Genomic DNA, 55,934 nt, shown 5'->3' with positions numbered 1-55,934 from the left:
ACCAATCGTTCAGGGCGTGTTCACGGCTCATGCAGCCTCCTCTTGTTGCGCTTCGACATGCCGACGCGTGGCCTCGCACCACCGCGACAGCGCAGACCGCTGTGCCACTGTCAAACCAGCGCTGGCAAGCGTCGTCACCTGCGTGCGGCCGTCCCCCAGTGGACTCAACAAGAGCATGACGGATACGGCACCGAAGTGAAGCACAGCACCGGCATCCGCCATCTGCCCCTCGTACGGAACCTGCGCCGCACCGCACTGCACCTGATCCGCCGACGCCGCCACGATGAAAACACGCAACGGCTCCAACCCACCGGGCAGGTCCGGCGCCTGGGCCTCACCGTCGGTACGGACCCAGATCACACCGTCCTGTTCGACGACGGAAAAACGATTTGTTCGAATCGTAGCCGGTGGATCCAGATCGGGGTGCGCCGGGATATAGGTACAGGTCCCTGCCCCATTGTAATGCCAACCGTGATAGAGGCAGGCCAATGTGTTGCCCCGCACAAACCCGTGGCTGAGCGCCATGCCGCGATGCGGGCAGCGGTTGTCCCAGGCGGAAATCTCGCCATTGGTCGCGCGCCAGACCACCAGATCCTGCCCGCCCACCGTGGCGCGCATCACTCGTTTGGCCGACAGATCACGGGATAATCCTACGGGCAGTGTTGACATCGATAGCAGCCTGTTCAGTCGGTTTCTTCACGCAGATGCTGACGGTTTTCCGGCGGCAGGAAAGCACAAAGCACAGAATTCCATCATCACGCGAGAACTCTGGCACATTTTTTGCCCGCCGCCTAATAAATAGGCAAGTCACGGAGGACAGGTCAGAGTTTATGAAATCCATTGGGCAGAGAGTCCAACGCCCGCGCATGGCGGTCGATTCTCTCGACCCAGACATCCATGGGGCCAAGGCTACAGGCCATTTCCATTGCATCCACAAGGGGTTCGGGGCCGCTCACCACGATCGTCATCGCCTCGGATCCATCCGGTTTGACCCAGCCATTCAGGTCCAGCACTCTGGCGCGGTGACAGACCCAGTCTGCAAACCCGCTGGACCCAAGCTGGCCCGTCAGCCGGAATTCCGTGGCCGTCACGAGGCCCCGCCTGACTTCCAGAACGCCTTGTGCTGCGCTGCAATCCGCTCTTCCAACGCCTCAAACGGGCCACGCACCTGCACCTCACGACGCCCCGAGGCAAAGATGACGCGACATTCCAGATCCTGTGTCTGATTTTCAGGATCATCCCCCGTCAATTCACCCAAACGGTGTTCCGTCATACCAAAGACGACAGCCCCGATATCGGCCCAATAGATGGTGCCCGAACACATCGAACAGGGCTCTACCGAAGTATAGAGCGTCGCCGCCAGCAACGTCGCAGCATCAAACTGACGCGCGGCCTCGCGGGCCAGATTGGCCTCCGCATGGCCCGGACCGCGATCGACCGAATAGCTGTTCTTGCCCTCCAGCAGCACCTCCTCGGTCTCGGACACCAGCACCGCGCCGAACGGGTGATTGCCCTCCCGCACGGCCTCATCGGCCAAATCGATGGACCGTTGCAGATGTTTCAAATCCATATCGCGCTGCATCTCGGGCTCACTCCAATTGAGATCCTTTCGTCGGCACAGTAGACCCCGCGCCCCGAAATGCCAGCAAAAGCCGGTATCGCAAAGCCGGCCGCATGACCGCAAACCTTGGCCACAGATCATCGCAGAGTGTGCGAACGCCTCATGCGCAAAAACGCGGCCCCTATCCCCTCGCTTGCCAAGCCGCTGAATTCGGGTAAAGCGGGCGCAGCACGAAAAGGCCGCCTCTCGCATGTTCCAGGTTCTCACGCATAATATTCTGCCGGTCTTTTCCATGCTGGCCCTCGGATACCTGCTGGGCCTCAGAAGCACCGTTTCGCGCGATGAAGCCGCCTCGATCAACCGGATTTCCTTGCTGGTGCTGCAACCGGCGTTGATCTTTCCGCTGATCTACGGGCTGGATTTCACTGACTTCCAGTTCGACGCCCTTGCGCTTTATGCAGCTTGTCAGGCGGTCCTGTTCTGCGTCACCTTCGGGATCGCCCGCGTTCTGCTGCGGCGCGACACATTGGAAAGCTGGCTGCTGGCGATGGCGACGATCTTCGTCAACACGCTCATGTATATCTGGCCGATTTCCTATCTGATCTACGGAGAGGCCGCCGCCGTTCCAATCACCAGCATCGTGGCCTGGGACACCGCGTTTTCCTTTGCCTTCTTCATCGTGACCACCGATCTGATTGCGAACAAACAGGCCTCCGCTGCGCAATCCCTGCGGCGGTTGGCCATGAACCCGATCCTGATCGCTATCGCGCTGGGGGCGGTCAGCAACATGCTGAATGTGCGCATGCCCATTGGCGTCATGAACGCGCTTGATTTCGCAGGTGGTGCCGCCGCACCCATGACGCTCTTTGCGCTTGGGGTGATCCTGTCCGGCCAGTCCCTGAAACTCTCGCCGACAATCGTCACGGTGTCGTGCCTGAAACTGCTGCTCTTTCCCGCGATGGTCTGGGGCGCGCTCCACATCGGGGACCGCCCCGAAAACTGGAACACCCTGTTTTTGCTTGGCGCCGCGGGCCCGTCCGGGGCGATGGCCTTTGCCCTCGCCGTCCTGCACGGCGTGCGCACCGATCAGATCGCGCCCGTGATTATCTGGACCTCGGCCTTGTCGCTCTTGTCGCTGGCCTGGCTGGCCTGACGCCGCCCCCCGCACGTGCACCGACCCGCGCCTGTCTTGCCGATTGCAGCCGCAAGCTGTCGTCAACGGTGGTGCCTTGGGTAAAAACATGACCGGCCTGCATCGCGCTTCACTGCGTTTTCCCGACATCGGAGCGAGGATGCACGTGACAGATAAGCTGCGGGGCTGGCGCCGGGCACGTCGCTCTGCCAAAGTTTGACCATGACACAAACATTCACGCTCGCCTCATCCGATCTGACAGTCACGATCTCACCCTTGGGTGCGCGGCTCGAAACCCTGCGGTTTCAGGGTGGGCCAAGCCTGCTCTTGCATAGCGACGACCCGGCCTGGCGCAACAGCTATGCCGGAACCATCGTCGGCCCGGTCGCCAACCGCGTAAAGGGCGGACAGGTCAGGATCGACGGCAAAACCTACCAGATGCCGTGCAATGAAAACGGCGTCACCGCGTTGCACAGCGGCCCTGACGGTCTGGACAGACAGACCTGGCAGGTTATCACCCATGACAGCGCCGCGCTGCACCTGCGCTGCACATTGACCGACGGCGCGGGCGGCTTGCCCGGCAACCGTGTGTTCGACGCGACCTACCGCGTTGACGGGCCATGCCTCAGCCTCGACATACGGGCCACGACCGATGCCGCCACGCCCATATCCCTCGCGCATCACCCCTACTGGCGGCTTGGCGACGCGTCCGATCATCGCCTCTGCGTCGCGGCAGAGACTTATCTGCCCGTGGATGCACGGAATGTGCCGACCGGGCACATCCTGCCCGTCGCCGGAACCGTCTTTGACCATCGCCACCCGCGCCCCCTCGATCCGCAGACCGATCACAATTTCTGCATCGCCACGGCACGGCGCAGCGCACCTGTCAGGGTTGCCACCTTACACGGCTCGAATGGTCTGACGCTGCGGATCGACAGCACCGAACCGGGCTTGCAGGTCTATGCCGGAGGTTTGATGCCCGACATGCCGGACGCGGGAATCAAACCCGGTGCAGGTATCGCGCTGGAACCGCAGGGGTGGCCCGATTCACCCAACCAACCCGGCTTTCCTTCAATCATCGCGTGTCCTGACACTGCATATTGGCAGAAAACCTCTTACCGAATAGCCATCGCCACATAATTGCCACAGTTCAGCCGCATCTGCGTCGTTTTCTTGTGTTGACGTTTCAGTGCTTCCGAGCAATTTGGCATTGCTCGTTAAAATGCGAGTTAAAAGGTAATCAGATGTCAGTTCATGTAAAACCTACCCCACAGACCCCTGTTCCAGGTCCAAAGCCCCAACCCAAGCCAAAGCCGGTCTTTACCGACTACGCAAGCATCTGAGGTCCGCACCCGCTGCGACGTGACAGCGGCGCGAACACGGATTAGGCTCACCTCATGGGCACCCCAGTTTCCTCGATCCGCAACCTCGGCCCCGCCATGGATGCCGCCTGCGCAAAGGCAGGTATTCCCGACGCGGAAACCCTGCGCGATCTCGGACCTGACGAAACCTATCGTCGCCTGCTGCAATCGGGCACCCAGCCCCATTTCATCGGCTATTATGTGCTGGTCATGGGCCTTCAGGGCCGTCCCTGGAACGACTGCAAGGGTGACGAGAAAAAGGCTCTGCGGGATCGCTTTTACGCGCTCAAGGTCGACGCTTTCGACAGTGGCCTGTCCGAGTTCGAACGGATGCTCGATCAAATCGGTGTGCGCGAAAAACCGACGGGCCACGGCCCTTGACCGCAAGGCGAAGGCAGCGTGCGCAGGACACACGCCCTGTTCATCTTTGCCGCCTATCCCTGTCGAACATCCCAGATATAGAGGCAGTGGCGTCCCACACCCACAAGGCCGGTGCACATGGGGTGCACAACAGGTGCACGCGGGGCACCGCCAAGGCGCCACCAATAAAGTAATTTAATATCAATACGTTACGCTTCATTTCGGATGTAAGAAATACCAAAGAAGCAAGCCACCCGCGCCCGTTGCATTTACACCCCGTTCACCGGACATGAAAAAACCGGCGTCCCCCTAGGGCACGCCGGTCCAATCCTGTCAAAACCCGTGCGGCTTAGCCGACCAGTTCAAGACCCGAGAAGAAATACGCGATCTCTTCGGCAGCCGTCTCGGGCGCATCCGATCCGTGGACTGAGTTTTCGCCAACAGATTCGGCAAAATCCGCGCGTACGGTGCCAGGTGCCGCATCCGCCGGGTTGGTGGCCCCCATGACTTCACGGTTCTTGGCAATGGCGCCTTCGCCTTCCAGGACCTGAGCGACGATCGGCGCGGAGGCCATGAATTCGCACAGCTCGTCATAGAACGGGCGCTCGGCATGCACCTTGTAGAACACACCGGCTTGTGCCTTCGTCAGGTGGATACGCTTCTGCGCGATGATGCGCAGGCCTGCATCCTCGAACTTGGCATTGATCTTGCCGGTCAGATTGCGGCGGGTCGCGTCGGGTTTGATGATCGAAAAAGTACGCTCGAGAGCCATGGGATCACTCCTGTGAAACGGGCACTCATATTCAGCGCCCTCATGTTGAAATCGCGGCTCCGATATCATGGGCCTTATGGGTTGGAAAGGCGCGATTGACGCCGCCGTGCAACTGCGGCACACCGCGCTCATGTTACGCATTACAGATATCAACTATGCCGTTGAGGGGCGCCCGCTGTTTCGCGAGGCATCCGCGACGATTCCAACGGGTCACAAGGTTGGCCTGATCGGGCGCAATGGTGCCGGGAAGACCACGCTGTTCAAGCTGATCAGAGGTGAATTGGTGCTTGAGGGCGGCGCAATTTCCCTGCCCGCCCGCGCCAAGATTGGCGGCGTTGCCCAGGAAGTACCGGGCAATGAAGTGTCGCTCATCAACACCGTACTGGCCGCCGATACCGAACGCGCCGATCTTCTTGCCGAGGCCGAGACTGCCACCGATCCGGGGCGCATATCCGATATCCAGACGCGACTGACCGATATCGATGCCTGGTCCGCCGAAGCGCGCGCCGCCTCGATCCTCAAAGGTCTCGGGTTCGAACATGCGGAACAACTGATGCCCTGTTCCGCCTTTTCGGGTGGATGGCGGATGCGTGTAGCACTTGCGGCCGTACTCTTTGCCCAACCCGATTACCTGCTGCTGGACGAACCGACCAACTATCTCGATCTGGAAGGGGCGCTGTGGCTTGAGGCCTATCTGGTCAAATATCCCCACACTGTCATGATCATCAGCCACGACCGGGAATTGCTGAACCGGTCCGTCGGGGCGATTCTGCATCTCGAAGACAAACAGCTGACCTATTACACCGGCAATTACGACAGCTTCGCAGCGCAGCGCGCCGCCAAACGCGCCGTTCAGGCCGCCGCCGCCAAGAAACAGGACCTGCGCCGGGCCCATCTGCAAGGCTTTGTTGACCGGTTCAAGGCCAAGGCGTCCAAAGCCAAGCAGGCGCAATCGCGGGTCAAGATGCTGGAGAAGATGGTCACCATTCGCGCGCCCGAAGATGCGGCCCGCACGGTGTTCAAATTCCCCGAACCCGAAGAATTGTCGCCCCCTATCATCGCAACCGAAAGCGTATCGGTTGGCTATGACGGGACCATTGTCCTGGGCCACCTCAACCTGCGCATCGATCAGGATGACCGGATTGCGCTGCTTGGCAAAAACGGTGAGGGCAAATCGACCCTTGCCAAACTCCTGTCGGCGCGTCTCGACCCGATGAGCGGTCACATGGTCAGCTCGAACAAGTTGCGGATCGGCTTTTTCGCACAGCATCAGGTGGATGAACTGCATGTTGACGAAACCCCGTTGCAGCACCTCATGCGCGAACGGGCGCACGAGGGACAAGCCAAGCTGCGCGCCCGATTGGCAAGCTTTGGACTGGGCCCGGATCAGGCCGAAACCGACGTCGGACGCCTGTCGGGGGGGCAGAAAGCACGGCTCTCGCTGCTGCTCGCCACCCTGCCCGCCCCGCATCTGCTGATCCTCGATGAACCGACCAACCACCTCGATATCGAAAGCCGCGAAGCCTTGGTCGAGGCGCTGACCGCCTATTCCGGCGCGGTCATTCTGGTCAGCCACGACATGCATTTGCTGTCGATGGTGGCCGATCGGTTGTGGCTGGTCAAAGACGGTCGCGTCAAACCCTACGAGGACGACCTCCAAGCCTACCGCAAAATGCTGCTCAGCGACAGCAAGCCCGCCAAACCGGCGGTCGAAAAACCCAAACCCAAACGACCCAGCCGCGACGCGATCCTGACGCTACGATCCGAAGTGCGCAAATCCGAAGCCCGCGTGACCAAGCTCAACGAGATGCGCGACAAGCTGGCCAAAAAACTCGCCGACCCCACCCTCTATGAGGACGCCAAGCTTGGCGAAATGGAGGTTTGGCAAAAGAAATATGCCGAAGTCATGGGCGCGCTCGAACGCGCTGAAAGCCTCTGGATGCAAGACCTCGAAAAACTCGAAACCGCCGAAAACGCCTGACCCTTCTCTTGGCCATAAATATCCCGGGGAGCGCGAGGGGCAGCGCCCCTCGTCCATACAAAATGAAACGCGCCGCACGGCGCTCACTCTGAAAACACCGCCTGAAAACGCCATGATCGACACCGCATTCCTGATCACCGCCTTCGTCACCATGTTCGTGGTCATCGACCCCATCGGACTGGCCCCGCTCTTCGTGGCGTTGACCCAGGGCGTGCCGGAAAAGCAACGCCGCCGCATCGCGATGCGGGCCTGTGCCATCGGCATGGCGATCCTGATCATGTTTGCGCTCTTTGGCGAGGCTGTGCTGGGGTTCATCGGCATCTCCATGCCCGCTTTCCGTGTGGCAGGCGGGATCCTGCTCTTCCTGACCGCTCTGGACATGTTGTTCGAGCGGCGCACAAAACGCCGCGAAAACCAGACCGAAGAAGAGGACTTCGACGACCCGTCCGTCTTTCCCATCGCGATTCCGCTCATCGCGGGCCCTGGCGCCATCGCATCCGTCATCCTGCTGACCGGGCAGAAGCCGGGCATCGAGGGGCTCGCGCTCGTGTTGGCCATCACGGCGCTGGTGCTGGGCGTCGTGATGTTGCTGTTTCTCGGCTCGTCCTTGCTGGAGCGTGCCTTGGGCAAAACCGGCATCACGGTGGTTACGCGCCTGCTTGGCATGCTTTTGGCGGCGCTTTCCGTCCAGTTCGTTCTGGACGGGCTGCGCAATTTCCAATTTGTCTCCGGCTGACATTTCGGCAACGCGCGCCTATATCAACATCATGAGTCCAGACAGCATTGCACAATTGATCTATCTCGGCGCCTTCGCCCTCGTGTTGGGCGGTGGCTTTTTGCTGACATCCCGGCTCAAGCTTGGGCAAACCCTGCAAATGGCCGCGATCTGGGGGCTGATCTTCGTGGGCGCGATTGGCGCAGTCGGCCTCTGGGGTGATATCCGCGATGATCTTTACCCCACCCAGACGCGGTTTGAAGACAGCGGACAAATCGTCATTCCGCGCAGCCGTGACGGGCACTATTACATCACGCTGGACCTGAACGGCGCGCCGATTCAATTCGTCGTGGATACCGGCGCCACGGATATGGTGCTCACGCAGACCGATGCCGCCGCCGCCGGGCTTGATCCGGGCGCGCTCAATTATTTCGGCCGCGCCTTCACCGCCAATGGCGAAGTGCGCACAGCGCCCGTGCGCCTTGACAGCGTCGCAATCGGCCCGCACGAAGACCGCGATGTGACAGCCGTGGTCAACGGTGGCCAGATGGAGCAATCTTTGCTCGGTATGGGCTATCTGCAACGCTGGGGCCGGATCGAGATCGAAGGTGGAGAGTTGACGCTGTCGCGCTAGTTTTCGCCACCTGACAGAAGAGACCTAACATGCCTGTGGTGCGCCCCGGGTGCTCGAACAAAAATTCATCTGGCGGCTATGCGGAACTCATTGCTATGGAGAAACCGGGCTGGTCTCCAAGGCGACCAAAGTGCTGCTCGCTGATCGGAGGCGGATTTCACGCGCAGGTGCATACTCGGGACTGTCATACCAAGCCTTGAGCGCCGCCATGTCCGGAAACTCGACGATCACCAGCCGATCAGGAGACCAAGTCCCGCTTGTTTCCAGCACTTCCAATGCTGCGCCTCGGGCAACAAAACGTCCTCCGAATTTTTCCAACGTTGGAACAACCGCGCGCTTATAGTCCTCGAATAATTCGGGTTCGGTGATCGTCTCATTGACGACAAGCAGTGCTGGCATGGCAAAATCCTCCCTAACTCTTTTACAGGGTAGACCGTAGCCGCAACATATTCGAAGGAACAAATCCAAACATTCGCTTCGGGCTCCTCGCCGTCCTCTGACATTTTCACTCAGCAATATTGGACCCGTGTCAGATACCTGCTCTGATCAGCATTCTTATATCAGGTGCGCTACACTAGGTCTCGGCCTTCTTCTCCCACCGCCCGCTTTCCTCGGACCAGTATTGCGCCGAGGCGGACGCGTCTTTCAACGGCTTCCACTGTGCCCGCGCCGTGACCAGTTGCTCCGGGTCCTCGCCATCAAACAGGATACAGACACGGTCCAGCGCCGCCACCTCTTCGGGTGACACCGCCGCACCGTCGACCGACATCACGCAGGTGGCCCCGTTGGACGCCGCGCCGGTGGTCAACAGGATCGGTTGATCGGCGTCATGGGGCCCGCCTGCAAGGCCGTGGGGCAGAAATCCGTCCTTCTCCGCCGTCCACAGCCTTTCATCCAGCCATGCAAGGCGACCCAGATCCGTCCCGCGCACCGCCACACGCCATCCCGCCTGGCGGGCCTTGCCCAGCAGCATGCCCAACGTGTCCTCCATCGGACGGCGCGTGATGTGATAGAAATAGGCGGCCCCCATCGGATCAGTCCTCGAACTTGTCCGCCACCAACCGGTTCAACGCCATGACGCCCCAGCCCGTCGCCCCCTTGGGCGCAAGCGCCGTTTCGCTGGTGACCGAGGCCACACCCGCGATATCAAGGTGGATCCAGGGCGTCTCGGGCTTGACGAACCGTTGCAGGAACTGCGCCGCCGTGACCGACCCCGCCGCACGGCCCCCGATGTTCTTCATGTCCGCGATCCGCGACTTCAACAGGTCATCATAGGCCTGCCCCAGAGGCATGCGCCACGCGCCTTCGCTTTCGGTGCCGGCCGCTTTCAGAAAGGCGTCACACAGATCATCGTTGTTGGAGAAGACGCCCGCGTTCTCGTGGCCCAACCCGATGATGATGGCCCCTGTCAGGGTCGCCAGATCGATCATGCCCGCAGGTTTGAACCGTTCTTGCGCATACCACATCACATCGCACAGGACGAGGCGGCCTTCGGCATCGGTGTTGATCACCTCGACGGTGTCACCCTTCATCGAGGTGATGACGTCGCCGGGACGCGTCGCATTGCCCGACGGCATGTTTTCGACCAGCCCCACGAGGCCCACGACATTGGCCTTGGCCTTGCGCAGCGCCAGCGCGCGCATCGTGCCCGCCACGACGCCGGCCCCGCCCATATCCATGGTCATGTCTTCCATGCCCGCCGCCGGTTTCAGGCTGATCCCGCCGGTGTCGAACACCACGCCCTTGCCCACCAGTGCCAGGGGTGCCGCATCCTTGGCCCCGCCATTCCACTGCATCACGACCACCTTGGACGGGCTGTCGGAGCCTTGCCCCACACAGAGCAGCGTCCGCATCCCCAGTTTGTCCAGCGCCGCCTCGTCCAGCACCTCGACGGTCAGGCCGAGGGCCTGCATGTCTTCGAGGCGTTTGGCAAATTCCGTCGTGGTCAGCACGTTCGCAGGCTCGTTAACCAGATCGCGGGTCATGAACGTACCCTGCGCGATGGCGAACAAAGACGCGCTCGCGTCCTCGGCGTCATCGGGCTTGGAGCACATCACCGTCACTTCGCCCTCCGGCTCGTCTGCGTCGGTCTTGTGATCCGAAAAGGTGTAGTCGCGCATCACGAAGCCAAAGGCCAGTTCGGCAACGCGACGCGCGCCATCCACCGCCAGCAGCATGTCGCCGGTGCCGCGCAGCTTGGCCAGCGCCGCCCCTGCCTTGCGCGCGTCCGCCACCGAGTGATTGCGCGGCAAGCACACGACATCCACCGCAGTCGCGGCCATACCCGCGGGCCAGGCCATCGACATGACATCGCCAGACTTCACTTTCTGGAAGCCGTCGCTGTCCACAAACCGCTGCACCGCGCCCTTGGTCAGGCGATTGACGCGGCGCGCGGAGGCTTCAAGTTTGCCCTCCGGCGTCACGATGACCGCGATCCGGCCCTTCATGGCTGCGAATGCGTCTATGTCTGTTGTAACAAATGAGATCGGGGTGAGTTCGGTCATGGCAGCCTCTGCAAAATTCTGTGATTGCCCTGAGACCTAACCCGACCATCTGCCTCTGACCAGTGGGCACGCCACGTTTAGGAGTTTTACCCAGCGCGACCTTGGGTTAGTTTGCCCCCATCAAAGCCGCGCCCTTGCAACCGATCCAATCACGAGCCGGAGACCGCCTTGTCAAAGTTTGACCGCTATATGCTGTCGCAACTTCTTGTACTGTTTGGATTCTTTGCGCTCGTGCTCGTGATCGTCTTCTGGATCAACAAGGCAGTGCACCTGTTTGACCGGCTCATCGGAGACGGGCAGACAGCACTCGTTTTTCTCGAGTTCACCGCGCTCGGTCTGCCGCGGCTGATTACGGTGGTGCTGCCAATCGCTGCATTTTCAGCCGCGGTCTACGTCACAAACCGGCTGAATGACGAAAGCGAACTGACGGTGATGATGGCCACGGGCAATTCGCCATGGCGGCTAGTGCGGCCCGTGCTCCTCTTCGGACTGATCGCAGGCGCGATGATGTCCGTGCTCAGCAACTTTCTGGTCCCCCTTGCCGCGGCACAGCTCAGCGAGCGGGAAGTCGAGATTTCGCATAACATCACCGCGCGGCTGCTCACCGAAAGTACATTCCTGAGCCCGGCGACCGGCGTCACCTTCTATACCCGCTCCATCGGCACGGACGGCGTGCTGCGCGACGTCTTCCTTGCCGATCGGCGCGACGAGGCCAGACGCTTCATCTACACCGCCGAAGAAGCCTATCTGGTCCGCAACGGCGAAAACACATCGCTCATCATGGTCAACGGGTTGGCGCAGCTTTTGTCGGGGTCGGATCTGCGCCTGTCGACGGCCAGCTTTCGGGACTTTTCCTTTGACATCACCGCGCTCATGAAACCCGATTCCGTCACGGAACCGTCCATCCAATATCTGAGCAGCCCGCACCTGATGCGCAACTGGGCGCGGATCGCGAACGAAAACGGTACCACCACCGGGGCAGTCGCCGAAGAACTGCACAGCCGTATCGCGCGGGCGGTGTTTTGCGTGGTCACCGCCTTGATCGGCTTTGCGACGATACTGGTGGGCGGCCATTCACGGTTCGGGGTCTGGCGCGACATCTTCATTGCCTTCGTGCTGCTTCTTGCGCTGGACGGGATGCGCTCCAGCATCTCCGCCCCGGTGCTTGAGGATGCCAGAGCCTGGCCCATTCTTTATATCCCCTCAATCCTTGGCGGCCTGACGGTCCTCGCACTGTTGTGGACCGCAGCGAATCCAGGTGCGCTGCGCCGACGCTTGCGAGGCGGCGCGGCATGATCCTGCATTTCTATTTTGCACGACGCTTTGTCGCCAGCCTGCTGATCATCAGCGCGGTTCTGATGGCAATGGTCATGCTGGTCGACCTGATCGATCAAACGCGCCAATTTGCCGGTCAGGGCGTCTCTCTCGGGCAGCGTCTGGGACTGACGCTGTTGAATGCACCTACGACGCTGAGCCAGATCCTGCCGCTGATCATGATCCTGGGCACCGTTGCCTTGTTCGTGACCCTCGCGCGGACGTCGGAACTGGTGGTGATGCGTGCGGCCGGTCGGTCGGCGGCACGCGCCGTTCTGGCCCCGGTGACCATCGCCTTGCTGATCGGCGTGTTCGCGATCACGACACTGGGGCCGATCGTGGCCGCGACCTCGAAACGTTATCTGGCCCTGACCGAGCTCTATCGCTCGGATGGTGTGTCGACGCTGTCAGTATCCGAAAACGGGCTGTGGCTGCGGCAAGGCAGTGCGGAGGGACAGACGGTGATCCGTGCCGGGCGTTCCAACACCGACGCCTCGGTGCTCTATGACGTGATGTTCGTGGCCTACGGGCCGAGTGGCGGGCCGGTCAGACGGATCGAGGCCGCAAGCGCCACCTTGCAGAACGGCGAATGGTCGCTGCGCAACGCCAAGGTCTGGCCGCTGGGAACCGACGCCAACCCGGAGGTGAATGCCACAACGCATGATGTCCTCGCCGTGCCGTCCACACTCACGCTCGACCGGATCCGCGAAAGCCTCGGCAGCCCGACGGGAGTGTCGATCTGGGACATGCCCGCCTTCATCCGGCAACTCGAACAGGCGGGGTTTTCGGCCCGCCGCCATCACGTCTGGCTGCAATCCGAACTGGCGCAGCCTGTATTCCTCATGGGTATGGTTCTGGTTGCTGCGGCCTTCACGATGCGGCATATCAGATTTGGAGGGACCGGCACGGCGGTGCTGGCCGCAGTTTTGCTGGGGTTTGGCTTGTATTTCATTCGCAGCTTTGCGCAAATTCTGGGCGAGAACGGGCAGATCCCGGTGATGCTTGCGGCGTGGGCCCCTCCGGTGGCGTCGATCCTTCTGGCCATGGGATTGCTGTTGCAGGCGGAAGATGGCTAGCCGGATCAGGCGATGGGGCGCTGCCTCCCTGTTGGCTCTTCTGTTCAGCGCCACATGGATTTGGGCGCAAGACACAAGCGCGCCCGCCGTTCTGATCGCAGATGAAATCGAAGTCACCAGAGACCGGGTCCTGATCGCGCGCGGCAATGTCGAGGCCTTTCAGGACAATATCCGACTGACAGCGACCGAGGTCAGGTACGATCCCGAGACGAGCCAGTTGTCCATCGTTGGTCCGATCACCATCGAAGACGGCGAAGGCATCGTTGTCCTGGCCGATCAGGCAGAACTTAGCCGCGATCTGCAAGACGGATTGCTGACCGGCGCGCGGCTGGTGCTGGAGGACCAGTTGCAACTGGCATCGGTCCAGATGAACCGGGTCGGAGGACGCTACACGCAGCTTTACAAAACCGTCGTCACGTCCTGCCGCATCTGCGAAGAAGACCCCAATCCGCCCCTGTGGCAGATCCGTGCCAAACGGGTCATTCATGACAGCGAGACGCGACAGCTCTATTTCGACCAAGCGCAATTTCGGGTTCTGGGCGTGCCGATCTTCTATCTGCCAAGCCTGCGCCTGCCCGATCCGACGGTGGAACGCGCCAGCGGATTTCTGATCCCCTCGCTGGAACAGTCGTCCCTTCTGGGGTTCGGGATAAAGGTCCCGTATTTCATTACGCTGGGCGAACAACGCGATCTGACGCTGACCCCCTATATTTCGCCCAAGACCCGCACCCTCGAATTTCGCTACCGGCAGGCTTTTGAACGCGGCGATGTCGAGTTCGTCGGGGCGGTTTCGGACGATGACCTCAAGAGCGGTCCGCGAGGCTACCTGTTTGGCGCTGGTGCTTTTGATCTCAGAAATGACTTTGTTCTCGAATTCGATATCGAGCTGACATCTGACGATTCCTACCTCCTTGATTACGACTATTCCGACAAGGACGTACTCGACAGCGAACTGAGGCTGAGCCGGACCAGACGGGATGAATATTTCGGGCTGAGCTATATCAAGTTCAAATCCTTGCGCGAAGACGACGAAGACGGAAACGAATCTGAACCGACCGATGTCATCGATACGATCTATCAACGCAGATTGTTTCCAAGTGTGATCGGGGGCGAGCTGCGTCTGACGGCCCTGGGCCACACACATTTCCGGGGCTGGGACAATCCTTTTTCCACAAGTGAAAACGGCATGTCGGACGAGTTGGATCTGGTGAGAGTGACCGCGGACGCACAATGGCTGAAGACCTACCAGATGGGCGGCCTGCAAGTGCAAACCACGCTCGGGATGGCAGCAGACACCTTTTACATCGCAGAAGAAGACGAGCCGAATGAAACCACAGGGGGATTGGCGCCCAGGGCCGCCGTCACCCTGCGCTATCCGATGACGCGGACCCAAAACGGCGTTACACAGTTGATTGAACCGCTGGCACAGCTTGGATGGGTCGGCGGGAACAACCTCGATGTGCCCAACGAGGAAAGCACGCGGGTCGAATTCGACGAGGGCGACTTGCTGTCCCTGTCCCGTTTTCCCGCTCCGGACCGTCGCGAACGGGGATGGACGCTGGTTTACGGGGCGAAATGGTCGCGTTATGCCGCAGATGGATGGTCGGGGAACCTGACATTCGGGCAGGTGCTGCGCAGTGAGTCGCAACCGGATTTCACCAAATCCTCGGGGCTGGCCGGCACCAGATCCGATTTGCTTCTGGCCGGGCAATTCGAACTGAACAATGGGATATTCATCGGCGGACGTACAATCATCGACAGTGATTTCGACATCGCCAAAGCCGAACTGCGCGGCTTCTGGAGCAATGATCGCCTTGATCTCGGGGGCAGCTATGTCTGGGTGACCGAAGATCCCGCCGAAAACCTCCCGTCGCCGATCAGCGAGTTTATCCTGGACGGCGCCTACCAACTCGACCGCCACTGGAACGCGAGCTTTGGCTGGCGCTATGACCTCGAAGCGAACCGTGCAGCCAGGGCGGGCGGCGAATTGAGCTATTCCAACGAATGTGTGACCATCGCATTCTCCGTTTTCCGGCGGTTTACATCGTCAACAAGTGTTGAGCCCTCGACCAATCTGGGGTTATCAGTGTCCCTGCAAGGGTTCTCGGCGAACACCGGCGAGCAAACACAAGTGCGATCATGCGGAAAGCAGGCGAAATGAGCGGTAAAACCATTATGAAACTGGTCCAGTCAGTCGCGTTGCTGTGCCTCGCCCTGACCCCCGTCGCAGCGGTGGCGCAAAACCAGTTCAGGCAGATCGCGCTGGTGAATGGCGCCATCATCACCGAATTTGAACTGGAACAACGCGCCCGTTTCCTGACCCTTCTGGGCTCGCCGACGGGCACGCGCGCTGACGTGCTGGACGAGTTGATCAAGGAACGGTTGCGCATTCAGGCGACCACGCAGGCCGGTATCGAATTGTCCGACGAAGCCCTGCAAACGGGACTGACTGAATTCGCGGCCCGCGCGGAGCTTTCGGCCGAAGAATTCGTCGAACGGCTCGAGGCGGATGGTGTCGCGGGAGAGACATTCCGGGACTTTGTTACGACCTCGTTGCTCTGGCGGGACTATGTGCGCGCACGCTTCGGCAGTACGGTTCGGATCGGAAACGAAGATGTGGACCGTGCCGTCCAATCCATCGGCGACAACACCAGCATCGATGTACTCGTTTCCGAGATCATCATCCCCACCCCGCCCGACAGCGAGGGCGAAGTGCTGGCGCTGGCCCAGGAAATCATGTCCGTCCAATCGGAGGCGGAGTTTTCCGAATTTGCCCGCCAGTTCTCTGCCACTGCGTCGCGCGACAATGGGGGTCGTCTGGAGTGGGTGCCGATCACCGATTTGCCGCCCCAACTGCGGCCCATCCTGCTGGCGCTGGCACCCGGTGATGTGACGGCCCCGCTGCCCATCCCCGATGCGATCGCCCTGTTTCAGTTGCGCAGCATCCGCGAACGCGCCGCCCCTGCGGCGCGCTATTCCTCGATCGAATACGCAACCTATTTCATTGCCGGCGGGCGCAGTCCCGAAGCCCTGGCCCGCGCCCGCCAGGTCGAGGCGCAGATTGACCGCTGCGATGACCTCTATGGAATTGCAAAAGGCCAGCCCGAAAGCGTTCTGCAGCGCTACACACTGCCCCCGGCGGAGATCCCGCGCGACATTGCCATCGAGCTTGCCAAGCTTGACCGCAACGAGGTGTCGACCGCCCTGACCAGAGCCAACGGCTCCAATCTGATGTTCTTGATGCTGTGCGGACGCACGCCACTTCTGGCCGATGCGGAGAATGCAGAGATCGACCGCGAAGCCGTCGCCGTTCAACTGCGCAACGCCCGTTTGTCAGCGCTCGCCGATACGGCACTGGAAGAGCTTCAGTCCGACGCCGACATCGTCATTTTCGACTGATGCAAACGCCCGTCGCCATCACCTGTGGCGAACCGGCGGGAATCGGCCCCGAGGTTGCGGCCAAGGCCTGGGCCGCCCTGCGCGACAGCGTGCCGATGGTCTGGATCGGCGATCCGCGCCACCTGCCCACGGGCACACCCTTCGCCGAAGTGGCCAGTGCTCAAGAGGCCTGCACCGTCTGCACCTCCGCCCTGCCCGTCCTCGCCCATCCCTTCGCGCGCCCTGCCACACCGGGTGCCCCGGATCTCACGAACGCGCAGGGCGTGGTTGACGTGATTGCGCGTGGTGTCGACCTCGTGCAATCGGGTGCGGCCTCTGCGCTGTGCACCGCACCGCTCCACAAAAAAGTGCTGAAGGATGGCGCCGCGTTCGCCTATCCCGGCCACACCGAATACCTTGAGGCGCTGACGGGCGCGCCGCGCGCCGTCATGATGCTGGCCTCAGATACTTTGCGGGTTGTGCCGACCACCATCCATATCGCGCTGCAAGACGTCCCACAGGCGCTGACACCGGACTTGCTGCGTGAAACCATCGCCATCACGGCGCAGGGCCTGCGCACCCAGTTCCAGATCGCTGAACCGCGTCTTGTGGTGGCCGGGTTGAACCCGCACGCAGGCGAAGGGGGCGCGATGGGCCTTCAGGAGGTGGACTGGATCGCAGCCGTCGTTGCCGACATGGCCGCAGGGGGTCTGGATGTGACGGGCCCATGGCCAGCCGATACGTTGTTTCATGCGGCGGCCCGGACCCGGTACGACGCCGCCGTGTGCATGTATCACGATCAGGCGCTGATCCCGATCAAGACGCTGGATTTCGACAGGGGCGTGAATGTGACCCTGGGCCTGCCCATTGTCCGAACCTCGCCCGATCATGGCACAGCCTTTGACATTGCAGGCCGTGATATCGCCAACCCGACCAGCATGATCGAAGCCATCAGGCTGGCGGCACGTATGGCAGCGTCGTAACGCCGCCTGCGGGCGCAATTGGAGAACCCCAAGATGGCCACCATCGACAGCCTGCCCCCGCTGCGCGACGTGATTGCAACCCACGACCTCAAGGCCCGCAAATCCCTGGGTCAGAACTTCCTGCTCGACTTGAACCTGACAGCCAAGATCGCGCGCCAGGCCGGAGATCTGACGGATGTGGATGTGCTCGAAATTGGACCCGGACCGGGCGGGCTGACACGCGGATTGCTCTCCGAAGGCGCGCGCAAGGTGCTGGCCATCGAAAAGGATGCCCGCTGCCTGCCCGCGCTGGACGAGATCGCCGCAGCCTATCCGGGGCGTTTGCAAATTATCGAAGGAGACGCGCTCGACATTGATCCGCTCGAACACCTGCGCGCTCCGATCCGTGTGGCGGCAAACCTGCCCTATAACGTGGGCACGGAACTGCTGGTGCGGTGGCTGACGCCGCCGGACTGGCCGCCCTTCTGGCAATCGTTGACGCTGATGTTTCAGCGTGAGGTGGCTGAACGGATCGTGGCGGTGCCGGGGTCCAAAGCCTACGGGCGGCTTGCATTGCTGGCGCAGTGGCGCGCCGATGCCAACATCGTGCTGTCCCTGACGCCCGAAGCCTTCACACCACCGCCGAAAGTATCGAGTGCAGTGGTCCACCTGACGGCCCTGCCCGCACCCCGGTTTGAGGCGGATGCGCTGGTGCTGAACCGCGTGGTCGCCGCCGCATTCAATCAACGGCGCAAAATGCTCCGCTCGGCGCTCAAGGGGTTCGCGCCGGACATCGAAGACCGGTTGCACGCCGCGGGCATCAAGCCCACAGAACGTGCCGAACAGGTGTCTCTGGAAGGGTTTTGTGCATTGGCCCGCGCCGTGGCGGCGGGCTAGCCCACGTTACTCGGCCGCTTCCGGGGCAGAGCCGTTCTTTTCCGGAGGAGCGCCCGCTGGTGCCTCGTCGCTTTTTGGCGCATCCGTTTTGGGTTTGCGCGTGCGGGGGCGCGGTTTTGGCTTGGGTTTGGGCTTGCTTTCGGGTGTTTCGACCAACCCCGTATCGCTTTCGGTGTCGACAACGTCCGGCTGCTCGGCTGTTGAAGGGTCAGATTCGGACTGCGTTTTTTGCTCTTGCTCATCCCGCGTCGCGCGTTCGCGATCCCGCTCGGCCTGGCGCTCACGGTTGATGCGCTCCTGTTCGGCCTGACGTTCGCGGTTCTGGCGGTCCTGCTCTTCGCGGCGGGCATCTATCTCGCGCTGCGCTTCGCTCAACAAACGCAGATAATGTTCGGCGTGTTGCTGGAAGTTCTCCGTCGCAACCCGATCGCCGGACACTTGGGCATCACGCGCCAATTGATTGTACTTGTCGATGATTTGCGCAGGCGTACCGCGCACCTTGCCTTCGGGGCCGGAACTATCGAACACCCGGTTGATGACATTGCCGCCGCTGTTGTTGTTATTGCTGCGGTTACGATTGTTCTTTGACCGGGACCGTGATCTCGAAGATTTCATGAATTCTGTTCAGCTCTCTGGCAGTTTTTTGCTGATCGCCGCGTGGTGCGTTTGATGCACCATCAACACGTCTCGGCGATATATCGGGCGAAGAGGCCATGGAAGGCCCTCAGGCCTCACACATTGCGTCTTTCCTTGAATAAGCATGGGTTTGCTCTCAGAACAAGTGCAAAGTCGGAATTTTTGGATTTTTTGAACACGCTACGCTGGATTTCGCGCAACAATGACACGATCCCGCCGGTCGAGGTCCTGTAATACGGTGACGCTGCTCCACCCTTCGCGCGTGAATATCTCGTGGACGTCAGCGCCCTGATCGCGGCCAATCTCGCAGATCACACGACCGTTCGAGGTCAGATAACTGCCAGCCTGCGCCGCAATGATCCGGTAGCACGACAACCCGTCCCCTTCATCCGTCAGCGCCATGCGCGGTTCGTGTTCGCGCACCTCAGGGGCGACTTCGTCCATCTCAAAAGCCGCAAGATAAGGTGGATTGGACACGATCAGATCAAACCGCCCGTCCACGTCGTCGAACCAGTCGGTGTTCAGAATCCTCGCGCGATCCCCGACATGGTGCAGCACGGCGTTGGCACTGGCCTGCAGACAGGCATCTTCGCTCAAATCGGTACCTATGCCCGTCGTCTCTGGCCGTTCCGCCAGCAACGTCACAAGGATACAGCCGGACCCGGTGCCCAAATCCAGCACGTGTCTGAAATCCTCCGCCAATGCTGCCTCAATGAGGGTTTCGGTTTCCGGCCTTGGATCAAGGACTTCCGAGCTGACCTTGAAGCTACGGCCATAGAATTCCCGCTCTCCGACCAGATGACTGACAGGCACGCGGACGGCCCGCAGCGCGATCAGATGCTCGTAGCGATCCTGAATTTCAGGCGCAATGTCTTCGGGCGCGATCAACGTCACACGCGCCGCGTCCACCTGCGCCGCATGGGCCAGCAAGATCCGGGCATCGCGTGCCGGTTCCGGCACCCCCGCCGCCCGTAACCGCGCGGCCGCCGCGGCCATGGCTTCGGCGGCCGTCACGTTCCCATCTCCGCCATCTGGCGGGCCTGCGCGTCCGCCGTCAGTGCATCGATCACGTCATTCAGGTCCCCCTGCATGATCTGATCGAGCTTGTAGAGCGTCAGGTTGATCCGGTGATCCGTCATGCGTCCCTGCGGGAAATTATAGGTCCGAATACGCTCCGACCGGTCCCCCGATCCCACCTGCATGGCCCGATCCGCCGAGCGTTCGCTGTCCACCCGGTTCCGCTCCAGATCATAAAGCCGGGCGCGCAGGACCTGCATGGCTATCTCGCGGTTCCGGTGTTGGGATTTTTCGGAACTGGTGACCATGAGCCCGGTGGGCAAATGGGTGATCCGCACGGCCGAATCGGTTGTGTTGACATGTTGCCCTCCGGATCCGGAGGCGCGCATCGTGTCGATGCGGATGTCACCGGGGTTGATCTCGATATCGACCTCCTGCGCTTCCGGCAAAACCGCGACCGTCGCTGCCGAGGTGTGGATACGCCCGCCGCTCTCTGTCGTCGGCACCCGCTGCACCCGGTGCACGCCCGATTCGTATTTCAGCCGCGCAAAAACGTTCTCACCTTTGATATGGGCCACCATCTCCTTGAGACCCCCAAGTTCGGTAATCTGCTCCTCGACAATCTCGACGGTCCAGCCCTGCGCCTCGGCATAGCGTTGATACATCCGAAAGAGATCGCCGGCAAAAAGGGTGGCCTCATCCCCGCCCGTACCGGGCCTTATTTCCAACATCGCCGGGCGCGCATCCGCAGCATCCTTGGGCAAAAGCGCCAATTGCAACGCCGCTTCGGCGCCGGGCAAGGCAGCCTTCAGGCGCGGCAATTCCTCGCGCGCAAGCTCCGCCATGTCGGGATCGTCCAACATCTGCTCGGCCTCGGCCATGTCGGTCACGATCTGCTGATAGGCGTTTATCTGGTCCACGACGGGCCGAAGATCGGAATATTCCTTGGCCAGTCGCGCAATATCATCGGAGCCAGCAGACATCGCCGCTTCAAGATACTGAAAGCGTTGCGTGATCTGGATGAGGCGGTCTTCGGGGATCATGACGCGGGTTTGATCCAAGGCGCGGCATTGGTCAAGAGAAAGGCGTTGTCGACGCTTTGCAGATAGTCCGTGTCATTTGGGTCTCTCCCCTAATCGGGCACACCCATTTTGATCGACGTCATCCGCGCAATCGATCGGACTTTACCCGCAGTCATGGCCAACACGTGCAGAAGTCAGGCGTTTTCGTAAGCCTGTCACCCGGACTGGGCCGCACCAAGCAACTGCTCAAGCCGCGCAGCATTGACACCCATGTCCGATTGTCCAAAACGCAGGCGGGCATACATCTTCAGCGTTCCATTGTCATATTCAATGGTCGTGAAATCCGGAAAACCGATCCATTTGGACCGGGTGCGAAATGTGATACGGCCTTCAGCCACTGACCCGGCAACAACCTCCGTCCGCGGCAGAGATGTTGCGGCCTGGGCCACCCGCTCAAAACTCTGTTCATCCGCCGCGATCACGCGGACCGCACCATCTGCAAGGTCCGCGCTCTGGGCCGCCTCGATCGGTTGGTGCCACCGCGCCACATCCGTCGGCGCCAGGCGGACGTACAACATGCCCGCCATAAGCAAAAAAACAATGATACCAGCGAGATACATGATGATCCTCATCTTCGGCCTTTCTGTCTGGCAGAATGCTGCGGCACAATGCCTGATCAACGATATGTAACGCCAGGCAAGATACACAACAGTTCATAGAGAATATTCGCCGCCGTCAGCGCGGTATTGCCGGACGTATCATAGGGCGGCGAGACCTCGACCAGATCACAGCCAACGACGTTCAACCCCTTGAAACTCCGGATCAGCTGCATCGCCTGCGGTGTCGTCAGGCCGCCGATTTCGGGCGTGCCCGTACCGGGCGCGAATGCCGGATCAAGGCTGTCGATGTCATAACTGATATAGACGGGCAGATCGCCGATATCGCGCCGGATTTCCGCACCAAGCGTGCTCAGGTCGCGCCCCCAAAGATCCGGCGCCAGAAACTGCTGAAACCCCCAGCCTTGCGCCTCGGTAAAATCTTCCGCCGAATAGCCGGTGCCGCGCAAACCGATCTGGTACGTCTTTGACGCGGTGATCAACCCTTCTTCGTGGGCCCTCCGAAACACCGTGCCGTGGGTCTCTTTCTCGCCGAACATCTCGTCATTCACGTCCGCATGGGCATCCACATGCACCAAAGCCACCGGCCCGTGGCGTTTCGCGATTCCCCGCAAGATCGGCAAGGTGATGGAATGATCCCCGCCGATCGCCACCGGGATCACATCGTAGTTCAGGACCGCTTCATAGCTTTCTTCGATGATGCGCAGACTGTCCGTCAAGGAAAACGTGTTGATCGCCAGATCGCCAATGTCCGCCACCTGAAGGCTGTCGAATGGGGCAGCCCCGGTTTGCAGATTATAGGGCCGGATCATCGCGGATTCGCTGCGCACCTGTTTGGGGCCAAACCGCGTGCCCGATCGCCACGAGGTGCCGATATCCATCGGAACACCCAGGATCGCCACATCCAAGCCCTTGAGGTCATTTGCAAAAGGCAGTCGCATGAACGTGTTCGGCCCGGAAAAACGCGCCAGATCGTTGCCGCTGATCGGTTGATTTCTAACCACCGGTCCGCATCCTCCACCCCAATAAACAGCAAATCTCGGTCGCCACATGCGCCCCTGCAATGGCGGTGGCCCCGGTGGTGTCAAAGGGCGGGCTGACCTCGACGATGTCCCCACCGCGAATGTTGATACCCGCCAGACCCCGCAGCAGCGCGGCCGCCTGCGCCGAGGTCAGCCCGCCCCAGACCGGTGTTCCGGTGCCGGGGGCAAAGGCCGGATCCAGCCCGTCGATGTCAAAACTCAGGTAGCATGGCCTGTCGCCCACGATCTCACGCGTCCGCGCGGCAACCGCCTCCGCCCCGATCCGGTGCACTTCCGCCGCATCGATGATATTGACGCCCAGCGTGTCTTCATTGGTGGTGCGAATGCCGATCTGCACCGAGGTTGCCGGGTCCACGATCCCCGACTTCACCGCCTTGTAGAACATGGTGCCATGATCGACGCGCCCCATGTCATCGTCGGGCCAGGTGTCCGTATGCGCATCCACCTGGATCAACGACACCGGGCCGTAGATTTCGGCATAGGCCTTGAGAATGGGAAACGAAATATAGTGATCGCCACCCAGAACGACGCTGGCCGCTCCCGCCGCCAGAATGCCGCGAACATGCGCCGTCACCGTATCGGGAAAGGCCGGAATATCGGCATAGTCAAACGCCATATCGCCATAATCCACGATCACCCGTTCACGCATCACATCAAAGGGCCAGCCATAAGGCGCGTCGGGCGCCTGCAGGGCCGACGCCTCGCGGATCGCGCGCGGCCCCAACCGCGTGCCGGGGCGGTTCGTCACCGCCTGATCGAACGGTATGCCCGTCACGGCAATATCCACGCCGCCCAGGTCCTTGCTATAGCGCCGCCGCAGAAACGACGTGGCCCCCGCAAAGGTCAGCTCAAAGGACGGCCCCCTCAGGTCTTCGCGCGTGAACGCATGATCAATCTGGCTTTTGGCATCTTCAAGGGCCATGACGCAGTCTTCTTCTCTGTTCAAAAAAATCCCGGGGTGAGGCCCAACGGGCCGAGGGGCAGAGCCCCTATCGCAACGGTTGCGCCGTTTCCACCAACCGGGCAAAAAACGAGGCCCCGATTGGCGCGATCTCATCGTTGAAGTTGTATTTGGGATGATGCACGCCCGCGCCATCCCCCTGACCCAGCATCAGATAAGCCCCCGGCCGCGCCTCCAGCATATAGGCAAAATCCTCGGCCCCCATCACCGGCGTCATCGCGTCCTCGATACCGTCCGCGCCCGCCACATCCGCCGCAACGCGCGCCGCAAAGGCGGACTTGTCCACATCGTTGACCGTCGGCGGATAGCCAAACTCGAACTCCAGTGTCGCGGTGCACCCGTAGGCCGCCGCCTGGCCCGCCACGACCTCTTCCATCCGACGCACAACCATGGCCTGTACCTCTTTGTCGAAAGTCCGCACCGTGCCGTTGATATAAGCGGTTTCGGGGATCACGTTATCGGTGGTGCCAGTGTGGATTTGTGTGACCGAGACAACCAGCGACGCGTTGGTGTTGTGATTGCGGCTGACAATGGTTTGCAGTGCTGTGACGATGCCGCAGGCCGCGACAACGGGATCGACGCAATCATAGGGCCGCGCGCCATGCCCGCCCTTGCCGGTGATGTTGATGGTGAACGTATCGCACGCGGCCATAATCGGACCTGTGGTAGTATGGAACTTGCCAAAATCCTTCCCCGGAGCGTTGTGGATCGCATAGACTTGGCCGATGTCGAACGTGTCGAGAATGCCTTCGCGCACCATCACCTCGGCGCCGCCGCCGTCCTCTTCGGCCGGTTGAAAGATCAGTGCGACCCGGCCCGCGAAGTTGCGGGTCTCGGTCAGATACTGCGCCGCCCCCAACAACATCGCGGTGTGCCCGTCATGGCCGCAGGCATGCATTTTCCCCGGATGAGTCGAGGCATAGGCCACCCCTGTTTCTTCGCTGATCGGCAGCGCGTCGAAATCCGCGCGCAGTCCAATCGTTGGCCCGTCACCCTGCCCTTCGATAATCGCCACGATCCCGGTCTGGGCAATCCCGTCATGAATGGCATCCACACCGATCTCTTCCAACCGGTCGTGGATAAAGGCGGACGTCTTGGGACAGTCAAAGGACAGCTCGGGAATGGTATGCAGATGCTGCCGCCATTCCGCCATCTTTGGGCCGAGGTCTCCGATACGGTTGATGATCGCCATGGCTGGACTCCTGTGCACGGGATGCGTCAGATGGCACCAAACCCCAAACGTGACGAGGCTGCAATGGGCGTCCCGCAAAACCCTGACCTGATTTACGATGAAAGCGCAGGGATCGAGCGTCTGCTTGAAATCATGCGCCGCTTGCGCGATCCCGAAACCGGCTGTCCGTGGGACATCGAACAGACCTTTGACACCATTGCGCCCTACACGATCGAAGAGGCCTATGAGGTCGCAGATGCAATCGAGCGCTGCGACTGGCCCGAGCTTGAAGGCGAATTGGGCGATCTGTTGCTGCAATCGGTCTATCACACCGCCATCGGAGAAGAGGCCGGGCATTTCACCTTTCAATCCGTCGTCACCAACATTTCGAACAAGATGGTGGCCCGGCACCCACATGTATTCGGCGACGAATCCCGCGATAAGTCCGCCGAACAGCAAACCCGCGACTGGGAGGCAATCAAGGCAGCAGAACGCGCGGGCAAGGAACAATCCGGCACGCTGGACGGCGTGGCCAAGAACCTGCCCGCGCTGTTGCGGGCGCTAAAGTTGCAAAAGCGCGCCGCGCGCGTGGGGTTTGACTGGCCCCACACCGATCACGTTCTGGCCAAGATCACCGAAGAAGCCGCAGAGCTTGTCGAGGCCCGCGACACCCTGAGCCATGACGACATGGTCGACGAAATGGGCGATCTGCTCTTCGTGGTGGCCAACCTCGCCCGCCATCTCGATATCGACCCCGAAGAGGCGCTGCGGCGGACCAATGCGAAATTCACCCGCCGGTTCGGCGCGGTCGAGGCCGCCTTGGTGGATCGGGGCACATGCGCGCAGGACAGCACGCTCGAAGAAATGGATGCGTTGTGGGATGCCGCGAAACGGGCCGAAAAATCTAGCCGAACGTGATCCCGTCCATGGTGGCCAGCCTGTCGAGGTCACGGGCATAACGGGCGGCCCACACCTGCGTTTCGGCCTCCGAAAAGGCCGCAAAACCGAGGTTGCCCGTGTCGTCGGCGTGGCGGGCCACGATGTCCTGCCACGCGGCCCGGCTCAACGTTTCACCCGCCCGGTAGCGCCGTTGCAATGCGATCAACGCGGCATCCGTCGCACTCAGGTTCATCATCTGTCCCGGCTCAACCAGATCGTCCGCCAGTCCCGGCACCAACCGGGTCAACAGTGCCGCACTCGTGCCGCGTTGCGCATAAGGAATGACCGTGATCCGCTCCGGCTTGAGGATATCACGCATCGACTGGGCCACGGCGGGCCAGCCCCGGTTCATGGACATGTACTTTGGCCGCAGGCTGTCGAAATCCGGCACGCGGTTGTCCTCGGCCCGCTTGCGATAGCCCGAGACAAACAACGCGTCATAGGGGCGCACCACCAGCAAAACATGGGCAATCGGGCCATCCCACGCCGCGCGCAGCACTTGCAAGCGCGCTTCGGCGGCAGGATAGAACCGGCTTTGCATGAAATGCATCATCCGACCCGGAATATTCTCTTCGGACAGGATCAGGGGCCTGCCGCCCGAATGCATCGCCAGCGTCTTGCGTGCCTTCACGATGGCCTGTTGCGGCACGCCGTCCTTGGGTCTGGGCAAGCGCAACGCCAAACGGCCCGACGGAATGTCATCCCGACCCGGATAGGCCAGCGCATAGTCGGCCTGATCCAATACCGCGCGGTTGTCGTGCAAACACATCTGAAACGAGGATGTGCCAGTGCGATGCGCGCCTGCGTGAACGTATAAGGGGACCTCAGTCATAACCGCCCTTATGCCACCGCCGCTTCGGCGCGCAAGGTTTTGCGCATCGGTCGCGGGCGGTTCTGGACAAGGGGTGCCAAAGCGGCCACGGTGCCCGGAATTTCACACCCCTCAAGAGGTTCTCATGGCACCCCGCAAGATCATTATCGACACCGACCCCGGCCAGGACGATGCCGTCGCCATCCTGTTGGCGCTGGCCAGCCCGGACGAGATCGACGTGCTGGGCATCACCGCGGTCGCGGGCAACGTGCCACTGGACCTGACCGCAAAAAATGCGCTTATGATCTGTGAGTTGGCAGGCAAGGTCGATGTGCCTGTCTACGCAGGCTGCGACCGCCCGTTGGGCCGCCCGCTGGTTACGGCCGAACATGTGCACGGCAAGACCGGGCTGGACGGCCCATCACTGCCCGACCCACACATGCAACTCGCGCCCGGCCACGGGGTCGATTTCATCATCGACACGTTGCGCACGCAGCCCTCCGGAACGGTCACCCTGTGCCCGCTCGGTCCATTGACCAACATTGCAAACGCATTTCGCAAAGCCCCCGAGATCATCGAACGGGTGCAGCAGATCGTGCTGATGGGCGGGGCTTATTTCGAAGTGGGCAATATCACGCCGACGGCTGAATTCAACATCTACGTCGATCCGGAGGCTGCTGATATCGTGTTCAAATCCGGCGCGGATATTGTCGTCATGCCGCTCGACGTGACGCACAAGGCCCTTGTCACCGCGCCACGCAACGAGGCATTCCGCGCCTTGGGCACGCCCACCGGAATTGCGGTCGCCCAGATGACCGATTTCTTCGAGCGGTTCGACAAGGAGAAATACGGCTCGTCCGGCGCGCCACTGCACGATCCCTGCGTCACCGCCTATCTGATCAAGCCTGACCTTTTCACCGGCCGCCACATCAACGTCGAGATCGAGACGCAATCTGACCTGACCATGGGCATGACCGTCGCCGATTGGTGGGGGGTGACGGATCGGCCCCAAAACGCGCTGTTCATCGGCGATCTGGACGCCGACGGCTTTTTCACCCTCCTGACCGAGCGTCTGGCCCGCCTGTGACCGGTCTGGCGGCGCCCGACCCCGGCTGGCTCGCACAGGCGGCGGCCGAGGCCGACAGGTGGCGGGCCACTGTCAGCGGGTTGGTCACCGTGCACCACATCGGTTCCACCGCAGTGCCCGGCCTGCCCGCCAAACCGATCCTCGATCTCATGCCCGTCTTCGCGGATACCGCCAGCGCAGACGCCGCCCGACCATCCGTCGAGGCACTCGGCTATGACTGGATGGGGCCCTACGGTCTTGAGGGACGCCGGTATTGCCGCCGTTCCGATCCACACAACGGCGTACGTCTGTTTCATGCGCACGCTTATGTTCAGGGGCACGCGGATATTCGCCGCCACCTCGCCTTTCGGGACGCATTGCTTGCCAATGGGGCGTTGCGCGCCGCCTATACCTCTGTCAAAGCGGCCTGCGCGGTCCGACACCCGGACCTCGGAGCAGATTACGGCGCGTGCAAATCCGGCTGGATCAACAAGGCCGAAGCCCGCGCATTGGAGATATATGAATGAGCGCAGTATTGACCCTCGCCACCACGGACCACATCGACAGGCTGATGCCGCTGGTAGCCGCCTTTCACAGCGAAGAAGGGCTGGGCCTGAGCGATGAAGCGCGCGAGAACGCAGTGCGCCCGCTGCTCGAAGGGATACCCCACGGTGCGGCCTACCTGATCGGCCCGCCGCGCGCGCCCATCGGCTATATTGTCGTGACCTTTGGCTGGTCCATCGAATTTGGCGGCATGGATGGGTTTATCGACGAGCTTTACGTGCGCCCCGGCGTGCGCGGGCGTGGCGTGGCCGGGGAAGTGCTGATCTCGCTGCCGCGCGCGCTGGCCGGAGCAGGCCTCAAGGCGCTGCATCTAGAGGTCGGCCCCGAGAATACCGGTGCCACGCGGCTTTACAAGCGCGCAGGGTTCCGGCTGCGCGACGGCTATCACCTTATGACGCGGATGTTCTGAAGTCTTCCTTGCGATCCGGCAAATGTCTGACGTGCATGGGTGGTTTCTGACCGACCTCTAAACTATATCCAGAGCATGACTATTCACATCCCCTTCGACAACAGCTATGCTGCCCTGCCCGACGCGTTCTACACGCGGCAGGCACCCACCCCGGTCAAAACGCCATCCATGATCGCATGGAATGGCGCGTTGGCCGCCGAGCTTGGCATCACCGGCGAAAGCGCCGAAGTATTTGCCGGTAATGCAGTGCCGGAGGGCGCCGATCCTTTGGCGCAGCTTTATGCGGGTCATCAATTTGGCAGCTACAACCCACAATTGGGCGACGGGCGGGCCATTCTGCTGGGCGAGGTCATCGACACGACCGGGCAGCGCCGCGATATCCAGCTCAAGGGCTCCGGCCCGACGCCCTATTCGCGCATGGGCGACGGGCGCGCTTGGCTGGGGCCGGTGCTGCGCGAATATGTGGTCAGCGAGGCGATGCATGCGCTTGGCATCCCGACCACCCGCGCGCTGGCCGCCGTGGGCACCGGGCAGCCGGTCTACCGTGAACAGGGCGGATTGCCGGGGGCCGTGCTGACGCGTGTGGCGTCCAGTCATTTGCGCGTCGGCACGTTTCAGATCTTTGCGCACCGGGGCGAGATCGACGCCCTGCGCACCCTCACCGACTACGCCATTGCCCGCCATTATCCTGACGCGGATGGGCCGATGGGGCTTTTGTCCGCCGTCTGCGCCGCCCAATCCGAACTGGTCGCGGCCTGGATGTCGGTCGGATTTATTCACGGTGTGATGAACACCGACAATTGCACCATCTCGGGCGAGACCATCGATTATGGTCCCTGCGCCTTCATGGATGCCTATGATGAGGCCCGCGTGTTTTCATCGATCGACCAGACCGGGCGCTATGCCTACGGCAACCAGCCCCGCATCGCCGTATGGAACATGGCGCAACTGGCGACGTCCCTGATCCAGCTCTATGACGACAAGGAGGCCGCCGTCGAAGAGGCCACCGCAATCGTGCACGCGATGCCCGCGCAATTGCAGGCGGCGTGGCTGCGCCGGTTCGGAGCGAAAATCGGGCTGTCCGACGCGGTGCCCGAGGATCAGTTTCTCATCGAAGAGCTGTTGACGCTGATGCAAACGGACGGTGCGGATTTCACCAACAGCTTTGCCACCCTCGGCACCGACACGGCCCGCGACCAGTTCACGGACCGGGCCGCCTTTGATGCATGGGATCAGAAATGGCGGGGACGGGTCGGCCCGAATGCGGCGTCCATCATGGTTCGCGCCAATCCTCAGATTATCCCGCGCAATCATCGGATCGAGGCCATGATCGAGGCCGCAGTGGCAGGCGACATGGTGCCGTTTGAACGTTTGATGCAAGCGCTTGCGGCGCCATTCGATGTCCCCGCCGCCTTTGAAGACCTGCGCCGCCCACCGACCAAGGCGGAGATTGTGCCCGCAACCTTTTGCGGGACCTAACGCCGGTTGATCAGATAAAGGCCGGACGCCACCAGCGCCAAAGCCAGCCAGATCGTCAACGCGATCTGCTCGCCCAGAAGAAGCCATCCCAACAGGACGGAAAAGACCGGCGACAGAAAGCTGAACGAGGCGACAGATGAGGCGGGATAGATCTTGATCAGCCAGAACCACGCCAGGAACCCAAAGCTGGCAACGGCAAAGATCTGGTAAATCAGCCCGGCAACATGAATGACCTGCAAATCTCGGATCAGCGGGCCGTAAAACAGCGACAATCCGATCAGCAGCGGTGCAGAGATCATCAACTGCCACAGCAACTGCTGCTCGGCCGGTACTTTGCTCAGCGGCGTGACACGCACCAACAAAGCGATTCCCGCCCAGCAAAAAGCTGCGAGCAGCGACAATGCATCGCCCCAAAAACTGGCCTGACCGCTCTGACGATCGGCAAGCGCCAGAAAAACGCCCGCCATTGCAAGCGCCAACCCGATCAGGCGCGGGCCAGACAACCGCTCGCCCGGCAAAGCGAAATGAGCGGCCAGCGCAAGCCACACAGGCATCGAATAGAAAATGATCGAAGACCGTGACACGGTGGTCAGATCGAGGGCGGTGAACAAAAGGGCAAATTCACTGGCAAAAAGCAGGCCCGCAATCACCCCGGACACCATGCTCGCACGCGGCAACCTGACCGAAATGCCCCGCGCCCACATCCACAGCAGCAGGACGATGCCGCCCCCGATCGACCTCAAACCGGCCAGAAAAATCGGTTCGAACCCGCCATTGGAGACTTTTACAACCACCTGATTGAGCCCAAAATTCATCGCGACGGCAACAAGGGCAACAGCCCCGATCAGGTCAATATGGGTTTTGCGTTCCATAGCAGCCACTTGCGAGGTGTCGGACTGCATTGTCAATCACCACCCGCGTTTCTGCATCTTGATCGTCCGGTTTCATGCAATCCTGAAACCAGACGATTCTACGAAGAAGGAAGTGAACCATGAGCTTGATGAAGACATTGGCCAAAGTGGCCATCGGCGTGGCAGTGGCCAAGGGTGCCAGCGCCGTCATGAACAATCGCAAGGGCGGAACGGCAAGTGAAGGCAGCCTGGGCGGATTGCTCGGGGGGCTGGCCGGATCGCTGCAAGGCTCCGGCGCTTCGGCTGCGGGATTGCAGGATGCGCTTGGCGGACTGATGGGCGGCAAGGGTGGTCTTGGGGGCTTGGGCGGGTTGCTCGATAGTCTGGGCGGACCCGGTGGGGCGGCGCCCGGCGGATTGCAGGATATGCTGGGCGGATTGGCCGGGTCATCAGGGCTTGGCGGACTCTTGGGCGGTCTGGGGGCTGCGACGGCGCAACGCCCCGCAGAGAACGGGGCCGATTTCGGACAGGTCCTGAATTCCGCCTTTGATCAGACCCCAGAACCAGAGATCGAACCCACCCCGGATCAGGAGGCCGCAGCCGCCTTGATGCTGCGCGCGATGATACAAGCGGCCAAGTCCGATGGCACGCTGGACGATGCCGAACAAAAACACCTCGTGGATCAGCTGGGCGGTAACGTCGACACCGAAGAAGCCGCCTTTGTGCGCACCGAAATGAGCAAACCCGTCGACGTGGACGCACTGGTGGCGCAGGTACCGCCGGGCATGGGGCCGCAGGTCTATGCCGTGTCACTGCTCGGGATTGACCTCGATAGCCAATCTGAGGCGCAGTACTTGCACAGCCTGGCCAAGGGTCTTGGTCTGGAAGCCAAACAGGTCAATGACATTCATGCCCAACTGGGCGTGCCGTCGCTCTACGTCTAAGTACGGATCCTGTGTGCTGTCGAGCGACGAACGGGTCAGCCAGTTGTGGCTGGCCCCCTTGGCTTGGGTTTGCGCCGCCGGTTGTTCGACGGTTTGGCCCCGCCCGGAGCCCCACCCGGCCCGCCACCGGGGCGTCCACCGCCCGGTTTTCCGCGCCCCCGGCCCCGACCGCCCGCTGGCTTTGCCTTGGGGTCCGGTACCTCTTCCCATGCACGGCCCGAGGCTACGGGAATGCGGATTTTCATGATCTTCTGAATGTCCTTGAGATGCGCAATTTCGTCCGGGGCGCAAAAAGCAATGGCGGCCCCTTCCTTGCCGGCTCGCGCGGTCCGTCCGATCCGGTGCACATAGGCCTCGGGCACGTTGGGCAACTCGTAGTTATAGACGTGTTTGACGTCGGGAATATCGAGCCCGCGCGCCGCTACGTCGGTGGCCACCAGCACCAGCACTTCGCGCGCCTTGAACGCGGCCAGAGCACGATCGCGCTGACCCTGCCGTTTGTTGCCGTGGATCGCGACCACCTTGTATCCCGCACGATCCAGCGCCTTGGTCAGCTTGTCCGCCCCGTGTTTTGTCCGGGTAAAGACCAGCGCACGTTCCTCGCGGTGCTTGGCAATCAACTCGATCAGAAGCGCCGTCTTTTCCGCCTTGGCGATAAAATGCACCTCTTGCGTGACCTTGTCCGCGGCCTTGCCCGGCGGCGACACCTCGATCCGCAGCGGTTCATGCAAGTAGCTGGCCGCAATCTCGGCCATCTGTTTTGGCATCGTGGCCGAAAACAGCATGGTCTGGCGATCGTCGCCCATCATCTTGGCGATCTTGCGCAGGTCATGCACAAAGCCCAGATCGAGCATCTGGTCCGCCTCGTCCAGCACCAGGAAATTCGTCTGGTCCAGCCGCACGGCCCGACGATCCACAAGATCCAGCAAGCGACCGGGCGTGGCCACCAGAATATCGACGCCCTTGGACAGACGCTGGATTTGCGGGTTGATCGAAACGCCGCCCACAACAATCTGCACCTTCATCTCCGTCATCGCGCGCAGCACTGTCGCGATCTGGCCCGCAAGTTCGCGGGTCGGGGCGAGGATCAAGCCGCGCGCCGTCTTGGGGGCCGCGCGTCCGCCCTCTTCCATCAGGCGCGCAATCAGCGGGATACCAAAGGCGGCCGTCTTGCCGGTGCCGGTCTGCGCAAGGCCCATCACGTCGCGCCCGTTCAGCGCGTGCGGAATGGCTTGCGCCTGAATCGGGGTTGGATCCGTCAGACCCATTTCTGCGATGCGCTTGGTCAGCGCCTCAGGCAGGTTCATCATGTCAAAATCGCTCATGGTTTCCAGTGCACCCATCATGGCATGGCGTCAACCGCAATTGCCGCGCGCGCAAACCTTCGCTAAACCGAGAACATGACTGACAAGCGACACACAATCACAGACCGGTGCGAGGCCAATGACCTGCGTATGACCCACCCGCGTCGGGTTATTGCACAGGTCCTCGAAGACTCCGCAGACCATCCGGATGTCGAAGAGCTGTACAACCGGGCCAGCGCTGTGGATCCGCGCATTTCGATTGCCACCGTGTACCGCACCGTCAAGCTGTTCGAAGAGGCGGGTATTCTGGACAAGCTGGAGTTCGGCGACGGGCGCGCACGCTATGAGGATGCCGAGCGAGAACACCACGATCACCTGATCGACCTGAATTCAGGCGAGGTGATCGAGTTCGTGGATGAAGAGATCGAAGCCTTGCAGGACAAGATCGCCGAAAAGCTTGGCTATGAGTTGCGCGGGCACCGGCTGGAGCTTTACGGCGTGCCGCGCAAACGCTAATGGCCCGAAACTCTATGCATATGGAATCAAAGGAGCCCCCCGTGGCCGAACGTGACCGCCCCCTGCTCGCCGTCCTGATCGATGCAGACAACGTCCCCGCCAAATTCGCCGATGCGATCCTGCGCGAGGTCACTGCCATCGGAGAGCCCGCCTTGCGCCGGGTGTACGGCGACTGGACATCGGGCAGGCTCAAGGCCTGGTCGGACCGCATCCTGCAACTCGGGCTCGTGGCGCATCAGGACACCTCGAACACGACCGGCAAGAATGCCAGCGATATCGGCCTTGTGATCGACGCGATGGACATCCTGCATGGGCGGCGCTTTGACGGCTTTGTCATCGTCTCCTCCGACAGCGACTTCACGGCACTGGCCAACCGCATGCGAGAGGACGGGTTGACCGTCATCGGCATCGGCGAGGCCAAGGCCCCCGAAGCGCTGCGCAACGTCTGCAACCGCTTCATCCTGATCGAAAACCTGGTGAATGATGCAAGCGGGCCGCAATCGCTCGCGGCCGCCAAATCCGCCCTGCCCCTGATCAAATCCGCGATAGACAAGATTGATCAGGAGGATGAATGGTACGCGCTGGGACAGATCGGTCAGGCCATCCAGAACGCCCATCCCGACTTTGACACCCGGACCTACGGGCACACCAAACTGTCGGCACTGGTCAATGCGCTCAAGGGGGTCGAGACGCGCAAACAGGGCAACCAGCTGATGATGCGGCTGACCGGCTAAGTGCAGAACTTGGATAACTTGCGCGGCGCGGCAATCATGGTCATCGCCATGCTGGGCTTTGCCATTGAGGACGCGCTGATCAAGCTGCTGGCCGGGGCGTTGCCCGTGGGGCAGATCATCGGCATGTTTGGGCTGGGCGGTGGTATCGTGTTCGCGCTGATCTGCCGCGCGCAGAGGCAATCGCTGTGGACGCGGGCGTTTCTGGCCCCTGCCGTGCTTGCCCGAAATTCCGCGGAACTGATCGGCACGGTGGGCTTTGTCACCGCCCTGTCGCTGATCCCGCTCTCAACCGCCGCCGCGATCCTGCAAGCCGGGCCTTTGCTTGTGACCTTGGGCGCGGCCCTGTTTCTGGGCGAACCTGTCGGCTGGCGGCGTTGGGCTGCGATCGCCGTGGGCTTTGCCGGAGTGCTGATGATCATCCGGCCCGGCACAGGTGATTTCAACTGGCTGTCGCTTTATGCGGTGGTCGGCGTGCTCGGCATGGCGTTGCGCGATCTGGCGACACGGCGGGTCAGGGCTTCGGTCAGTTCCTTGCAATTGAGCATGCTGGCCTTCTTCTCGCTGATGCCCGCCGCCGCCATCCTCATGGCCGTCAGCGGCGATGCTCTGATCGCTCCGACGCTGCACCAGTGGGGCTTGCTCGGCGCCGGTGTTCTGTTTGGTGCGATCAGCTATTTTGCGATCACCGTGGCGATGCGCATCGGTGAAATCAGCTTTGTCACGCCGTTCCGCTACAGCCGGATGGTTTTTGCGCTGCTGATCGGCGTGGTCTTCTTTTCTGAAAGCCCTGATGCAATGACGTTGATCGGTGCCACCATCATTATCGCGTCGGGTCTGTTCACGCTTTGGCGCGAACAGCGTGTGAAAAAGGCCGCATTGGCCTAAAGCCTCTTTAGTTAGCGCCCCCGGCGCGTTAAACGCTGCGTAACTTTTCTCAGCAGAAGGCCTTTTCCCATGAGCACCATCATCGACATCCACGCCCGCGAAATCCTGGACAGCCGGGGCAACCCGACCGTCGAAGTCGACGTCACGCTCGAAGACGGCACGATGGGGCGGGCCGCCGTGCCATCGGGCGCCTCTACCGGCGCATACGAAGCGGTGGAAAAGCGCGACGGCGATAAATCCCGCTATATGGGCAAAGGTGTGCTCGAAGCGGTGATGTCCGTGAACGGTGAGATCGCAGAAGCGCTCGTCGGCATCGACGCCACCGAACAGGTCGAACTGGACCAGGCCATGATCGAACTGGACGGCACCGACAACAAGAGCCGTCTGGGCGCAAATGCGATTCTGGGAGTGTCAATGGCCGCTGCCAAGGCCGCCGCCGATTGGACGCAACAACCGCTTTACCGCTATATCGGCGGCACCTCGGCCCGGATGCTGCCCGTTCCAATGATGAACATCATCAACGGCGGCGAACATGCCGACAACCCGATCGACATCCAGGAATTCATGATCATGCCTGTCGCGGCAGACAACATCCGCGAGGCCGTGCGCATGGGCTCCGAAGTATTTCACACGCTGAAAAAAGAGCTTTCGGCGGCGGGCCTGTCCACCGGGATCGGCGATGAGGGCGGCTTTGCACCCAACATCAGCTCCACCCGCGACGCGCTTGATTTCATTCTGAAATCCATCGAGAAAGCGGGCTACACACCCGGCGATGATATTTACCTCGCGATGGATTGCGCCGCCACCGAATATTACAAGGACGGCCACTACGTCATGGCGGGCGAAGACAAGACGATGACTTCGGACGAAAATGTCGCTTACCTCTCGGCGCTTGTGGCCGACTATCCGATCATCTCGATCGAAGACGGCATGTCCGAAGATGACTGGGACGGATGGAAGACCCTGACCGAGGTGCTGGGCGACAAGGTGCAACTGGTGGGCGACGATCTCTTTGTCACCAACCCTGTGCGTCTGGCCCAGGGCATCACGCAGGGCTGCGCCAACTCAATGCTGGTAAAAGTCAATCAAATCGGGACGTTGACAGAGACCCTTCAAGCGGTCGATATGGCGCACCGCGCCCGCTACACCAACGTGATGAGCCACCGCTCCGGCGAAACCGAAGACGCGACGATCGCCGATCTTGCCGTCGCCACGAATTGCGGACAGATCAAGACCGGCTCGCTGGCTCGCTCTGACCGGCTGGCCAAATACAACCAGTTGATCCGCATCGAAGAGATGCTGGGCGCAACAGCCGAATTCGCAGGCCGCAGCATCCTGAAAACTGCCCTCTGAACGAAACCGCACTGGTGGCGCGCGTCCGCGCCACCGGCCCCCTGTGCAGGTCACTGATGGCAGATCTTCAGATCAGAGCCGCAACAGCCGCCGATATGGAGGATATCGCGCGGCTGTGCTGGGCCTACCGCGCGCTTTTGGTGGACCGTTCGCCGCATCTTCCGACCTTCATCGGCACCTATTACGCCGCCGAGACCTATGACGCGATGATCCGCGACCTGCCCCGTATCCATGCGCGCCCAAAGGGTGACATCGTGGTCGCAACCCTCGGCGACACCGTGGTCGGATGTGCGATGTACTACCCCATCGACGCCACCACGACCGAAATCAAACGCGTCTTTGTCAGCCCACAGGCGCGTGGCTCCGGGGCCGGACAGGCTTTGATCAGCAACGCGATGGCCCGCGCCCATGCCGACGGCTACAAACGCATGGTGCTCGACAGCATTGCGCCCTTGACCGAGGCGATTGCACTCTATGAGCGGATGGGTTTCGCACCTTGCGCACCTTTTTATGACCCCGACCCGGATCTGCTTCATGCGTTGCGGTTTTACGACATCACGCTTTGAAGATGGTCGATGCCAAACGGCGCGGCCCCAACAGCCTGAGCACCACTGAGCCGTGAGCCAGCAGACTTCCCACTGCCGACAATGATCGCTTGCATGCGCTTGCCCTCTGGCGGTCGTGACCCTACCCTTGGCATATGAACGCACAAGAGATCATCACCCGGCTCGAGCTGACCCCGCATCCAGAAGGCGGCCATTATCGCCAGACCTGGGTCGCCAAAAATTCCGGACGCCCTACGGGTACCTGCATCTATTTCCTGCTTTCCAAGGGCGAATCCAGCCACTGGCACAAAGTTGACGCGACCGAAATCTGGCTGTTTCACGCAGGCGACCCGTTGATCCTCTCGATCAGTCCGGATGAGAAGGGCCCCGCGACAGATCACCTTCTGACACCCGATCTTGACGCCGGTGCGCCGCAACTGATCGTTCCGGACGGGCATTGGCAGGCGGCCCGCAGCACCGGCGACTGGACCTTGGTCAGTTGCACCGTCTCTCCCGGTTTCCAGTTCGACGGCTTTACCCTCGCCCCACCCGGTTTCGACATCCCGAGATGACCCATCTGGAGGCCCTCTCTGCTTTGAGTGCGTCGCAAAGGGCCGCCTTGACGCAAACGAACACGCGCGCGGGTCTGGTGCATCTGGGTGGTCACCTTGGCGCTATCGCTGTGACCGGAACCTATATTGCCCTGCAAGGCCCGCTCTGGGGTCTGGCGCTGCTGCCGCACGGCATTTTGATCGTCTTCCTGTTCACACTCAGCCATGAATGCACCCACGTGACGCCATTTGCCCGCAAAGAGTTGAACGATTGGGTTGGCCACGCAGTTGCCCCGTTGATCCTGCTGCCCTTTACCTGGTTTCGATATTTCCATCTCGCGCATCACCGCCACACCAATGATCCGGACAATGATCCCGAATTGGCAGGCGGCGGACGGCCGACGACCTGGGCTGCCTATCTGCGCTATCTGACCGGCTGGGGCTATTGGTCGGGCAATGCCCGGACCCTTTGGCGCAACGCTTTCGGAACGATCGAGGCTCCCTATTTGCCACCGCGCAAACATGCGGCGATGCGGCGTGAGGCGCGGATATTGCTGGCCGTCTATGCGCTTGCGGCGCTGTCGCTGCTTTGGTCGCCGCTGGTGCTCTGGCTTTGGCTGGTGCCTGTTCTGCTTGCCCAACCGGTACTGCGCCTTTACCTGCTGGCAGAGCATGGCCACTGCCCGCCCGTCGCCGACATGCTGGAAAACACGCGCACCACCCGCACCGTGCGCCTGGTGCGCTGGCTGGCCTGGAACATGCCCTATCATGCAGAACATCACAGCTTTCCAGCCGTCCCGTTTCACCAGCTGCCCGCGTTACACAAGCACCTGAAACCGCATCTCAAATCCGTTTCAAACGGCTATGGCGCATTTACGTCGGACTATGTGCAGGGGCTGGAACGCTCAGCGTCCCGCCCGCCACCGCAGCCCTGACACCTGTGGTGCCGGGGCAGGAGGTGGGCAATCCACGCGCCACACGCACCGCAAGATAGGCAAAGGCCTGCGCTTCCAGCATATCCCCGTCGAGGCCCACGGCCTCCACCGGGGCCACAGGGCACTCCAGCGAAACCTCCAGCATCTTCATAAGCACCGGATTGTGCCGCCCGCCCCCCGTGACGAGAACCCGCGACGGCGGACGTGGACAATGCTGCATTGCTTCAGCCACACCTGCGGCGCACATCGCCGTCAGGGTCGCAGTGGCATCGGCATCTCCCAGTTCCCGGACAAGTGCGACCATTTCGGCAAAGTCATTTCGATCCAGTGACTTGGGCGGCAGGCGTGCAAAGAATGGCTCGGCGAGAAACAGCTCCAGTGCCCCCGTCTCGACCGTACCCTTTGCCGCGATCTCACCTCCTGCATCATAGGGCACGCCACGCCGGGCCTGCACCAGATCGTTGATCGGCGCATTGGCGGGCCCGGTGTCAAAGGCCAGAAGCGCGCCATGGTCCTCGGGCCTGTCAAAGGACGGATCGACCCAGGTGATATTGCCCACGCCTCCGAGGTTCAGAAAGGCGATGGGTCCCTCGGCACCGATCCACTTGGCGCAGGCAAAGTGAAAAAACGGAGCCAGCGGCGCACCCTCGCCGCCCATTTCGATATCCGCCGACCGGAAATCCCACACCACCGGAACGCCGAAACTGTCCGATAACGCTGCGCCATCGCCCAGTTGCAACGTGCCTTGCGCGCGCGGCGCATGGGCGACGGTCTGGCCGTGAAAACCGATCAGATCAACCTGTGCAAATGCCCCTAACAAGGCGCGATGCGCCTCCATCACCACATCCGTCGCGGGCGCCAGCGTCGCGCCATGCCAATGCCCGAGGGCCGCATGCAGGACGCCGCGCTGCTCGGCGGTGTAGGACATATACTCGCTCGGGCCAAAGCCCTTGATCCGCACCCCGTCCGTCTCCAGCACGGCCGCATCCACGCCATCGAGCGACGTGCCCGACATCGCCCCCAGCGCCCGGATCACCACACCTTTCTGTTTGACCTTATCCATGGCCTTTTCCTTTGCCTCTTGCCCCCGTATAGACTGCGCCGGAGCCGTTCCAAGGACAAGCACAATGACCTACACACCCAGATCCGATTTCCTGCACGTCATGCAGAGCCGCGGGTTCCTTGCCGATTGCACCGATCTGCAATCGCTGGACGAAGCGCTGCTGAGCGGTGTGCAGTCGGCCTATATCGGTTTTGATGCGACGGCGGAGTCGTTGCATGTGGGCTCGCTCATCCAGATCATGATGCTGCGCTGGTTCCAGAAAACCGGGCATCGACCCATCACGCTGATGGGCGGCGGCACCACCAAGGTGGGCGATCCTTCGTTTCGTGCCGATGAACGCCCCCTGCTTGGCCCCGAACAGATCGACGCCAATATCGCTGGCATCAAAAAAGTGTTTTCGGCCTATATCGACTACGGCGACGACAAGGCGATGATGATCAACAATGCCGAGTGGTTGGACAACCTGAACTACCTCGATTTCCTGCGGGACATCGGTCGGCATTTTTCGATCAACCGGATGCTGAGCTTTGAGTCCGTCAAGTCCCGGCTCGACCGCGAACAGTCGTTGTCTTTCCTCGAATTCAATTACATGATCCTGCAAGCCTATGATTTCATGGAACTTCACCGCCGTTACGGCTGTATCCTGCAACTTGGCGGGTCGGATCAATGGGGCAATATCGTCAACGGGATCGACCTGACCCGGCGCGTGATCGAAGGTGAGGTTTACGGCCTCACATCGCCCCTGTTGACCACATCGGATGGCAAGAAGATGGGCAAATCGCAGGCAGGCGCGATCTGGCTCAACGCGGACATGCTGTCGCCCTACGAATTCTGGCAGTTCTGGCGCAACACGACGGACGCGGATGTAGGCCGTTTCCTGAATCTCTACACCGAGCTTCCGCTGGACGAATGCGACCGTCTCGGGGCCCTTGAAGGGTCGGAAATCAATGAGGCCAAGGTGCGCCTTGCCACCGAAGTCACGGCTCTGCTGCACGGGGCCGAGGCCGCAGCGGCCGCGGCCGATACCGCGCGTGAGGTATTCGAAAAGGGCGGCGTGGGCGATGACCTGCCGACATTGACGCTCTCGACCGCCGACATCGGTGATGGGATCAGCATCGTGCAACTGATCGTCAAATCCGGCCTCGCCGGATCCGGAAAAGAGGCCAAGCGGCTGATTTCAGAAGGTGGTGCCAGGATGGACGACGCGCCCCTGACCAATGCGGGCCTGATGATCGACGCAGGCGCGCTCGGCTCACCCATAAAGCTCTCGGCTGGCAAGAAACGGCACGCCTTGGTCCAATTGGGCTAATCCAAGGCGCAGTTGCCCGACAAAGGGCGAAATCAACAAGAGTTTGCGCCGCAAGGCGCGCCTTCGGATTAGATGCTCCTCAGAACAGAGCGCGCGGCGCGCAATCCGGGGTCTTCGCCGCCCCGGCCAAGCGCGTCCATCGTTTGGATCATGGCTGCACGTTGCGCGGTTGGATCAGCCAAGACCTGCGCCATCGCGCGCACGGTGTTTTCTACCGTCAGGGCCTTGCCGATCACCTCTGGAACAACGCGGGTGTCAGAGACAAGGTTGATCAGGTTGCCGGTGTCCGTGGTCACCATCCGGCGGATGATCGCCCGGCTCAGCCAGTGAAAATCATAGGCGCTCACCATTGGTGTGCCAGCGGCCGCCAGTTCCAAGGCCACGGTTCCCGACGTGGCCAGCGCGACATCCGCTGCGCGAAACGCCGCGCGCTTTTCGGCCTGCCCTGCGTCCAATGACATCACCCGGGGATCAATCAGAAGCGGGGCAATCGGCCAATCCCTTACCTGTGCGGCAACAAGATCTGCCACGGCCGCCGCCGAAGGCAACACGATCCGCATATCTGGATGCGACCGCGCCATCTGTCCCAAGGCCGCTCCAAAAACCGGCCCCATCCGGCGCACTTCCCCTTGCCGCGAACCGGGCAGGACCAACACCAGAGGAGACGCTTTTTCCAAACCGTGTTTCGCACGGAAAGCCGCGCAGTCTGCCTCTGTCGCCCGCGGCGCGGTTGCCACCGGGTGCCCGACAAAATCACAGGTCATGCCGACAGCCGTCATGTAAGGCGGCTCAAACGGAAACAGCGCCAACACATGATCGATGACCCGGGCCATCCTGGCCGCCCGCCCCGAACGCCACGCCCAGACCGTCGGGGCCACGTAATGCACGGTCCGAATGTCACTGCCGGCTTTCACCTGCCTGGCAACGCGCAAACAAAAATCAGGGCTGTCGATGGTGATCAGAACATCCGGGTGCGTCTCGATCACCGCCTGCGCGGTCTGCGTGATACGCCGCTTGAGGTTCCGATACCTCGGCAATATCTCAGCGATGCCCATCACGGACAATTCCGACATATCGAACCGGCTGGTGAGGCCCTGCGCCTGCATCATTGGCCCGCCGACACCGTCAAAGCACACGTCTGGCGCGAGCACACGCAAGCCCGCCATGAGCGCGCCGCCAAGCGCATCCCCCGAAGGTTCCCCCGCAACGACAAAGACCTTCAGCGCACCCACAGATACATGCCCGCTGCATTCAACTTGTCCAGAACGCGGGCCTGCTCAAGGACGATAACGCCCCCTTGGGCAATCACGATCCCGGCCAGGCCGGCGGCACTGGCCTTCTCCGCGGTCACTGGCCCGATGGTGGGCAAGTCAATGCGATGATCCTGACCCGGTTTCGGGGCCTTGAAGAGCATTCCCGCCCGAACCGCATCCGGTTTGGCATCACCGGACAGCCAATCCGCCGCATCGCCCAACAGATCACCGGCCATGTCCATCATGCCAGAGAACGGATCCGGTCTGTCTGTGGCGACAGGCGTAGGGCCCAAACCCTCAAGCATTGCATCAGTACCACGCGCATCCTCGCGAGCGAGGACCGTCCCGTTCTGAATGACGCAAGATTGCCCAAGATCGGCAGCCCCATGCGCTTCAAGAACACGCAAGGCCAGCGCCACATCTGACCCGGCCTCCTGCGGGACAGGCGCAGATGTCAGAAGACCCGCGGGCGGGAGCAAATCGGGCGCCAGATCATGGGCCGCGCGGACACCGAACCCGGCCTGCTCAAAAATGCCGATCACTGCGCGCAGGGCACTGTCCTCGCCCGACGCAACAGCCCCGGCCAGGACCGGCAACAAAGGCGCCGTGGCAGTGTCCACCTTGTCCAGATCAAGCCTCGGCCGATCAATGGATCCACACAAGCACACGTCGGTCACCGCCGCCGACTTCAGCGTGGACAGCAATGTGCCCAGATGCTCGATCCGAAATGTAATGTCGGGGATCAGCCCGTCCGGCCCCTGCCCGTTCAGAGCGCAAACCAGCGGACGGGTCGCAAGCGCCTCTGCCACAGCAATCGGCAAGCCACCGCGCCCTGTGATCAGCGCCAGCATCAGCGCGGGGTCAGAAAGGAACGGTCACTTTCGCCCATGACGAAGTCGACAATATCGCGCACATATTGACTGTCCGTCTCGGAGCCAAGCTTGGCCGCCCTGTCATGAAAGGTGCCGTCGCCCTGGGCCAGCATCTGGTAAGCCGCCCGCAGCGCCGTGATATCGACACGGTCAACGCCACGTCGCTTGAGACCCACAAGGTTCAGCCCGTCCAATTCCCCGCGCGGCGCCTGTACGAGGCCGTAGGGGATCACGTCATGGGTCACCATCGTGACAGCACCGATAACCGCCCCACGCCCGATTCGCACAAACTGATGCACGCCGGACAATCCACCCAGAATCACATCGTCTTCGAGAATACAGTGCCCCGCGACGCCCGCCGCATTCACGACCACGACCCGGTTCCCCACCCGGGCATCATGGGCAATGTGGCAACCTGCCATGAACAGGCAATCATCGCCGATCCGGGTCACACCACCGCCATAGCGCGTGCCGCCATTCATCGTCACATGCTCTCGGATGCGGTTGCGTTCACCAATCTCGAGGCGGCTGTCTTCCCCCTTGAACTTGAGGTCTTGCGGGATTTCTCCGAGCACGGCGAACGGAAAAACCACCGTATCGGCACCGATCACCGTTTGCCCGGACACGACTACATGGCTTTTCAGCGCAACCCTCGGGCCCAGCACCACGTCCGGACCCACCACAGAAAATGGCCCAACCGAGGCGGACGGATCAATCCGCGCACCAGCCTCGATCACAGCCGAAGGGTGGACCCGCACGTCGCTCATGCAGCGGGCAAATCCATCATCGCCGTGAATTCCGCTTCGCACGCCATCTCACCGTCGACTTGTGCGACTCCGGCAAATTTCCAGACTTTGGCGCCCGGTTTGCCACGCGTCGTGGTCAGATTGAGGTACAAAACATCTCCCGGCACGACCATGCGGCGGAACTTGCATTTGTCGATGGCCATGAAATAGACCAGCATGTTCTTGTCCATCATCTCCAGAGCCGTGCCCACCATTACGGCCGCCGTCTGAGCCATCGCCTCGACGATTGTCACACCCGGCATGATGGGTTTGCCCGGAAAATGGCCCTGAAAATGCGGCTCGTTCATGGTGACGTTCTTGATGCCGGTCGCAGACGTGTAGCCGTCGATATCGATGACCTTGTCGACCAGCAAAAACGGATAACGGTGCGGAATGATGCGCTGGATCAGCCCGATATCTGCTGTAAGAAGTTCTGTGCTCATTGTCTGTTCCGGCCTCGCTGATACGGGTTTGCTGAGCACCTGACTAGCAAGGGCGATGCGGTGCCGCAAGCGCGGGACCTATTCGGACGCGGGCACACCATCGCCGAGCACGGAATTGATCCGCTCGATTGCGGCAACGGTGATGTCGATGGCATTGGCACTGATGAAGACACCGCGGCGTTCAAGAATGATGCCCGCACCGGCCTCTCGCATGATGTCTTCCAAAACCGGAGCCGCCGCATTCAGGAACCGCACACGGTTTTCTTCCAACTGCTCGCTCAAAAGCCGGTTTTGGGATTCGCGTTCGCGGCGGATCTTCTGAACACGGGCGTCAAAAGCGTCCGCGAGCGTCCGGAAATCTTCGGGTGTGAGTTCGGCGCGTTGCGCGGTCAGGCTGCGCTCTTCGGCTTCGAGTTCGGCTTCGAGCACCCGGTTTTCTTCAGCCATCGCGCGGCCGAGCGTTTCGATCTCCTGCGCCACGCGTTTGCCAAAGTCACTGTCGCGGTACAACCGGTCGCTGTCTACGGTCAAGACAGGACTGCGCAAATCCTGCGCAAAGACAGCGCTGGCCCCTGTCAAGGCCAGCGCCAAAAGCATGTATCGGGCGAAGCGCCACATCGGATCAGAAGTTGGACGACAGGGTTACATCAAACGATTGTTCCCGGTCAAAGCTTTCCTTTTTGACGGCCTTGCTGAAGTTGAAGCGCAAAGGCCCGATGATTGTGTCCCAAAGGATCGAAGCGCCGACGACAACACGGAGCGACCCGTTTTCGCCTTTGATATCACCCCCCGTCAGGTCCACGTCATCAAGGTTCCACAAGTTACCCGCATCCGTGAACAACGCACCGCGCAGGCCCCATTCGTCGGGCAGTCCAACAGGGAATTCAGCTTCCAGACGGGCTACGGCAAAAAGGTTGCCACCCAACGCATCCGGATCGTCTGGTGCCGAGAAATCGCGTGGGCCAATACCGCCCGGCTCAAAGCCACGGAAGATACGAGGTCCGACCTGGAACCGGTCAATCGTCCGGTTCGTCCCGCCGCGCCAATTCAGCGCACCGCCCTCAACCGTCGCCCGCAGCACGACATCTTCGCTCAGCACGCGACGCTCGCCGACGATTTTTGCAGTTGTCCGGATGAACTCTGAGTCGCCGCCAAGTCCAGCAAAATCCTGACCAAACTCGAAAAGAACTCCGGAATTCGGATCAAGGCCAGTTGTGCGTGTGTCGTACACATAAGTGTAGCCCAGACCCGAGGCGAGTTCCCGGCCCGCATCAATCTCGGTCTGCACGACAGCGCCGTTTTCGATCGGATCGCGATCCAACATCTTCTGGCGGCGGACCGTGTAGCGCAACGAGAGAGTACCGTTCTCACTCACCGGGAATGTCAGCGAGGGGCTGAACAGGAAGCTTTCGGTATCATAGTTGTTGAAGCTACTGTCGGATTCCGAATATCGCAGGGACAGACCGAAGGCGACATCGCGGCCCAGAAAGGCGGGTTCGATGAACGTCAAACCATATTGCCCAGCATCTTGTGCCGTCGAAAAGTTCAGACCGAAAGTCTGTCCGCGTCCAAGAAAGTTACGTTCCGTGAAGCCGATCGCAAGGCCGAAGCCTTCGTTCACCGCGTAAGATCCACCGAAGTTCAGAGATCCGGTTGGCTGTTCTTCGACGTCCACGTCGATGATCACCTGGTCTGGTCGCGAGCCTTCACGCGCGTTGACGCTGGTGTCGCCAAAGAAATCAAGCGCCCGGATCCGTTCGGCCGCGTCACGGATCTCGCGTGGATTGAACGGGTCCCCTTCGGCAATTCTGAATTGGCGGCGGATGACGCGGTCAAGCGTCGTGGTGTTGCCCTCGATATCGATCCTTTCAACAAAAACCCGGGGCCCACGGCTCAGAAACAGCTCCACATCCAGCGTCAGGTCACGGTCGTTGCGCGTAACACGTGGTTCAACCCGCAGGAAGTCGACACCGTCGCGTTGTCCCTGGCGCTCGAGACGCGCGATTTCATTTTCGACCAATAGCGGCGAATAGACAACGCCCGGACGAACCCGGACCGCATCCTGATACACGCCGAGGTCGAGTCCAGGCAGATCGGAAGACACCGATATTTCGCCAAACGTGAATTGCTGGCCTTCCTCAACGGTGAACACCAGAAAGAAACCATCGCGTTCTTCGGTCAACTGGGCATTGGCGCTCAAGGTCCGGAAATCGACATAGCCGCGCGAAAAGTAAAAATCCTGAAGCACTTGCTTGTCGAACTCGACGCGGTCCTCGATCAGCGTATCGCTCGTGATCAGTGCCCGGAAGATCCCCGCTTGCTTGGTCTGCAAGACGCGGCGCAGGCGGCGATCCGAAAAGGCACGGTTGCCAACAAAGCTGAGGCGCTCGATTTCGATGACATCGCCTTCGAAAATCTCGAAAATCAGGTCCACGCGGTTATCAGACCGGCGGATGATCCTTGGGCTGACCCGGGCTGCGATCCGTCCCTGCGCAGAATACAGCTCTGCGATGGCCGCTACGTCGCGCTCGACCTGAGCGGTGCTGAACACCAGGCGTTCCTGGCTTTCGATCACTTCGGCCAAGGCTTCATCGTCGATACGCCGGTTGCCTTCGAACGTGACCCTGTTCAACGTGGGCCGTTCAACCACCGTGATCAACAGTGTCGATCCCTGCGGTTCCACGGTCACGGTTTCAAACAATCCGCTGGTTTGGAGATTTTGCAACGCATCATTTACCTGGCCTGCCGATACGGTCTGCCCCGAAGCGATTCCGGCCCGTGTCACCACGGCCGCGTCGCCGACGCGTTCATTGCCTTCGACCACGATGCGGGTGAATCGAAACTCCTGCGCGAAAGCCGGAGCAAGCTGAGTCATCCAAGCGACTGAAATCAGCGCTAAAATCAAAAGAGCCTGTATTGCGTTTCGGTGCTGGTACTGCTGTTTGCCACTCACGCCTGTCATCCTCAATCCCATGATTTTGCCCCACGTGTTCAGATTTCTATAATACAGAAAGGAAGTAACGGGATTGAGAGGGCTTGTCAAAAGCACAAACACCCACGCAAAAGCGTGGGCGACAGAAGTGTCACAGTGTTTGAGGTTGCCCTAGAGGCCACCCAGCCAAGCACCAGCCAGAAGGGCCGCCATCAGCGTCATCGCATACAGCACACGATCCGAGTTGAGCAGCATCAGAAGGCTCAGGCCCCGGTATCCACTTTGAAGTGTTTGCATCGTCTCATCCTTCCTCTTGGAATCAGAGTAGTCCGGGATTGGGACACAAGATTGATACAAATGTGGCGGAATTCAGGCATTTCGACGCATCACGCCCCCGCTCAGGGGCAAAATAGATCATTCGCGAGCGCAAACACCATCAAGGACAAAACAAGCGCCAGCCCCGCCCCCATCAAAACGCGCAATGCCCGGTCGCTGGGCGGCCGCCCCGTGACAGCCTCATAGGCGTAGAAAACAAGGTGCCCGCCATCCAGTGCCGGAATCGGAAACAGGTTGAGTAACCCAACCGCCGTCGACAACACAGCGATGAACCAGATGAAGCTCTGGGCGCCCTGACTGGCCATTGTGCCTGAAACCTGGGCAATCCCGATGGGTCCGGACAGGTTGCAGGTGCTGATAGAGCCGGTGATCATGTGACCCAGCCCCGAAATCGAGCCGTTGATGATGCGCCAGGTCTGCGCCACGCCACCGCTGATCGCGGCGCCGATGCCGGGCGATTCAGTTGCTGCCTCAAAGGCATTACCGCTCGCGACACCAATCCGCCATTGTGTGGCAAATCCACCGTCCGGTTGCGGTTCGTCGACGCGTTTGGGGGTGAGGACCTTGTCGGTCACGTCGCCGTCGCGCCAGACAGACAGGTTCAGGCTGCGGCCATCGGAGCCTTCCACCGCAACGACCAGCTGCCCAAAGGCAAAGATCGGCGCGCCATCAATTCCGACAATCACATCACCGGGGGCCAGATCGGCGGCAAGTGCCGCACTTTGCGGGCTGACCGCGCTGATCAAGGCAGGGCGCAGATACGGCCCCTGCACGATCATCTCGGAGCCGTCCCGGATGATCGTATAGTCCAGGATCGGCTCACCGGGCAGGTCATTCATCAGATCGCCGTAGGCTGCATCTTCGACACTCGGAACGGGGACGCCGTTGATCGCCAACACCACGTCGCCTTCCCGCAGTTCCTGCACCTGTGCGGGCAATGGGCGCAGTTCGCCGACGGTCAGCGGATCACGGACTACGCCGTTTGAATATCCAACGATGGCGAAGACGATGATCGACAGGGCAAAGTTGAACGCCGGGCCCGCCGCGACGGTCGCCGCCCGCGCCCAGAGCGGCGCGCCGTGCATCGTCTTGCGCAACCGTTCGGGATCTTCGGCCGCTTCGGCCATGGCCTCGGTGTCTTTGCCGGAAGCTGCATCCGCGTCGCCCGCGAATTTCACATAACCACCAAAGGGCAAGGCCGCGATTTGCCAACGTGTACCGCGCTTGTCGACCCGGCTGTAAAGAACGGGGCCAAACCCGATCGAAAACACATCCGCATGAATGCCCGACCACCGGCCCACGATGTAATGGCCATATTCATGGATCGCCACGATGATGCTGAGCGCCACGACAAAGAAAAAGATGGTCCAGGCAAGGCCGCCAAAGGCGGGTATGAGGGCCGAAATGTCCAAAATGCTATCCTGCTCGTTGCTCGATCGCTTTGCGCGCCGCTTGTCTGCTGATGTGGTCTACAACCATGACGTTATCAAGGGTCATCGGGGCGTCAATGTGACCTGGATCTGTTTCGTTCAGCACGATTTCCACAACTTCGGCCATCGCCGGGAACGAGAGCGCCCCGCCAATGAAACCATCGAGCGCGGTTTCCTTGGCCGCATTGAACACTGCACCGGACAAGCCGCCGCGCTCCATCACTTCGCGGGCCAGACGCAGCGCGGGCCAGCGGTCTTCGTCTGGCGCGCGGAAGGTCAGCGCACCTATTTCCGCAAGATCCAGACGCGCGACCGGCAGCGATTGGCGTGTGGGCCAGTGCAAGGCATAGCCGATGGCGTGGCGCATATCGGGTGGCCCCACATGGGCCATCAATGCACCATCCCGAAAACCGACCATCGCGTGGATCAGGGATTCAGGGTGGACCAGCACTTCGATTTGATCAGGTGCAACGCCAAAATATTCATGTGTTTCAATAATTTCCAGCGCCTTGTTAAACATGGACGCGGAATCGATGGTGATCCGCTGACCCATGTCCCAATTGGGATGCGCCGAAGCTTCGGCAATCGTGGCGCTGGCGAGTTTTTCGATGGGCCAGTCGCGGAATGCTCCGCCAGATGCGGTGATGATGATCCGCTCGACCGCGCTCATGTCTTCGCCGACCAGCGCCTGAAACACAGCGGAATGTTCGCTGTCGACCGGCAACAGGCGTGCGTCATGCGCCTTGGCCGTCTCGAGGATCAGGGCCCCGGCACAGACCAGCGATTCCTTGTTTGCAAGCGCCAGTGTCGCCCCTTGCTGCAAGGCGCAGATGCTTGGCGCAAGGCCCGCAGCCCCCACGATCGCCGACATCACCCAGTCTGCCGGACGGCAGCCCGCCTCGGTCATCGCAGACTGACCTGCCGCCGCTTCCACACCGGATCCGCGCAGCGCCTCACGCAAGGCGTCAAGCTGTGTTTCGTCGGCTGTCACGGCCACATCGGCCCCCAGGCGGATCGCGTCCCGCGCCAGCAGATCGATATTCGATGCCCCGGTCAGGGCCACCACATCATAGGCATCCGGATTGCGGGCAATCAGATCAATGGTGTTTTGTCCGATCGACCCTGTTGCCCCAAAGATCGAAACGCGGCGCGTCACAAAGCCCCTCCGGGAATGCCGGAGACCTGCCCCAGCATCAGCAGAAAGACCGATGCGCCAAGCATACCGTCAAAACGGTCCAGCACGCCGCCATGGCCGGGAATCAGATCAGAACTGTCCTTGACGCCGGTTCTGCGTTTGATCGCGCTTTCGGCGATGTCGCCCATCTGGCTGGCCATCGACAGAGCGATCGAAACGCCGATAAGTTGCAGTGTCGTCCCGGTGTTGATTGCGAAAAGGGCACCGACAATCCCTGCCCCGATCCAGCCTGAAACAGTCCCTGACCAGGTTTTTTTCGGACTGACACGGGGCCAGAACTTGGGTCCGCCAAATGTGCGACCGGCGAAATATCCCACCACGTCGGTCACGATCACGACCATGACCAGCCAGATCATCCAGCCAAAGCCCAGATCATCACGCACTCCCATCATGCCGTAACCCGCCATCAGGATCAGAACCGAAAAGGTCATATAGACGACGCGATTCCTGTCCAACTGTCCGAACCCCACCATGGCAGGTGCGAGCAAAAGCGGCAGCGCAAATCCGACGGGCAGGTAGCTTGCCAGCAATAACGCAGCCCCCGACACGCATCCCAATTGCAGCGCCAGCGACCGGTTTTCAGCCTCCAGCATCCGCGTCAGTTCCCATACCATCAAACCGCAAATGACCGAAACGAGGACATGAAACACATGCCCCCCGACCCAGATGCCCCAGATCCCGATCACAACCATCACCAGCGCAGACCCCATGCGGGCGGCCAGGTCAGACCACTTTTCGGAGGATGCACTCATCGTTTCACCCCACCATAACGGCGATCCCGGATGCCGTAACTCCGACACAGCGACGTAAATTCCTTGCGCGAGAAGTCGGGCCAGAGCGTGTCGACAAATTCGTATTCGGCATAGGCCGATTGCCACAGCAGAAAATTGGAGATGCGCGCCTCGCCACTGGTCCGGATCACCAGATCAGGATCTGGCAAAACACATGTGTCCAGATAAGTTGGCAGGGTTTCTTCGGTCACGTCCTGCGGGCGCAGTTTGCCTGCGGCCACATCCTCGGCCAGCCGACGCGTGGCGCGGGCCACTTCGTCCCGCCCGCCGTAGTTCAACGCAACGGTCAAGTGAACACGCGTGTTGTTTTCGGTCAGTGTCTCGAGTTCGTCCATAAGCGCGATCAGCTTCTTGTCCAGCTGCACCCGGTCTCCGATAAAGCGCACGCGAGCCCCAAAGCTGTGCACGGCCCTCGTTTCCTTGATGATGTAGCGGCGAAACAGGCTCATCAGCCCTGCGACTTCGACCTGCGTGCGCTTCCAGTTTTCCGTCGAGAAGGCAAAGATGGTCAGGTACTCGACACCGATGTCCGGGCAGGTCTCCACGATTTCGCGCACGCGCTTGGCCCCGGCGCGGTGGCCAAACAGACGCGGCCGCCCTCGTTGCGTTGCCCAACGCCCGTTACCGTCCATGATGATTGCGACGTGGCGCGGGCCTATATGTTCAGCGTCAGCGATTGTGTGGTCCTTGCGATTTGGCATGTGGTATGTGGATCATCCAATGACACCGGTGCGCCGCCAATCCGCCCGGGTCTTGCAAGGCGAAAAAGGGGCCACACCGAGTGTGCGCTCACACCTGCATGATCTCGGATTGTTTTTGCTCAAGCTGGGCGTCGATGGCTTTGATCGCGGCATCCGTCATGTCCTGAACTTCGCCTTCCCACAGTTTCTGGTCATCTTCCGACATACCATCCGCCTTGGCCTTTTTGATCTGGTCCATCCCGTCACGGCGTACATTGCGCACGGACACGCGGGCATTTTCGGCATAGCTTGCCGCGACCTTGGTCAGCTCGCGACGGCGCTCTTCGTTCAACTCGGGGATAGGCAGCATGATGATGGTGCCATTCAGTTGCGGATTGATCCCCAAGCCACTGTTTCGGATCGCCTTTTCCACTTTGCCGACAAGGCCCTTGTCCCACACGTTGATCGTGACCATGCGCGGTTCCGGCACGTTGACGGTGCCGACCTGGTTGATCGGCGTCATCGAGCCGTAAGCATCCACCATGACCGGTTCCAGCATCGAGGCAGACGCACGGCCTGTGCGCAAAGAGGCAAATTCGGTTTTGAGGTTCGTCATGGCGCCATCCATCCGGCGGCCAAGATCATCGGTATCAAGCATGAAGTCTTCGGACATGCGCTTTCCCTGTGTTCGTTCACCCGTTCGGGCCCATTTGGTTCGGTATAGATCAAGGCACGCATGGATGGCCAGAGGGGTTGAAGCCCGGCGCAAGCCACGCGGCCCTGAAATTTGTGTCAAAAACAGATGAATTTGCCGCTGTTCGGTTGGCTTGGTGGATCCAAGGTGGCAGTCCTGACACAAAGCCGCCCCGTCAATTGAACTGCGATCGTTGCGCCACTTCCAAGGCGCTGTGTCATTCACAGACAAAACTGCAAGCTTTTCCGCAGTTACCCCTGCACGCGCGTATAGGTCCCCTTGCCCGCAAGAATGCCACGGAACCCCCCGGGCTCATCCAGTGAAAAGACGATGATCGGCAGATTGTTGTCGCGGGCCAGTGCAATCGCGCTTGCATCCATCACGCCCAGCCTTTTTTGCAGCACATCGTCATAACTGACCGTATCATAGCGCACGGCATCGGCATGTTTGGCAGGGTCCTTGTCATAGACACCGTCGACCTTGGTCCCTTTGAAGATCGCTTCGCAGGACATTTCGTTGGCCCGCAGCGTCGCGGCCGTATCGGTCGTGAAATAGGGATTGCCAGTACCGGCCGCAAAGATACAGACCCGCTTTTTTTGCAGGTGGCGGACGGCGCGGCGGCGAATATACGGTTCCGCCACTTCGTTCATGGTGATGGCGGAAATCACGCGGGTGTGGATGTTGAGCCCTTCGAGCGCCGACTGCATCGCAAGTGCGTTCATCACCGTGGCCAGCATGCCCATGTAATCGGCCGTGGTCCGCTCCATTCCCTGCGCCGATCCTTGCAGGCCGCGGAAAATATTACCGCCGCCGATGACCATGCAAATTTCGACGCCCATATCGTGCACCGATTGCACTTCGCGGGCGATCCGTTCGACCGTCGGAGGGTGCAGGCCGAAGCCCTGATCGCCCATCAGCGCCTCGCCCGAAATCTTGAGCATGACCCTGCTGAAGGATGCTCCTGCTTCCATCTCGACCATGTCGTATTCCCCACTCTTTGAATTTCGTCGCAACCTGTCCTAAAAGCGGGTGGTTTTCAATGGACAGCCGCACATGATCTCTGACCTGATCGCAAGTTTTTCGCGTGAACGCCCTGTATTGATCGCAGGACCGACAGCATCGGGTAAATCTGCGCTGGCGCTCGCCATCGCCGAGGCGCACGGCGGGGTGATTGTAAATGCGGATGCCAGCCAGGTTTACGACTGCTGGCGGGTGTTGACCGCGCGCCCGTCACCTCAGGAGGAAGCACGCGCGCCGCACGCTCTTTACGGTCATTTGCCCTTTGATGCGCCCTACTCCACCGGGCATTGGTTGCGCGACGTCGCCCCGCTTCTCAAGGCGGGTCGTCCGATCATCGTTGGCGGTACGGGGCTGTATTTCAGCGCGCTGACCGAAGGATTGGCAGATATTCCCGCCATCCCTGCAGACCTGCGCACACGGGCGGACGCTCTGTCACTTGCGGCCCTGGCGACAGACATCGATCCGCAAACGGCGACCCGGATTGATATGGCCAACCGCGCCCGGGTCCAGCGGGCGTGGGAAGTCCAGCACGCGACAGGCCGGTCTTTGACCAGTTGGCAAAACGATACGGCGCGCCCATTGCTGGCCAAGGGACAGTATACCGGCATCGTGATGGACAGCCCAAAAGAGTGGCTCACCCCGCGCATCGGACACCGATTTGGTCAAATGTTGTCCGACGGTGGGCTAGACGAGGCACGGGCCATGCAAGACCGATTCGATCCGAGTCTGCCGTCATGTCGAGCCATAGGTGTGGCCGAAGCGATGGCTGTGCTTGACGGAGAGTTGACATATGCACAAGCCGTTGAGGCCGCAACCATTGCCACCCGCCGATACGCCAAGCGGCAGCGGACCTGGTTTCGCTCACGGATGCCGGACTGGCAACGGATCGCTTCAGCAACGCTTGCGGACAGGTAACATTACTTGCTGTATTTCGGTGGTTTCTGGTGACAACATCGGCTTGAATTGATGAAAGCGAACAAAACGCATGTCATTGGCGCCGATACATGTTGCGAGCCTGACACAGTGGACCGGGCAACAGGACTGGCGGCTGACCCTGGCGCATGATCATCCGGCCCACCTGCTGATCTGGGTCACCCGTGGTCAGGGGCGGCTCCTGTTGAACGGGACCCGGCGTGGGGTTGGCACCAACAATGTGATTTCGGTGCCTCCAAACACGCTCTTCTCGCTGGATCTGGGTCGACAAGGCCTGGGTCAGGTCGTGGTGATCCCGGACGGCACTGAGGTGCGTCTTCCCTCCGGACCGCAACAGCTTCGGTTGCGCGATACGACGACAATATCGGAACTGGCCCTGCTCTTTGACTCCGCGTAACGGGAGGTTACCCATCCCAGATCCCTGTCACAGGATGCGCTGAATGCTCACATCGCATTGATGTCGGTCTGGCTGCGGCGTCAGATTGCCCTGCCGGAGCACTTGCCCCTTCCGATGAATGCGGCGGCCCGATTAAGCGCCGCGTTTTGCGCAGACGTGGTGCGAAGACACCGCGACGGTTTGACAATGACCGAAAATGCGTTGTTTCTCGGCGTTACGCCCACCCACCTGACCCAGGCCTGCAAGGCCGCCACCGGCAAAACGGCGGCGGATCTGCTGACCGAACGGGTACTATATGCCGCGCGTATCGCGCTGTTGGAGACATCGGTGCCGGTGCAGGATGTGGCCCGCTTTCTGGGCTTTGGTTCGGCGGCGTATTTCACGCGGTTCATCCAGCAGCATACAAAAATGACCCCCACGGCCCTGCGCCGAAGTCGAGCCTCCGATGCGGGCGCGGTTCGCTCCTAAAATGTGCCGTGCGCTGCAAATGTCGCAAACGATCCAATCGCATGTCGCAAATAAACCTCGATTCATCCATGCACACCGTTGACCTATGTCGATATCTGTTGCCTCATGGCGGCGGAACTAAAAACCGAGCCGACTTGCGCTGGCTCCGAAGACGTCGGCAGATTGCAGACACGTCCGAGCGAAATGGTTGGCTGAGGTCCGAAGGGAGTACACAGGCACCGAATCTGCGATCCGGACGACCGGCCCCCAAAGGGCAAACAAATTAAAAATGCGTGGCACGTTCAATGAGGCCCGCACATCCACCGGCAGATCGACCTGCCTAAAGCCACCCAA

At 61.0% G+C, this 55,934-nt stretch carries 61 protein-coding genes (1 of these 61 cut by a window edge); 29 read left to right on the top strand and 32 right to left on the bottom strand.

From position 1 onward, the window contains the following. The 4 genes from LC354_RS02195 to LC354_RS02180 all read right to left on the bottom strand — a co-directional run. Nucleotides 1-31, bottom strand: the start of a protein-coding gene (locus LC354_RS02195) for an aromatic ring-hydroxylating oxygenase subunit alpha (protein WP_223421191.1). The gene continues 812 nt to the left of window position 1, outside the view; only the first 31 of its 843 coding nucleotides appear in the window; it begins with the start codon at nt 29-31; the stop codon falls past the left edge of the window. Continuing rightward, the gene (locus tag LC354_RS02190; protein ID WP_223421190.1) at nt 28-669 is read right to left on the bottom strand and encodes a Rieske (2Fe-2S) protein; all 642 of its coding nucleotides are present in this window, start codon (nt 667-669) and stop codon (nt 28-30) included. The genes LC354_RS02195 and LC354_RS02190 overlap by 4 nt, the downstream gene beginning before the upstream one ends. A gap of 152 nt (nt 670-821) precedes the next feature. Beyond that, the gene (locus LC354_RS02185) at nt 822-1,091 is read right to left on the bottom strand and encodes an acylphosphatase (RefSeq protein WP_223421189.1); all 270 of its coding nucleotides are present in this window, start codon (nt 1,089-1,091) and stop codon (nt 822-824) included. Further along, nucleotides 1,088-1,570, bottom strand: a complete 483-nt coding sequence (locus LC354_RS02180; RefSeq protein ID WP_223421188.1) for a nucleoside deaminase — start codon at nt 1,568-1,570, stop codon at nt 1,088-1,090. Before LC354_RS02180 ends, LC354_RS02185 begins: the two co-directional genes overlap by 4 nt. Nucleotides 1,571-1,811: 241 nt before the next feature. Between LC354_RS02180 and LC354_RS02175 the strand changes: the two genes are divergently transcribed. The 3 genes from LC354_RS02175 to LC354_RS02165 all read left to right on the top strand — a co-directional run bounded on the left by LC354_RS02175 (nt 1,812) and on the right by LC354_RS02165 (nt 4,435). Then, the gene (locus tag LC354_RS02175; RefSeq protein WP_223421187.1) at nt 1,812-2,714 is read left to right on the top strand and encodes an AEC family transporter; all 903 of its coding nucleotides are present in this window, start codon (nt 1,812-1,814) and stop codon (nt 2,712-2,714) included. Nucleotides 2,715-2,915: 201 nt separating this feature from the next. After that, complete coding sequence (locus LC354_RS02170; protein WP_223421186.1) at nt 2,916-3,833, top strand: aldose epimerase family protein; 918 nt, start codon at nt 2,916-2,918, stop codon at nt 3,831-3,833. 257 nt (nt 3,834-4,090) lie between these two features. Next, entirely contained in the window at nt 4,091-4,435 is a 345-nt protein-coding gene (locus LC354_RS02165) for a TfoX/Sxy family protein (protein ID WP_223421185.1), read from the top strand. Between the two features lie 328 nt (nt 4,436-4,763). On the opposite strand, the gene ndk is transcribed toward LC354_RS02165, so the two are convergent. Continuing rightward, the gene (gene ndk / locus LC354_RS02160; protein ID WP_223421184.1) at nt 4,764-5,186 is read right to left on the bottom strand and encodes a nucleoside-diphosphate kinase; all 423 of its coding nucleotides are present in this window, start codon (nt 5,184-5,186) and stop codon (nt 4,764-4,766) included. 130 nt (nt 5,187-5,316) lie between these two features. On the opposite strand from ndk, the gene LC354_RS02155 reads away from it, so the two are divergent. The 3 genes from LC354_RS02155 to LC354_RS02145 all read left to right on the top strand — a co-directional run bounded on the left by LC354_RS02155 (nt 5,317) and on the right by LC354_RS02145 (nt 8,516). Then, on the top strand, nt 5,317-7,167 hold the full coding sequence (locus LC354_RS02155; protein ID WP_223421213.1) for an ABC-F family ATP-binding cassette domain-containing protein: 1,851 nt from the start codon (nt 5,317-5,319) through the stop codon (nt 7,165-7,167). 112 nt (nt 7,168-7,279) lie between these two features. Next, on the top strand, nt 7,280-7,903 hold the full coding sequence (locus LC354_RS02150; RefSeq protein WP_223421183.1) for a MarC family protein: 624 nt from the start codon (nt 7,280-7,282) through the stop codon (nt 7,901-7,903). Nucleotides 7,904-7,934: 31 nt separating this feature from the next. Continuing rightward, nucleotides 7,935-8,516 (top strand): retropepsin-like aspartic protease family protein, encoded by a 582-nt coding sequence (locus tag LC354_RS02145; protein WP_223421182.1) that lies wholly within the window; start codon nt 7,935-7,937, stop codon nt 8,514-8,516. A gap of 93 nt (nt 8,517-8,609) precedes the next feature. Here LC354_RS02145 and LC354_RS02140 read toward each other — a convergent pair whose 3' ends face one another. The 3 genes from LC354_RS02140 to LC354_RS02130 form a co-directional block, all read right to left on the bottom strand. Next, a complete protein-coding gene (locus LC354_RS02140) occupies nt 8,610-8,915 on the bottom strand; it encodes a DUF1330 domain-containing protein (protein ID WP_223421181.1) in 306 nt (101 codons plus the stop codon). A 175-nt stretch (nt 8,916-9,090) separates the two neighbouring features. Beyond that, entirely contained in the window at nt 9,091-9,546 is a 456-nt protein-coding gene (locus tag LC354_RS02135; RefSeq protein ID WP_223421180.1) for a DNA polymerase III subunit chi, read from the bottom strand. A 4-nt stretch (nt 9,547-9,550) separates the two neighbouring features. Next, a complete protein-coding gene (locus tag LC354_RS02130) occupies nt 9,551-11,020 on the bottom strand; it encodes a leucyl aminopeptidase (RefSeq protein ID WP_223421179.1) in 1,470 nt (489 codons plus the stop codon). A 168-nt stretch (nt 11,021-11,188) separates the two neighbouring features. Here LC354_RS02130 and lptF point away from each other — a divergent pair, with 168 nt between their 5' ends. The 6 genes from lptF to rsmA are packed head-to-tail and all read left to right on the top strand — an operon-like array spanning nt 11,189 to nt 18,647. After that, nucleotides 11,189-12,316 carry an LPS export ABC transporter permease LptF gene (gene lptF, locus LC354_RS02125; protein WP_223421178.1) on the top strand — a complete coding sequence of 376 codons (1,128 nt, stop codon included), beginning with the start codon at nt 11,189-11,191 and terminating at the stop codon, nt 12,314-12,316. Then, the gene (gene lptG / locus LC354_RS02120) at nt 12,313-13,410 is read left to right on the top strand and encodes an LPS export ABC transporter permease LptG (RefSeq protein WP_223421177.1); all 1,098 of its coding nucleotides are present in this window, start codon (nt 12,313-12,315) and stop codon (nt 13,408-13,410) included. The genes lptF and lptG overlap by 4 nt, the downstream gene beginning before the upstream one ends. Continuing rightward, entirely contained in the window at nt 13,403-15,571 is a 2,169-nt protein-coding gene (locus LC354_RS02115) for an LPS-assembly protein LptD (protein WP_223421176.1), read from the top strand. The genes lptG and LC354_RS02115 overlap by 8 nt, the downstream gene beginning before the upstream one ends. Beyond that, entirely contained in the window at nt 15,568-16,809 is a 1,242-nt protein-coding gene (locus tag LC354_RS02110; protein ID WP_223421175.1) for a peptidylprolyl isomerase, read from the top strand. Before LC354_RS02115 ends, LC354_RS02110 begins: the two co-directional genes overlap by 4 nt. After that, nucleotides 16,809-17,771 (top strand): 4-hydroxythreonine-4-phosphate dehydrogenase PdxA, encoded by a 963-nt coding sequence (gene pdxA, locus LC354_RS02105; protein WP_223421174.1) that lies wholly within the window; start codon nt 16,809-16,811, stop codon nt 17,769-17,771. The genes LC354_RS02110 and pdxA overlap by 1 nt, the downstream gene beginning before the upstream one ends. A gap of 33 nt (nt 17,772-17,804) precedes the next feature. Beyond that, nucleotides 17,805-18,647 carry a 16S rRNA (adenine(1518)-N(6)/adenine(1519)-N(6))-dimethyltransferase RsmA gene (rsmA, locus tag LC354_RS02100; RefSeq protein ID WP_223421173.1) on the top strand — a complete coding sequence of 281 codons (843 nt, stop codon included), beginning with the start codon at nt 17,805-17,807 and terminating at the stop codon, nt 18,645-18,647. A 6-nt stretch (nt 18,648-18,653) separates the two neighbouring features. Here rsmA and LC354_RS02095 read toward each other — a convergent pair whose 3' ends face one another. The 7 genes from LC354_RS02095 to LC354_RS02065 form a co-directional block, all read right to left on the bottom strand. Further along, a complete protein-coding gene (locus LC354_RS02095; protein WP_223421172.1) occupies nt 18,654-19,262 on the bottom strand; it encodes a DUF4167 domain-containing protein in 609 nt (202 codons plus the stop codon). A gap of 201 nt (nt 19,263-19,463) precedes the next feature. Then, nucleotides 19,464-20,279: a peptide chain release factor N(5)-glutamine methyltransferase gene (gene prmC / locus LC354_RS02090; RefSeq protein WP_223421212.1), complete on the bottom strand. Its 816-nt coding sequence runs from the start codon at nt 20,277-20,279 to the stop codon at nt 19,464-19,466. 14 nt (nt 20,280-20,293) lie between these two features. Continuing rightward, nucleotides 20,294-21,343: a peptide chain release factor 1 gene (gene prfA, locus LC354_RS02085; RefSeq protein WP_223421211.1), complete on the bottom strand. Its 1,050-nt coding sequence runs from the start codon at nt 21,341-21,343 to the stop codon at nt 20,294-20,296. Between the two features lie 194 nt (nt 21,344-21,537). Next, the gene (locus LC354_RS02080; RefSeq protein ID WP_223421171.1) at nt 21,538-21,942 is read right to left on the bottom strand and encodes a DUF1499 domain-containing protein; all 405 of its coding nucleotides are present in this window, start codon (nt 21,940-21,942) and stop codon (nt 21,538-21,540) included. A gap of 56 nt (nt 21,943-21,998) precedes the next feature. Further along, entirely contained in the window at nt 21,999-22,943 is a 945-nt protein-coding gene (speB, locus tag LC354_RS02075) for an agmatinase (RefSeq protein ID WP_223421170.1), read from the bottom strand. Beyond that, entirely contained in the window at nt 22,936-23,904 is a 969-nt protein-coding gene (gene speB / locus LC354_RS02070; RefSeq protein WP_223421169.1) for an agmatinase, read from the bottom strand. The genes speB (LC354_RS02075) and speB (LC354_RS02070) overlap by 8 nt, the downstream gene beginning before the upstream one ends. Nucleotides 23,905-23,971: 67 nt before the next feature. Then, nucleotides 23,972-25,135, bottom strand: a complete 1,164-nt coding sequence (locus LC354_RS02065) for a M20 aminoacylase family protein (RefSeq protein ID WP_223421168.1) — start codon at nt 25,133-25,135, stop codon at nt 23,972-23,974. A gap of 30 nt (nt 25,136-25,165) precedes the next feature. Here LC354_RS02065 and mazG point away from each other — a divergent pair, with 30 nt between their 5' ends. Next, nucleotides 25,166-26,032, top strand: coding sequence for a nucleoside triphosphate pyrophosphohydrolase (gene mazG, locus LC354_RS02060; RefSeq protein WP_223421167.1), 867 nt, complete (start codon nt 25,166-25,168; stop codon nt 26,030-26,032). Here the strand turns inward: mazG and LC354_RS02055 are convergent. Next, a complete protein-coding gene (locus LC354_RS02055) occupies nt 26,019-26,885 on the bottom strand; it encodes a hypothetical protein (RefSeq protein ID WP_223421166.1) in 867 nt (288 codons plus the stop codon). The two genes, mazG and LC354_RS02055, sit on opposite strands and share 14 nt — an antisense overlap. A 124-nt stretch (nt 26,886-27,009) precedes the next feature. On the opposite strand from LC354_RS02055, the gene LC354_RS02050 reads away from it, so the two are divergent. The 4 genes from LC354_RS02050 (at nt 27,010) to LC354_RS02035 (ending at nt 30,382) form a co-directional block, all read left to right on the top strand. Then, nucleotides 27,010-27,951 (top strand): nucleoside hydrolase, encoded by a 942-nt coding sequence (locus LC354_RS02050; RefSeq protein WP_223421165.1) that lies wholly within the window; start codon nt 27,010-27,012, stop codon nt 27,949-27,951. Next, a complete protein-coding gene (locus LC354_RS02045; protein ID WP_223421164.1) occupies nt 27,948-28,457 on the top strand; it encodes a GrpB family protein in 510 nt (169 codons plus the stop codon). Before LC354_RS02050 ends, LC354_RS02045 begins: the two co-directional genes overlap by 4 nt. Then, on the top strand, nt 28,454-28,903 hold the full coding sequence (locus LC354_RS02040; RefSeq protein ID WP_223421163.1) for a GNAT family N-acetyltransferase: 450 nt from the start codon (nt 28,454-28,456) through the stop codon (nt 28,901-28,903). The genes LC354_RS02045 and LC354_RS02040 overlap by 4 nt, the downstream gene beginning before the upstream one ends. A gap of 75 nt (nt 28,904-28,978) precedes the next feature. Further along, entirely contained in the window at nt 28,979-30,382 is a 1,404-nt protein-coding gene (locus LC354_RS02035; protein WP_223421162.1) for a protein adenylyltransferase SelO, read from the top strand. Here LC354_RS02035 and LC354_RS02030 read toward each other — a convergent pair. Then, a complete protein-coding gene (locus LC354_RS02030) occupies nt 30,379-31,254 on the bottom strand; it encodes a DMT family transporter (RefSeq protein WP_223421161.1) in 876 nt (291 codons plus the stop codon). The genes LC354_RS02035 and LC354_RS02030 overlap by 4 nt on opposite strands. Nucleotides 31,255-31,373: 119 nt before the next feature. Here LC354_RS02030 and LC354_RS02025 point away from each other — a divergent pair, with 119 nt between their 5' ends. Then, a complete protein-coding gene (locus LC354_RS02025; RefSeq protein ID WP_223421160.1) occupies nt 31,374-32,177 on the top strand; it encodes a DUF533 domain-containing protein in 804 nt (267 codons plus the stop codon). A 35-nt stretch (nt 32,178-32,212) separates the two neighbouring features. On the opposite strand, the gene LC354_RS02020 is transcribed toward LC354_RS02025, so the two are convergent. Next, complete coding sequence (locus LC354_RS02020; protein WP_223421210.1) at nt 32,213-33,502, bottom strand: DEAD/DEAH box helicase; 1,290 nt, start codon at nt 33,500-33,502, stop codon at nt 32,213-32,215. A gap of 75 nt (nt 33,503-33,577) precedes the next feature. Here LC354_RS02020 and LC354_RS02015 point away from each other — a divergent pair, with 75 nt between their 5' ends. The 7 genes from LC354_RS02015 to LC354_RS01985 all read left to right on the top strand — a co-directional run bounded on the left by LC354_RS02015 (nt 33,578) and on the right by LC354_RS01985 (nt 39,000). Then, entirely contained in the window at nt 33,578-33,997 is a 420-nt protein-coding gene (locus LC354_RS02015) for a Fur family transcriptional regulator (protein ID WP_223421159.1), read from the top strand. 41 nt (nt 33,998-34,038) lie between these two features. Further along, the gene (locus LC354_RS02010) at nt 34,039-34,731 is read left to right on the top strand and encodes an NYN domain-containing protein (RefSeq protein ID WP_223421158.1); all 693 of its coding nucleotides are present in this window, start codon (nt 34,039-34,041) and stop codon (nt 34,729-34,731) included. Between the two features lie 9 nt (nt 34,732-34,740). After that, a complete protein-coding gene (locus tag LC354_RS02005; RefSeq protein ID WP_223421157.1) occupies nt 34,741-35,616 on the top strand; it encodes a DMT family transporter in 876 nt (291 codons plus the stop codon). Nucleotides 35,617-35,685: 69 nt separating this feature from the next. Further along, entirely contained in the window at nt 35,686-36,969 is a 1,284-nt protein-coding gene (eno, locus tag LC354_RS02000) for a phosphopyruvate hydratase (protein WP_223421156.1), read from the top strand. A 56-nt stretch (nt 36,970-37,025) separates the two neighbouring features. Further along, nucleotides 37,026-37,535, top strand: a complete 510-nt coding sequence (locus tag LC354_RS01995; RefSeq protein ID WP_223421155.1) for a GNAT family N-acetyltransferase — start codon at nt 37,026-37,028, stop codon at nt 37,533-37,535. Between the two features lie 134 nt (nt 37,536-37,669). Continuing rightward, complete coding sequence (locus LC354_RS01990) at nt 37,670-38,086, top strand: cupin domain-containing protein (RefSeq protein ID WP_223421154.1); 417 nt, start codon at nt 37,670-37,672, stop codon at nt 38,084-38,086. Then, complete coding sequence (locus tag LC354_RS01985; RefSeq protein ID WP_223421153.1) at nt 38,083-39,000, top strand: fatty acid desaturase; 918 nt, start codon at nt 38,083-38,085, stop codon at nt 38,998-39,000. Before LC354_RS01990 ends, LC354_RS01985 begins: the two co-directional genes overlap by 4 nt. On the opposite strand, the gene LC354_RS01980 is transcribed toward LC354_RS01985, so the two are convergent. Continuing rightward, the gene (locus LC354_RS01980; RefSeq protein WP_223421152.1) at nt 38,939-40,063 is read right to left on the bottom strand and encodes an anhydro-N-acetylmuramic acid kinase; all 1,125 of its coding nucleotides are present in this window, start codon (nt 40,061-40,063) and stop codon (nt 38,939-38,941) included. The two genes, LC354_RS01985 and LC354_RS01980, sit on opposite strands and share 62 nt — an antisense overlap. Nucleotides 40,064-40,127: 64 nt before the next feature. Between LC354_RS01980 and tyrS the strand changes: the two genes are divergently transcribed. Next, a complete protein-coding gene (gene tyrS / locus LC354_RS01975; RefSeq protein ID WP_223421151.1) occupies nt 40,128-41,372 on the top strand; it encodes a tyrosine--tRNA ligase in 1,245 nt (414 codons plus the stop codon). A gap of 68 nt (nt 41,373-41,440) precedes the next feature. Here the strand turns inward: tyrS and lpxB are convergent, their stop codons facing one another. The 13 genes from lpxB to pyrH form a co-directional block, all read right to left on the bottom strand. Then, nucleotides 41,441-42,595: a lipid-A-disaccharide synthase gene (lpxB, locus tag LC354_RS01970; RefSeq protein ID WP_223421209.1), complete on the bottom strand. Its 1,155-nt coding sequence runs from the start codon at nt 42,593-42,595 to the stop codon at nt 41,441-41,443. After that, entirely contained in the window at nt 42,592-43,476 is an 885-nt protein-coding gene (locus tag LC354_RS01965) for an LpxI family protein (protein ID WP_223421150.1), read from the bottom strand. Before LC354_RS01965 ends, lpxB begins: the two co-directional genes overlap by 4 nt. Then, nucleotides 43,476-44,264, bottom strand: coding sequence for an acyl-ACP--UDP-N-acetylglucosamine O-acyltransferase (gene lpxA, locus LC354_RS01960; protein WP_223421149.1), 789 nt, complete (start codon nt 44,262-44,264; stop codon nt 43,476-43,478). Before lpxA ends, LC354_RS01965 begins: the two co-directional genes overlap by 1 nt. Then, on the bottom strand, nt 44,261-44,725 hold the full coding sequence (fabZ, locus tag LC354_RS01955) for a 3-hydroxyacyl-ACP dehydratase FabZ (protein ID WP_223421148.1): 465 nt from the start codon (nt 44,723-44,725) through the stop codon (nt 44,261-44,263). Before fabZ ends, lpxA begins: the two co-directional genes overlap by 4 nt. Before the next feature lie 78 nt (nt 44,726-44,803). Further along, nucleotides 44,804-45,322 (bottom strand): OmpH family outer membrane protein, encoded by a 519-nt coding sequence (locus LC354_RS01950; RefSeq protein ID WP_223421147.1) that lies wholly within the window; start codon nt 45,320-45,322, stop codon nt 44,804-44,806. A gap of 25 nt (nt 45,323-45,347) precedes the next feature. Next, nucleotides 45,348-47,687, bottom strand: coding sequence for an outer membrane protein assembly factor BamA (gene bamA, locus LC354_RS01945; protein ID WP_399202773.1), 2,340 nt, complete (start codon nt 47,685-47,687; stop codon nt 45,348-45,350). Nucleotides 47,688-47,828: 141 nt separating this feature from the next. Further along, complete coding sequence (locus LC354_RS27640) at nt 47,829-47,954, bottom strand: hypothetical protein (RefSeq protein WP_263289275.1); 126 nt, start codon at nt 47,952-47,954, stop codon at nt 47,829-47,831. A gap of 101 nt (nt 47,955-48,055) precedes the next feature. Further along, the gene (gene rseP, locus LC354_RS01940) at nt 48,056-49,405 is read right to left on the bottom strand and encodes an RIP metalloprotease RseP (protein WP_223421146.1); all 1,350 of its coding nucleotides are present in this window, start codon (nt 49,403-49,405) and stop codon (nt 48,056-48,058) included. A 4-nt stretch (nt 49,406-49,409) separates the two neighbouring features. Continuing rightward, on the bottom strand, nt 49,410-50,579 hold the full coding sequence (dxr, locus tag LC354_RS01935; protein WP_223421145.1) for a 1-deoxy-D-xylulose-5-phosphate reductoisomerase: 1,170 nt from the start codon (nt 50,577-50,579) through the stop codon (nt 49,410-49,412). Beyond that, nucleotides 50,576-51,370, bottom strand: coding sequence for a phosphatidate cytidylyltransferase (locus LC354_RS01930; protein WP_223421144.1), 795 nt, complete (start codon nt 51,368-51,370; stop codon nt 50,576-50,578). Before LC354_RS01930 ends, dxr begins: the two co-directional genes overlap by 4 nt. After that, nucleotides 51,367-52,110, bottom strand: a complete 744-nt coding sequence (gene uppS, locus LC354_RS01925) for a polyprenyl diphosphate synthase (RefSeq protein WP_223421143.1) — start codon at nt 52,108-52,110, stop codon at nt 51,367-51,369. The genes LC354_RS01930 and uppS overlap by 4 nt, the downstream gene beginning before the upstream one ends. 88 nt (nt 52,111-52,198) lie before the next feature. Further along, the gene (frr, locus tag LC354_RS01920) at nt 52,199-52,762 is read right to left on the bottom strand and encodes a ribosome recycling factor (protein ID WP_223421142.1); all 564 of its coding nucleotides are present in this window, start codon (nt 52,760-52,762) and stop codon (nt 52,199-52,201) included. A 272-nt stretch (nt 52,763-53,034) separates the two neighbouring features. Beyond that, nucleotides 53,035-53,763 carry a UMP kinase gene (pyrH, locus tag LC354_RS01915; RefSeq protein ID WP_223421141.1) on the bottom strand — a complete coding sequence of 243 codons (729 nt, stop codon included), beginning with the start codon at nt 53,761-53,763 and terminating at the stop codon, nt 53,035-53,037. 73 nt (nt 53,764-53,836) lie between these two features. Here pyrH and miaA point away from each other — a divergent pair, with 73 nt between their 5' ends. From miaA to LC354_RS01900, 3 genes are all read left to right on the top strand, one after another. Then, complete coding sequence (gene miaA, locus LC354_RS01910; protein ID WP_223421140.1) at nt 53,837-54,718, top strand: tRNA (adenosine(37)-N6)-dimethylallyltransferase MiaA; 882 nt, start codon at nt 53,837-53,839, stop codon at nt 54,716-54,718. Between the two features lie 70 nt (nt 54,719-54,788). Then, a complete protein-coding gene (locus LC354_RS01905) occupies nt 54,789-55,133 on the top strand; it encodes an AraC family ligand binding domain-containing protein (RefSeq protein WP_223421139.1) in 345 nt (114 codons plus the stop codon). Nucleotides 55,134-55,319: 186 nt separating this feature from the next. Next, nucleotides 55,320-55,601, top strand: coding sequence for a helix-turn-helix transcriptional regulator (locus LC354_RS01900; protein ID WP_223421138.1), 282 nt, complete (start codon nt 55,320-55,322; stop codon nt 55,599-55,601). The last annotated feature ends 333 nt before the right edge of the window (nt 55,602-55,934 follow it).

It is taken from the genome of Tateyamaria pelophila (assembly GCF_019966495.1).
Taxonomy (GTDB): Bacteria; Pseudomonadota; Alphaproteobacteria; order Rhodobacterales; family Rhodobacteraceae; genus Tateyamaria; species Tateyamaria pelophila.
The sequence above is the reverse complement of the archived record's forward strand: the minus strand, read 5'-3'. Positions and strand labels throughout refer to the sequence as shown.

Excerpts from the sequence above, each read along its gene's own strand:
- LC354_RS02190 (WP_223421190.1), bottom strand. The coding sequence starts at position 669 with ATGTCAACACTGCCCGTAGGATTATCCCGTGATCTGTCGGCCAAACGA.
- LC354_RS02180 (WP_223421188.1), bottom strand. The coding sequence starts at position 1,570 with ATGGATTTGAAACATCTGCAACGGTCCATCGATTTGGCCGATGAGGCC.
- LC354_RS02175 (WP_223421187.1), top strand. The coding sequence starts at position 1,812 with ATGTTCCAGGTTCTCACGCATAATATTCTGCCGGTCTTTTCCATGCTG.
- LC354_RS02170 (WP_223421186.1), top strand. The coding sequence starts at position 2,916 with ATGACACAAACATTCACGCTCGCCTCATCCGATCTGACAGTCACGATC.
- LC354_RS02165 (WP_223421185.1), top strand. The coding sequence starts at position 4,091 with ATGGGCACCCCAGTTTCCTCGATCCGCAACCTCGGCCCCGCCATGGAT.
- ndk (WP_223421184.1), bottom strand. The coding sequence starts at position 5,186 with ATGGCTCTCGAGCGTACTTTTTCGATCATCAAACCCGACGCGACCCGC.
- LC354_RS02155 (WP_223421213.1), top strand. The coding sequence starts at position 5,317 with ATGTTACGCATTACAGATATCAACTATGCCGTTGAGGGGCGCCCGCTG.
- LC354_RS02150 (WP_223421183.1), top strand. The coding sequence starts at position 7,280 with ATGATCGACACCGCATTCCTGATCACCGCCTTCGTCACCATGTTCGTG.
- LC354_RS02145 (WP_223421182.1), top strand. The coding sequence starts at position 7,935 with ATGAGTCCAGACAGCATTGCACAATTGATCTATCTCGGCGCCTTCGCC.
- LC354_RS02140 (WP_223421181.1), bottom strand. The coding sequence starts at position 8,915 with ATGCCAGCACTGCTTGTCGTCAATGAGACGATCACCGAACCCGAATTA.
- LC354_RS02135 (WP_223421180.1), bottom strand. The coding sequence starts at position 9,546 with ATGGGGGCCGCCTATTTCTATCACATCACGCGCCGTCCGATGGAGGAC.
- LC354_RS02130 (WP_223421179.1), bottom strand. The coding sequence starts at position 11,020 with ATGACCGAACTCACCCCGATCTCATTTGTTACAACAGACATAGACGCA.
- lptG (WP_223421177.1), top strand. The coding sequence starts at position 12,313 with ATGATCCTGCATTTCTATTTTGCACGACGCTTTGTCGCCAGCCTGCTG.
- LC354_RS02115 (WP_223421176.1), top strand. The coding sequence starts at position 13,403 with ATGGCTAGCCGGATCAGGCGATGGGGCGCTGCCTCCCTGTTGGCTCTT.
- LC354_RS02110 (WP_223421175.1), top strand. The coding sequence starts at position 15,568 with ATGAGCGGTAAAACCATTATGAAACTGGTCCAGTCAGTCGCGTTGCTG.
- pdxA (WP_223421174.1), top strand. The coding sequence starts at position 16,809 with ATGCAAACGCCCGTCGCCATCACCTGTGGCGAACCGGCGGGAATCGGC.
- rsmA (WP_223421173.1), top strand. The coding sequence starts at position 17,805 with ATGGCCACCATCGACAGCCTGCCCCCGCTGCGCGACGTGATTGCAACC.
- LC354_RS02095 (WP_223421172.1), bottom strand. The coding sequence starts at position 19,262 with ATGAAATCTTCGAGATCACGGTCCCGGTCAAAGAACAATCGTAACCGC.
- prmC (WP_223421212.1), bottom strand. The coding sequence starts at position 20,279 with ATGGCCGCGGCGGCCGCGCGGTTACGGGCGGCGGGGGTGCCGGAACCG.
- prfA (WP_223421211.1), bottom strand. The coding sequence starts at position 21,343 with ATGATCCCCGAAGACCGCCTCATCCAGATCACGCAACGCTTTCAGTAT.
- LC354_RS02080 (WP_223421171.1), bottom strand. The coding sequence starts at position 21,942 with ATGTATCTCGCTGGTATCATTGTTTTTTTGCTTATGGCGGGCATGTTG.
- speB (WP_223421169.1), bottom strand. The coding sequence starts at position 23,904 with ATGGCCCTTGAAGATGCCAAAAGCCAGATTGATCATGCGTTCACGCGC.
- LC354_RS02065 (WP_223421168.1), bottom strand. The coding sequence starts at position 25,135 with ATGGCGATCATCAACCGTATCGGAGACCTCGGCCCAAAGATGGCGGAA.
- mazG (WP_223421167.1), top strand. The coding sequence starts at position 25,166 with ATGGCACCAAACCCCAAACGTGACGAGGCTGCAATGGGCGTCCCGCAA.
- LC354_RS02055 (WP_223421166.1), bottom strand. The coding sequence starts at position 26,885 with ATGACTGAGGTCCCCTTATACGTTCACGCAGGCGCGCATCGCACTGGC.
- LC354_RS02050 (WP_223421165.1), top strand. The coding sequence starts at position 27,010 with ATGGCACCCCGCAAGATCATTATCGACACCGACCCCGGCCAGGACGAT.
- LC354_RS02040 (WP_223421163.1), top strand. The coding sequence starts at position 28,454 with ATGAGCGCAGTATTGACCCTCGCCACCACGGACCACATCGACAGGCTG.
- LC354_RS02035 (WP_223421162.1), top strand. The coding sequence starts at position 28,979 with ATGACTATTCACATCCCCTTCGACAACAGCTATGCTGCCCTGCCCGAC.
- LC354_RS02030 (WP_223421161.1), bottom strand. The coding sequence starts at position 31,254 with ATGGAACGCAAAACCCATATTGACCTGATCGGGGCTGTTGCCCTTGTT.
- LC354_RS02025 (WP_223421160.1), top strand. The coding sequence starts at position 31,374 with ATGAGCTTGATGAAGACATTGGCCAAAGTGGCCATCGGCGTGGCAGTG.
- LC354_RS02020 (WP_223421210.1), bottom strand. The coding sequence starts at position 33,502 with ATGAGCGATTTTGACATGATGAACCTGCCTGAGGCGCTGACCAAGCGC.
- LC354_RS02015 (WP_223421159.1), top strand. The coding sequence starts at position 33,578 with ATGACTGACAAGCGACACACAATCACAGACCGGTGCGAGGCCAATGAC.
- eno (WP_223421156.1), top strand. The coding sequence starts at position 35,686 with ATGAGCACCATCATCGACATCCACGCCCGCGAAATCCTGGACAGCCGG.
- LC354_RS01995 (WP_223421155.1), top strand. The coding sequence starts at position 37,026 with ATGGCAGATCTTCAGATCAGAGCCGCAACAGCCGCCGATATGGAGGAT.
- LC354_RS01990 (WP_223421154.1), top strand. The coding sequence starts at position 37,670 with ATGAACGCACAAGAGATCATCACCCGGCTCGAGCTGACCCCGCATCCA.
- LC354_RS01985 (WP_223421153.1), top strand. The coding sequence starts at position 38,083 with ATGACCCATCTGGAGGCCCTCTCTGCTTTGAGTGCGTCGCAAAGGGCC.
- LC354_RS01980 (WP_223421152.1), bottom strand. The coding sequence starts at position 40,063 with ATGGATAAGGTCAAACAGAAAGGTGTGGTGATCCGGGCGCTGGGGGCG.
- tyrS (WP_223421151.1), top strand. The coding sequence starts at position 40,128 with ATGACCTACACACCCAGATCCGATTTCCTGCACGTCATGCAGAGCCGC.
- LC354_RS01965 (WP_223421150.1), bottom strand. The coding sequence starts at position 43,476 with ATGCTGGCGCTGATCACAGGGCGCGGTGGCTTGCCGATTGCTGTGGCA.
- lpxA (WP_223421149.1), bottom strand. The coding sequence starts at position 44,264 with ATGAGCGACGTGCGGGTCCACCCTTCGGCTGTGATCGAGGCTGGTGCG.
- fabZ (WP_223421148.1), bottom strand. The coding sequence starts at position 44,725 with ATGAGCACAGAACTTCTTACAGCAGATATCGGGCTGATCCAGCGCATC.
- LC354_RS01950 (WP_223421147.1), bottom strand. The coding sequence starts at position 45,322 with ATGCTTTTGGCGCTGGCCTTGACAGGGGCCAGCGCTGTCTTTGCGCAG.
- bamA (WP_399202773.1), bottom strand. The coding sequence starts at position 47,687 with ATGACAGGCGTGAGTGGCAAACAGCAGTACCAGCACCGAAACGCAATA.
- LC354_RS27640 (WP_263289275.1), bottom strand. The coding sequence starts at position 47,954 with ATGCAAACACTTCAAAGTGGATACCGGGGCCTGAGCCTTCTGATGCTG.
- LC354_RS01930 (WP_223421144.1), bottom strand. The coding sequence starts at position 51,370 with ATGAGTGCATCCTCCGAAAAGTGGTCTGACCTGGCCGCCCGCATGGGG.
- uppS (WP_223421143.1), bottom strand. The coding sequence starts at position 52,110 with ATGCCAAATCGCAAGGACCACACAATCGCTGACGCTGAACATATAGGC.
- frr (WP_223421142.1), bottom strand. The coding sequence starts at position 52,762 with ATGTCCGAAGACTTCATGCTTGATACCGATGATCTTGGCCGCCGGATG.
- pyrH (WP_223421141.1), bottom strand. The coding sequence starts at position 53,763 with ATGGTCGAGATGGAAGCAGGAGCATCCTTCAGCAGGGTCATGCTCAAG.
- miaA (WP_223421140.1), top strand. The coding sequence starts at position 53,837 with ATGATCTCTGACCTGATCGCAAGTTTTTCGCGTGAACGCCCTGTATTG.
- LC354_RS01905 (WP_223421139.1), top strand. The coding sequence starts at position 54,789 with ATGTCATTGGCGCCGATACATGTTGCGAGCCTGACACAGTGGACCGGG.
- LC354_RS01900 (WP_223421138.1), top strand. The coding sequence starts at position 55,320 with ATGACCGAAAATGCGTTGTTTCTCGGCGTTACGCCCACCCACCTGACC.